Genomic DNA, 55,826 nt, shown 5'->3' with positions numbered 1-55,826 from the left:
ATGGCGAGAAGCGCTTCTTCGCTGCCGGCGGCTTTTTCACGCCCGACCGTCGCGCCCGTTTCGTGCCGACCCCGTTCCGCCCGGCGCGCGGCGCGACCGACGAGCGCTTTCCGCTGGTGCTCAACACCGGCCGCATCCGCGACCAGTGGCACACCATGACCCGCACGGCCAAGACGTCGCGCCTGATGGCCCATATCGCCGAGCCTTTCGTCGAGCTGCATCCCGACGATGCCGCCGCCTGTGGCATCGCGCCGGGTGGGCTGGCGGTGGTCGAAAGCGCTCATGGCCATGTCATCGTGCGGGCCGACATCACACCGGCGCAGCGGCCGGGCAGTGTTTTCGTGCCGATGCACTGGACCGACCAGCTCAGCGCTGCCGGCCGCATCGATGCGGTGGTCAACGCCCATACCGATCCGGTCTCGGGCCAGCCGGAACTGAAATTCACCCCGGTGCGGGTGCGGCCGTTCGCAGCCGCCTGGCATGGCTTCGCCCTTGTGGCCGCACGCCCGTCGGGCCTCGCCACGGCCTACTGGGCGGTCGCGCCGGTCAAGGGTGGCGGCTGGCGCATCGAGCTGGCGGATACGACCACGCCGGAAGACTGGGACGTCTTTGCCGGCGAGCTGCTGGGCAGCACAGGTGCGGCTGACAGTGACATGCTCGCCTATCATGATGGTGCGGCCGGGCAGCATCGCTACGCGGCATTCCGTGACGGCTGCCTCAGCGGTGCGCTGTTCGTGGCGCCGCAACCGGTGTCGGCTGCGCGCAACTGGCTGATTGGCCGGATTGGGCAAAAGGTCGCCGATCCGCGCGACCGCCTGCGGCTGCTGGCCGGCCGGGCCGGCGAGGCAGGCGCCGATCATGGTGTGGTCGTCTGCAGCTGCTTCGAGGTCGGCGTGAATCAGATCGCCACGGCGATCGCCCAGGGCTGCCACAGCGTGGAGGCAGTCGGCGCCGCGCTGCAGGCCGGCACCAATTGCGGCTCCTGCCGCAGCGAGATCCGGAAACTGATCAATGCCAGACAACAGCTCCAGAACGCCGGCTGACGCCGCGCCCGCCCGTATCCGCCCGCTAACGCGGCTGCCGGTCTTCCTCGACCTGCAGGATCGCCCGGTGCTGGTCGCCGGCGGCAGCGATGCCGCGGCCTGGAAGGCCGAGTTGCTCGCCGCGGCCGGGGCGCGGGTCACGGTCTTCGCCACGGCACCCGGCGCCGTTCTGCTGGCGCTGACGACACAGGCGCTCGATGCGGGCAGCGTCGCCGTCGTGGAGCGTGACTGGCAGCCGGCGGATTTCGCCGGCATGGCGCTGGCGATTGCCGACTGCGCCTATGACGACGCTGCGGTCCGGTTTCGTGCCGCGGCACAGGCTGCCGGGATTCCCTCCATGGTGATCGACACGCCGGCGCACAGCGATTTCCAGTTCGGCGTTATCGTCAACCGCTCGCCGGTGGTGATCGGGATTTCGACCGCCGGTGCGGCGCCGGTGCTGGGCCAGGCAATCCGTCGGCGCATCGAAACCCTGCTGCCGCATGACCTTGCCACCTGGGCCGCCGCCGCGGCGCGCATCCGCGGCCGCATCGCCCGCCTGCTGCCGACCACGGCGGCCCGGCGGGCCTTCTGGGAAAGGGCGTCCGAGCGCATCTTCGCCGGTTTGCCGGGTGCCGCCACGGATGATGCGCTGCTGGCTCTGGCCGGCAGCGATGGTGCAGCCGGCGGTCGCGTGACCATGGTCGGTGCCGGCCCGGGCGATGCCGAGCTGTTGACGCTGCAGGCCATGCGCGCGCTGCAGGCCGCTGACATCATCCTGTTCGACGATCTGGTCTCGGCCGAGGTGCTCGAACTCGCGCGCCGCGAGGCGAAACGCATGATGGTCGGCAAGCGCGGCCGTCGCGCCAGTTGCCGCCAGGATGACATCAACGCGCTGATGGTGCGGCTGGCCCGCCAGGGCAAGCATGTCGTGCGGCTGAAATCCGGCGATCCGATGATCTTCGGCCGCGCCGGCGAGGAAATCGCCAGCCTGCGCGCCGCCGGTATTCCGGTCGAGGTGGTGCCCGGCATCACCGCCGGCATCGCCGCCGCGTCGCGGCTCGGCGTCTCGCTGACCCATCGCGACCATGCCCATTCGGTACGCTTTGTCACCGGCCATGCCCGCGACGGCAGCCTGCCAGAGGACCTCGACTGGCGTGGCATCGCCGATGCGGAAACCACGACGATCTTTTACATGGGTGGCCGCACCGCGCCGGAGATCGCTGCGCGGCTGCTGGCCGAAGGCCTGCCGGCCGGCACGCCGGTGGTGGCGCTGGCCTCGGTATCACGTGCCGACGAGCAGCGCTGGCAGGGCAGCCTGCGTGACCTTCTTGAAGTACCACCGTTCCGCGACAGCGCGGCACCGGTGCTGATCGGCGTCGGCCGCAGCTTTGCTGCTGTGGTTGCTGCCGCCGGCATCGACGGCGAGAGTGATGTGCGCACCGCCTAGAGCGGCAGCCGCATGCTGTGCTTGACCTCTTCCATCACCGCATAGGTGTGGGTCTCGCGCACGCCGGGCAGGCTGGTCAGCGAGGCGCCGAGGAATTGCCGGTAGGCTTCCATGTCGCGCACCCGCACCTTGATCAGGTAATCGAAGCCGCCGGCCACCATGTGGCATTCCAGCACTTCGGGCATCTCACGCACCGCGCGGGCGAACTGGTCGAACACGTCGGGCGTGGTGCGGTCGAGCACGATCTCGACGAAGACCAGCAGGCCGCGATCAAGCTTCTGCGGATCGAGCAGCGCGGTGAAGCCACGGATCAGGCCCTGCTGGCGCAGCCGGCGGACGCGCTCGAAACAGGCCGCCGGGCTCAAACCCACCAGCTTGGCCAGCGCCGCATTGCTGATCCGGCCGTCATCCTGCAGGGCGGCGAGGATGCGCCGGTCCGATTCGTCAATATTCGGAATTTCCATGATTTTTCCGAAGAAACACTGATAGGAACGGCATTATAATCAAAAATACTAAGGAAAATAAGAAAAAATACGAAGCACATTTTGCATGGCCAATGCTACTCCGAAGCCGTCCCCCCGGAGATTCCAGCCATGACGATCAGTGCCGCCTACCGCGCCCCCGAACCCGATCTGCTGCTGCCGCTGATGCGGGCGGCCGGGGTCGATCCGGCCACCCGCCAGCGCATCGTGGCGCGTGCCGGCATGCTGGTCGCCGCCATGCAGAAGGCCGCCGCCACAGCCGGCGGGCTGGCGCAGTTCCTCAACGAATACCGCATCTCGACCACCGAGGGTGTCGTGCTGCTCTGTCTGGCAGAGGCCTTCCTGCGCATCCCCGATGCCGAGACTGCCGACCGCCTGATCCGCGACAAGCTCGGCCCCGCCGACTGGCAGGCGCATCTCGGCCAGTCCTCGGCGTTCTTCGTCAATGCCTCGACCCTGGCGCTGACCATCACCGGGCGGCTGCTGTCGCGCGGCGAGACCGACGGCATCCTTAAGGACATGGTGGCGCGGCTCGGCGAGCCGGTGATCCGCCGCGCGGTGCGCATGGCCATGCATCTGATGGGCGGCCAGTTCGTCATGGGCCGTACGATAGAGGAGGGCCTGAAGCATGCCGCTGCCTTCGAGGCGCGGGGCTTCCGGCATTCCTTCGACATGCTGGGCGAGGGGGCGAAGACCGCCCCCGATGCCGCACGCTATCTCGATCATTACCGGCAGGCCATCGCGGCGCTGGGGCGTCACGCCAAGCCCGGCGACCTGCTGGGCAGTCCCGGTCTCTCGGTGAAACTCTCGGCGCTGCATCCGCGTTATGAGCCGGCCCAGCGCGACCGCGTGCTGCGCGAGCTCGGCCCCGTGCTGGTCTCGCTCGGCGTGGCGGCCCGAGATGCCGGGATCGGGCTGACCGTCGATGCCGAGGAAAGCGAGCGGCTGGAGCTGTCGCTGGAACTGTTTGCACTGGCCGCCCGCACACCGGAACTGCGGGGCTGGGACGGGCTCGGCCTTGCCGTGCAGGCCTACCAGAAGCGTGCGCCGGCGGTGCTCGACGGGTTGGAGGCACTGGGCGCCGAAACCGGCCGGCGGATTTTCGTGCGGCTGGTCAAGGGCGCCTACTGGGACAGCGAGATCAAGCGCAGCCAGGAACGCGGCCTCGCCGGCTATCCGGTCTTCACCCGCAAGGCGGCCACCGATGTCTCTTATCTGGCCTGTGCGCGGCGCATGCTTGATGCACCACATCTCTATCCGGCCTTCGCCACCCATAACGCGCTGACGGTGGCGACGTTGCTCGAATGGGCGGACGAGCGCCGCGATTTCGAGTTCCAGCGCCTGCACGGCATGGGCGAGGGTCTCTACGAGACCCTGCTGGCCGGCGACAGCCGGCTGTCGTGTCGCACCTATGCGCCGGTCGGCAGCCACGAGGAGCTGCTGGCCTATCTGGTGCGCCGCATCCTCGAGAACGGCGCCAATTCCTCCTTCGTCCATGGCATCCAGGAGGCGCATCTGTCGCTCGATACCCTGCTCGCCGATCCGGTGGCGCAGGTGGCCGCGATGCAGGCGCAGCCGCATCCGCGCATTCCGCTGCCGGCCGCGCTCTATGGCACGGAGCGGCGTAATTCCACCGGCCTCGACCTCAGTGACGATGCCGTCGCGGCTCCTTTGCTCGCCGGCCTGGCCGCAGCCTGGGAAAAACCGTGGGCTGCTGCGGCGCTGGTGGATGGGCGTGAAACCGGCGCGGCGCCCGTGCCGCTGTTCGATCCGGCCGCGCCCGGGCGGCTGGTGGCGGAGGTGCGTGCCGCGACGGCCGGGGATGCCGCGCGGGCAGTCGATATCGCTGCCGCCGCGCAGCCGGGCTGGGATGCGGCCGGTGCCGCCCGTCGCGCCGCCTGCCTGCGTCGTGCCGCCGACCTGCTGGACCAGCGCATGACGGAGTTCATGGCGGTGGCGATCCGCGAGGCCGGCAAGACCATTCCCGATGCCGTGGCGGAGGTGCGTGAGGCGGTCGATTTCCTGCGCTACTACGCGCTACGGGCCGAGGCCGATTTCGCAGCCGTCGAGCTGCCGGGTCCGACCGGCGAGGAGAACCGGCTGTTCCTTGTCGGGCGCGGCGTCTGTGCCTGCATCAGCCCGTGGAATTTCCCGCTGGCGATCTTCATCGGGCAGGTGGCAGCGGCGCTTGCCGCCGGCAATGCGGTGGTTGCCAAGCCGGCGCCGCAGACACCGGTGATGGGCTGGCATGCCGTGCGCCTGCTGCACGAGGCCGGGGTGCCGGTCGATGTGTTGCATCTGCTGCCCGGCGGGCCGGAGGTTGGCGCCGCGATCCTGGCGCATCCGCTGGTCCGTTGCGTCGCTTTCACCGGCTCGACGGTGACGGCGAAACGCATCAACCGCCAACTGGCCGAGAGCGATGGCCCGATCATTCCGCTGATTGCCGAGACCGGCGGCCAGAATGCCATGATCGTCGATTCCTCGGCCCTGCCCGAGCAGGTGGTGAACGACCTGATCGTCTCGGCGTTCCAGTCGGCGGGCCAGCGCTGTTCGGCGGCCCGCGTGCTGTTCGTGCAGGAGGATATCGCCGACCGCGTCGAAAACATGCTGTTCGGCGCCATGGACGAACTTGTACTCGGCGATCCCGGCCGGCTGGCCACCGACATGGGCCCGGTGATCGACCAGGCGGCACAGCAGCGGCTGCTCGATCATCTGGAACGTTTCAGCGACCGGCTGGCGCACCGGCTGGCGGCGCCGCAGGAGTCCGGCTGGTTCGTGCCACCGGCGGCGATCCGGCTCGACGACCTGTCGGCTTTGCAGGGTGAGGTGTTCGGCCCGGTGCTGCATATCCTGCGCTGGCAGGCCGGCCATCTCGACCGTGTGATTGCTGCGATCAACGGCACCGGATTCGGTCTGACGCTGGGCATCCACAGCCGTATCGGCGAGACGGTGGAGCAGGTGCGCCGCCAGGCGCGGGTCGGCAACATCTACGTCAACCGTTCGATGATCGGGGCCGTGGTTGGCGTGCAGCCCTTTGGCGGCGAGGGACTGTCGGGCACCGGACCAAAGGCCGGCGGGCCGAACTATCTCAGGCGATTCGCCACCGAACGGGTGGTGTCGACCGATACCACCTCGGCCGGCGGCAATGCCTCGCTGATGGCGATGGAGGCGGTCTGACGATCGCGCGGCGATTCTGGCATCGATCTTGCCTGTCAGGATGCCAGTATCACGTTACAGGGTTGTCATGGTTCTCTACACGCCGCCGGGCCCCGCCCGGGAAGTGCCGGTCATCGACATTGCGCCGAGTCTCGGCGATGCCGATGACGAGTCGTGCCGTGCGGTTGCCTGGCAGATCCACAAGGCTTGCCGCGATACTGGCTTTTTCTATGTCGCCGGCCATGGTGTTCCGGCGGCACTGATCGCCGGACAGTTCGACTGGGCACGCCGGTTTTTTGCCCTGCCGCTGCCTGCAAAACTGGCATTGCACATGAACCGTTCGCGGAGCTTTGCCGGCTACGAGCCGATGGCCGGCCAGACACTGGATGCGGAGTCGCCACCCGACCTGAAGGAGGGCTATTACTACACGGCCGATCTGCCGGACGATGATCCCTATGTGCAGGCCGGCATTCGCGGCTATGGCGGCAACCAGTGGCCGCCGGAGACGGACGGTTTCGACGCCGCGGGCTTTGCGGCACAGATGCGGGCCTATTACGCCGCCCTGTGCAATCTTGGCGACCGGCTGCTGCGGCTGCTGGCGCGGTCGCTCGACCTGCCGGCCGGTTTCTTTGAACCGATGTACCGGCGCCCGGAAGCCGTAATGCGCCTGCTGCATTACCCGCCGCATCCAACCGGCGCCCGTCCCAACCAGCTCGGTGCCGGAGCGCATACCGACTGGGGCGGCATCACCCTGCTGGCGCAGGACGATGCCGGCGGCCTGGAAGTGATGAACACGGCGGGTGACTGGATTCTGGCGCCGCCGTTGCCCGGCACCTTCGTGGTCAATCTCGGTGACCTGGTGCAGCGCTGGACCAATGACCGCTATCGCTCGAACATGCACCGGGTGCTCAATCGCGGTGCGGGCAGCGGGCGCGACCGTTATTCGGTGCCGTTCTTCTATACGCCGGACCATCATGCACGGATCGACTGCCTGCCGGGCTGCAGCGACATGGAAAATCCGCCGCGCTATCAGCCCTGCACTGCCGGCGAGCATATGATGGAGATGTTCAATCGCTCCTACGGCCGGAAGGCCGGCTAGCACCATGGCCGAAGTTCGCCTCGCCTATGTCAACCTGTTCGCCCGCGACTTCGTCGGGCTTGCGCATTTCTATAAGGATCTGTTCGGCTTCCCGGAGATCGTGGCGCATCGCTCGCCGATCTACCGCTGTCTCGATGCCGGCGGCGTCGAGCTCGGCTTCAACGCCGACGCGGCCTACGACCTGCTGGCGCTGGCGGACCGCCGTTCGCCGGACAGTGACTGGCCGATGCCGGTGGGCTGCTATTTTACCGTCGAGGTCGGCAGCACTGCGGTGGTAGAGGCGCTGGCGTCGCAATGCGTGGCGCTGGGCGGCCGTATCTGCAAGGCACCCTACCTGACCTACTACAATACCCGCCAGGCCGTGCTGGCCGATCCCGAGGGGAACATCTTCCGCGTCAACCACCGGCTTGCAGCACCTGCAGCCTGACCCTGTGATGCGCCCCCTGTGACCTGTCGTCACGGGAATGTCACGGCAGGTCACACAGACCGCATGGTTTTGTCGCATGGCACAATATCACCGACCCCATATGGGAGGGGATCGCGTAAAGCGGTCCTGTCCGTCACAACGATGGAGTCAAAAAGATGAAACGCACACTCGCTGTCGCCTCCACGCTGGCCATCGCCCTTGCCACGTCCGGCCTTGCGGCCGCGCAGGAGAGGGCCCAGACCGCGCCTTCGGCGCCGTCGGGCATGACCACGCCGATGACCGCCGATGCGGCCGGCCAGGCCATCCCCGCCAACAAGCTGGTCGGCGCCGATGTCACCAACACCTCGAACGAGCGGGTCGGTTCGGTGAACGAACTGCTGCTGAACAAGTCCGGCCAGGTGCAGGGGCTGGTGGTCTCGGTCGGCGGCTTCCTCGGCGTCGGCGACCGTAAGGTGGTCCTGCCGTGGGACGACCTGACGATCAGCCGCAACGGCGATCAGGTGGTTGCCGTTGCCTCGGCGACCAAGGACCAGCTCAAGGCAATGCCGGAATATCAGCCGCCGAAGCGGGCGGCCACGACGCAGCCGATGGATTCGCCGGCGCGCTCGTCATCGACGATGACCAAGTAGTCATCACGGCAAAACAGGAGGGCCGCCCGGTTCCTGCCGGGCGGCCTTTTCGCGTCAGCAGCTCTCGTTGCTGAACAGCGAGACCGGCTGGCGGGCGCCGTAATTGGCGGTCAGCGCCGTCATGGCGCCGGTGCGGCCATAGCCGGTGCCGAGCTGGCTCTGCTTGGTGGCACCACGGATGATCGCATCCAGCAGCATCTTGTTGGCGTCGCGGGCAACCCGGACCGCCATCTCGTTCTTCTTGCCGATGGCTTTCATGTCCGCCAGCAGGTCTTCCAGCTTCTGGCGGTCGGCCTCGGGCGCGGTTTTCAACGCCTCCGGATTTTCTTTCAGCACCTGCTGCCGTTCGCGCAGCAGCCCGGCGATGACGCGCTTGCGGTCGGTCAGCTTCTCGAGGCCGTCATAGACATGGGTGTTGAGGATGGTGATTTCCTGCTGCATCAGGTCGCGCAGCTGGATCACCAGGGTGCTGAGTTCTTCCACGGTTGGCGGCACGGCGCCGGCGCCATGGTTATCGGTCATGCGCGGGCGCGCGGTCTGGGCCTGCTCGGGGCGATGCGGCGCCGTGTGATGGGATGGCTTGTTCATTGGGCAGCCTCCTGGATCTTCAGCATCTGGGAATAAACCATCTTGGAAATGCCGATGCCGCCATTCTTGGCCATCTCGCGGCCGTACTGGTCGTTGAGGAACGAGCGCCAGGTGGCTTCGCCCTTGCCGCCGCCAAACGGGCCGTCGGTCTTGATGCCGGCGGACATGAACTCGAACATCTGCGACATGAAGAAGGCTTCGAAGTCCTGTGCGGTCTTGCGGGCCTTGTCTTCGCTGCTGCCGGCGACCGGCTGGCCGCCGCGGGCGGATTGCGCCCGCGCCTGGGCTACGGCGTAGCTGTTGACGGCGGGAGAGGCGAGCATCGCGTCGGTCATGGCGGCCTCACATCACCTGCAGTTCGGCCTGCATCGCGCCGGCGGCCTTGATTGCCTGCAGGATGGTGATCATGTCGCGCGGGCCGACGCCGAGGGCGTTGAGGCCATCGACCAGTTCGCGCAGCGAGACACCGCGGGGCAGGATACCGAGGCGACGGTTGGACTGATCGTCGACCTGGATGTCGGTGCGCGGCACCACCACGGTCGAGGCACCGCCGGCAGCTCCGCCGGCAACAGTCGGCGTGCCGGTGCCGGGCACGGCCTGGGTGATGGTGTCGAACACGAAGTTGCCCGAGGCGTCCTTGACCGGCTGGCCGTCGGGGCCGATGCGCGGCACCTGCACGGTCCCGGTCGACGCCGAGGTGCCGGCGATGCCCGGGATGGCGGTGGCGCCCGGCGAGAAGGGCAGCGGCTGCGACACCTGCGGCGTCTCGGTGATGCGGACGGTCAGCGAGCCCTGGGCGATGGCGACGGTGTCGATGCGGACGTTCGGGCCCATCACGATGGTGCCGGAGCGTTCGTCGATGACGACACGGGCCATCTGGTCGGGCTCGACCTGCAGCTGCTCGATTTCCGTCATGAAACCGATCACGTCGTTATGCCAGCGCGGCGGGATGTCGACGTTGACGGTGGTCGGATCCAGCGCACGCGCGGTCGGCACGCCGGCCAGTGTGGAGATCGCCTGGCTGATGCGGCGGGCCGTGGTCAGGTCGGGGTTGCGCAGCGCCAGCCGCAACACCGGCAGCGAGGCGAGGTCGAAGCCGACCTCGCGTTCGACGATGGCACCGTTGGCGATGCGGCCCGAGGTGGGCACGCCGCGCGTCACCGTCGCGGCGGCGCCTTGGGCCTTGAAACCGCTGATCGCCACCGCGCCCTGGCCGACGCCGTAGACCTCGCCATCGGCACCGAGCAGGGGGGTAACCAGCAGGGTGCCACCCTGCAGGCTTTTCGCGTCGCCCATGGTGGAGACGCTGATGTCGATGCGGCTGCCCTGACGGGCAAAGGCCGGCAGGGTCGCCGTCACCATGACGGCGGCCAGGTTGTTGGTGCGGTAGGTGCCGGCGTCGCGGATATTGACGCCGAAGCGCTCCAGCATGGCCTGCAGGCTCTGCTTGGTGAACGGGGCGTTGGTCAGGCTGTCGCCGGTGCCGTCGAGGCCGACCACGAGGCCGTAGCCGACCAGCATGTTGTCGCGGATGCCCTCGAAATCGGCGATATCCTTGATGCGCGAGCCGGCCTGGGCCGGGCCGGCCAGCCCGATCAGGACGGTAGCGGCGGCCAGCAGCGCGGCGGCGGGGCCGGTGATCAACGGTCGGATGAAGCGGGTCATCATCGCATCTGCCTCTGAAAACACTCCGGCATGGCCGGCAATTCCTGTGTCCGGTGATGCGAGTTCTGTGCCAGATATCAATTCATTGATTTTAAAGGGATATTTATTGTTAATGGGCCTGCCGGGCGGCAAAAAATGCCGCCTTTACCTAGGCAGTCTTATCAGGCACCATGCGCGGCAGGACGATTAGAGAATTCCATGAGCATCAACAAGATAGATGGCCCCGGCGGCGTTAAGCCGGGAGCCCCCAAACGCGCCGGTGGTACCGGCGCGACCGGTGGCACCAGCTTTGCCAGCCTGCTCAAGGAAACCGAGAAGTCCTCCGGCCAGGTCAACCAGGCGGCGCCGATGGCGGCGCTGGATGCCATGCTGGTGGTGCAGGCAGTGGACGAGCAGGGTGGTGGCCGGCAGAACCGCCAGCGTGCCTTCCGCCGCGGCTCGACCCTGCTCGAGAAGCTCGACGAAATCCGCCACGGGCTGCTCGAGGGCAGCATCCCGGCCAGCCAGCTGCAGGCCCTGGCCAAGGCGCTCCGCAGCGAGAAAATGGCGGTCGAGGATCCCCAGCTGGCGGAACTTCTGGGCGAGATCGAGCTGCGCTGCGAGGTCGAATTGGCCAAGCTCGGCCTCTGAATTTCCCGCGACTTACACATTTTTATCATAAAATCAAAGACTTCCGGATCGCGAGTAGTTCTTGCCCGGATCGGAGTCGATTCATATACTCCGCGCGCCGCGGCCGGGGATTCCGGAGTCGTCGCGGCGCCGTTGGAGGGTCTCGCATGGGAATCCAGTTGAAGGCAAATTATCGACCAACCGAGAGTGAACCCTTCATGAACCCGCGCATGAAGGAATACTTCCGCCGCAAGCTGCTGGCTTGGAAAGACGACATTCTGCGGGAATCGAACCAGACCCTGCAGCATCTGCAGGAAGACACCACCCAGGAGCCGGATATCGCGGACCGTGCTTCGGTCGAGACCGACCGGGCCCTGGAACTGCGCACCCGCGACCGCCAGCGCAAGCTGATCTCCAAGATCGATGCCGCGATGAAGCGGCTGGAGGATGGCTCCTACGGCTATTGCGAGGAGACCGGCGAGCCGATCTCGCTGAAGCGTCTCGAGGCGCGCCCGATCGCGACCCTGTCGATCGAGGCGCAGGAGCGCCATGAGCGTCGTGAGCGGACCCACCGCGACGACATGTAGTCCGGGCTTCCCGTCGAAGCCAAAACGAAAAGGCCGGTCTTCTGACCGGCCTTTTGCGTTTCTTCGTGCCCTGGCTTCTGCCGCGGCCCACATTCTGCGGGCCTGACGCTCCTTCTGGCGTGCCCGGATCATCCGGGCAGGGCCGCACTCTGCACTTAATCAGAACGGGAAGATCGCATCGTAGACCTGCTGGCCCCAGCGGGCCTGCTGTACATCGGTCAGCTGGCCGCGGCCGCCGTAGGAGATCCGCGCTTCGGCCATCTGGGTGTGATTGATCGTGTTGGTCGAGCTGATGTCCTCCGGCCGCACGATGCCCTGCACCAGCAGCTCGCGGATCTCGTTGTTGACGCGGATTTCCTGGCGGCCCTGGATCACCAGGTTGCCGTTCGGCAGCACCTGGGTGACCAGGCCGGCGACATTCACCGTGATCTGCTCCTGGCGGTTGATCTGGCCTTTGCCCTGCACCTGCGAGGCGGCCGAGCCGTCGACCAGCGTCGATGGCGTGGCGCCGTTGAAGATCCGGCTGATGGCACCGGTTTCCAGGCCGAGGAAGTTGGTCAGGCCGGCGCTTTCGCTGTTGTCGCGCGACGTGGTCGTGTTGTTCTGCACGTTCGCCTTGTCCTGGATATTGATGTTCACCGTCAGGATGTCGCCGACCCTGGCGGCGCGCTGGTCCTTGAAGAACTGGCGGGCGCCGGGACGCCACAGCGAATTGGCCTGGCGCGGGGCGACTTCGGCGGCCGGCATCGGCATGCTGACCGGGCGATAGCCACGCTCCTCCGTCGGGTTGTCGAGCTTGGTCATCTGCGGCGGCTGGCCGAGATCGGCGAGGCGGCTGAGGTTGCAGGCGCCGAGCATCAGGGCGAGGCCGGTCAGGGTTGCCAGGCGGAGCGGGATCGAGTGGCGGGTCATGGCAGGAGTCCTTGTCTAGCAGTCTGCCGGGATCAGTTCGTGACAATCACGCGCGGCGCGGTCACCACTTCGACCTGATCGGGGCCGATGACGGTGGCCTGCACCTTTTGCTTGCTCTGGACGTTCATCACCAGGATCACGTCGCCGATGCCGCCGGCATCGAGAGCGCGGCCGGTGGTGGTGATCACCAGGCCGGGGCCCTGGGCGATCATGGTGACGAGGCCGTTCTTCGACACCACTTCCGGGCGGCCCAGGTCGCTGCTGCGGATCGGCTCGCCGGTGCGCAGCGGACGCCGCGGGCTCTGGCCGACCAGTTCATTCACCTTGTCGACATAGCCGCCACCGTAGCGGCCGGCGGGAACCTGCACCCATTCGATGTCGCTGCGGCTGATGGTATCGCCGGGCGGGACGCGATTCTTCAGCACCGGGATCGATTCAATCGGCGTGGCGCGGCCGCTGACGCGGGTCGAGTCCTTGCTGCCGGGGAAAGCGAGGTCGGCGATGAAGCGGCCACTGCGGGCATCGTAGGAAAAGGCGATGACCTGCAGGGTCGCCGGGCTGCCGGCGGGGACCTCGATGGCGTTGTCATAGCCGTGGAAGGCGACCTCGACCCGCTGGCCGCCGTTGCGCTGGGTGATCAGCTCGGCGATGCGGTGGCCGATTTCCTGCTCGCCGATGAAGCGTGGCAGGCTGGCGGGGACGGCCTGCACGGCCGCGACCCGGGTCTGGGCGATGGCGCCGGCGGGCAGGCCGATCATGGTGGCGGCCAGCCCGGCGAAAACCAGAGTGCGAAGCGATGTCATGTCCGTTCTCCCGATCCTTCAGGCGACCCGTCGTTACGACTTCAGCCGGCTGGAGACCTGCAGCATTTCGTCCGAGGTGGTGATCACCTTCGAGTTCATTTCATAGGCGCGCTGGGCGCTGATCAGATTGGTGATTTCCTGCACCGGATTGACGTTCGACGTCTCCAGGTAGCCTTGCCGCAGCGAACCGAAGCCGATGGCGTTCGGGTTGCCGACCGTCGGCTGGCCCGAGGCGGCCGTCTCGAGGAACAGGTTGTCGCCCTGCGCATCGAGGCCGGCCTCGTTGACGAAGGTCGCCAGCTGGATCTGGCCGAGCTGCTGCGGCTGCGCCTGGCCGGCGATCTGCGCCTCGACGATGCCGGTGGCATCGATGTTCACCGACAGGGCGCCCTGCGGCACTGTGATGCCCGGCTGCAGGGTATAGCCGTCGGCGGTGACGATGTTGCCGGTCGGATCAAGCTGGAACGAGCCGGCGCGGCTGTAAGCGGTCTCGCCCGACGGCAGGGTGATCTGGAAATAGCCCTTGCCGCTGATCGCGATATCGTAGGGGTTGCCGGTCGAGGTCAGGTTGCCCTGTTCGTTGATGCGGTAGACGCCGGCCGCACGCACACCCACGCCGATCTGGATACCCGAGGGCACGATGGTGTTGGCATCTGACGAGGTGACGCCGGGGCGGCGCAGGTTCTGGTAGAGCAGGTCCTGGAATTCGGCGCGCTGGCGCTTGAACCCCGTGGTGCTCATGTTGGCGATGTTATTCGAGATGACCTCAACATTGAGCTGCTGGGCCAGCATGCCGGTAGCACCGGTATTGAGCGAACGCATGTGCGGTCTCCTCGTCTGATCCGTTACGCGCTCTTGCCGAGCCGCTGGATGGCGTTACGCACCCGGCTGTCTTCGCTGTCGAGAAGATCCTGGGTGCTCTGATACTGGCGCATGAGTTCGATCATGCTGCTCATTTCGGTGATCGGTTCGACGTTCGAGTCTTCCAGCGCGCCCTGCTGCAGGGTGCTGGTGGCCGGCGCCGCCGTCGGGGTCTGGGTGGTGGCGTAGAGGCCCTGCGCGGTCTTGCGCAGTTCCTGCTGGTTGGCAAAGGACACCAGATCGATCTTGCCGAGCTGCTGCTGGCCCATCGTGACAGTGCCATCGGTGGCGATGTTGGGGGCATCCTGGCTGCCGGCCGGCAGCACGATTTCCCGGCCACGGTCGTCGAGGACGGGGTGCCCGCCCGAGGTCACCAGGCGGCGGTCGGCGTCCATGCGCAGGTGGCCGTCACGGGTGTAGCGGCGGCCCTGCGGGGTGTCGACGGCCATGTAGCCGCTGCCGTTGATGGCGATATCGAGGGTATTGCCGGTTTCCTGGATCTTGCCGACCCGGGTATCGCGCAGCACGCCGAAGTCGGTGACAAAGCTGGTCTTTTCACCGAAAGCCGGGCCCTTGAGGTATTCCTCGAACATGACCCGTTCGCCCTTGTAGCCGTTGGTGTTCATGTTCGCCATGTTGTTGGCGATCACGTCCATCTCACGACGCATGGTCGACAGGCGGGACAGTCCGATATAGGTCGTATTCTCCATGGCTCCAAACTCGCGGTTAGCCGTTTCTGGCCTTCCTGTTGCAGAGCCCGTGCCAAGTCATAATTTGGCTGTAAATCGGCAAAAAATTCGAATTAATTAGGCGGATGGCCCGGTCCCGATTACACCATTCGGACGTCACCCGGCAAAAACTGCCGGGCGGTGACAAAGTGTTAACTGAGGCCGCTTACCAATGGCAGTCTAGGACGGACCGGGGGTCCGAAGGATGCTGCAGGCATGAGTGACGAGACCGAAGGCCAGTTCGAAGGCGAAGACGGCGCCGGCGAGGGCGGGAAGAAGAAGCGCGGCAAGCGCGCGATCCTGTTCATCATTATCGGCGTCGTGCTGCTGCTGGTGCTCGGCGGCGGCGGGGCGGCGTATTTCTTCCTGTTTGCCGGCAAGCATCATGAGGAAGAGGTCAAGCCGCTGCCTCCGAAAGTGACGGTTTTCTACGATCTGCCCGATATCCTGGTGAATCTGAACTCGAGCGGCCGCCAGGCCTCCTATCTCAAGCTGAAGGTATCGCTCGAGCATAACGATCCGCTGGCAACGCCGAAACTGAACGAACTGCTGCCGCGGATTATCGACAATTTCCAGATCTATCTCCGGGAACTGCGCCCCGATGATCTGGTCGGCTCGGCCGGATTGTACCGGCTGAAAGAGGAACTGCTGATTCGTGTCAATCAGGCGGTTGCCCCGATCAAGATCAACGATGTGCTGTTCAAGGAGATGTTGATCCAGTGATGAGGCGCAGCGGTCATGGCGGATAATCCCGAAGACGGCGACGCAGCCTGGGCCGAAGGCGATGCTGGTGGCGACGGTGGCTCCACCCGCATCCTGAACCAGGATGAAATCGACAGCCTGCTTGGCTTCGACGCCAGTGTCGAAGACGATGCGGACAAGGCCGGTATACGCGCGATCATCAACAGCGCGCTGGTCTCCTACGAGCGTCTGCCGATGCTCGAGGTGGTGTTCGACCGCCTCGTGCGCCTGATGACGACGTCTTTGCGCAATTTCACCTCGGATAACGTCGAAGTCTCGCTGGACAACATCACGTCGATCCGTTTCGGCGATTACCTGAATTCGATCCCGCTGCCGGCCATCCTCAGTGTGTTCCGTGCCGTGGAATGGGACAATTACGGCCTGCTGACCGTCGACAGCTCGCTGATCTATTCGATCGTCGACGTGCTGCTGGGCGGCCGGCGCGGCACGGCGGCGATGCGCATCGAAGGTCGCCCCTACACCACGATCGAGCGCAACCTGGTCGAGCGCATGGTCAACGTGGTACTCGACGACATGCGGGCCGCCTTCGAGCCGCTGGCCCCGGTCAATTTTTCCTACGACCGCATCGAGACCAACCCGCGTTTCGCCACCATCGCCCGCCCGGCCAATGCGGCAATTCTTGCCCGCCTGCGCGTCGACATGGAGGATCGCGGCGGCCGCCTCGAACTGATGCTGCCCTATGCCACCCTGGAGCCGGTTCGCGAACTGCTGCTCCAGATGTTCATGGGCGAGAAGTTCGGCCGCGACTCGATCTGGGAAAATCACTTGGCCACCGAACTGTGGTCGACCGATGTCGAGATCGAGGCGGTGCTGGACGAGCAGATCATGACGCTGGGCCAGGTGATGAACCTCGAGGTCGGCAAGACCATCATGTTCAATGCCACCCCGGAATCGGTGGTGCTGATGCGCTGCGGCGGCGTTTCCATGGTGGAAGGCCGCATGGGCCGCATGGGCAACAACATCGCCGTGAAGATCGACCGCACCCTGAAAAACCTGGGAGGCATGTGATGACCCTGTCCATGATCGTGGAAATCGTCGTCGCCGTCCTGCTGGTGATTACCCTGTCGATTTCGCTGGTCCTCAACCGGCGGCTCGGCAACCTGCGGGCCAACCAGGAAGAGATGCGCCGCCTGATCGTCGAGTTCGACAGGGCGCTGTCGCGCGCCCGTCAGGGCCTGGGCGAGCTGAAGACCACCTCGGCGGCGGCGGATGCTGCACATGAGGAACGCATGAAGGAAGCGCGCACCCTGCGCGACGAACTCGGCTTCATGGTCGAGACGGCGGACCGGCTGGCCGACCGGCTGGCCGGCGAGGCCGCCGGCTCGCGCAGCCAGCGGCAGGAACGGACGCCGGCGGCCCGGGCGGAACAGGCCGCGCCGCGCGCTCAGGAGCGTACGCAGGAGGCGGTGACGCCGTTCCCTGCCGCGCGCAAGCCGGCCGGCGAAGCGGCCGGTGCCGGCCGTGATTTCCGGATCGAGCCGCGCTCCGATGCAGAACGTGAATTGCTGATGGCCCTGAGGCAGGCGCGATGAAGGCTGCCGCGCGGCAGACGCAGTCCACGACGCCGACGGGCGAAACGATACGGCGGTCGCTGGCCCGTCGTGTCCGGATTCTGCCCCTGACCATTCTGGCCGTGGCCTTGCTGCTGGGCCTGAAAATCGGCGCGCTGTGGGAGGGCCGGGCAGAACTGTTCGTCACGGCCGCCGGCGCCCAGCAGGCTGCGCCGCAGGCCACCGGCCAGCCGATGCAGGTGGCACCGCACCAGCCCGCCGGCGCGGCATCACCACCGGCGACGGCACGGCCCCAGCAGCTGGCCCAGGCGACGCCGGCCCATGGCGAGCCGGCCCCGGCAGCCCAGGGCGAGGCGCCCAAAGCCGAAACGTCCAACGGGGAAGGTTCGGGCGGCGCGGCCGCTGCGCCGGGCTCGTCCACGATCAAATCGCTCGCCGATCGCGACCCGACCACCTTCACGCGGTCGGAAATCGAACTGCTGGCCAATCTGGCGCAGCGCCGTGACCAGCTCGAGCAGCGCTCGCGTGAACTGGATCTGCGCGAGAGCCTGATGGCGGCGGCCGAGAAGCGCATCGACGAGCGCATTGCCGAGCTGAAGAAGCTCGAGGCCAGTATCAAGCAGATCGTCCAGCAGTATGACCAGCAGGAAGAGAAAAACCTGCAGAGCCTGGTCAAGGTCTACGAGAACATGAAGCCGAAGGATGCGGCGCGCATCTTCGAGAAGCTGGACCCGGATGTCCTGCTCAATGTCGTCGAGCGGATGAAGGAGGCCAAGGTGGCCGCCGTGCTGTCCGAGATGTCGCCGGCCACCGCCCAGGACCTGACGGTGCGTCTGGCAACCCGCAAGCAGATTCCGGCCAGCCTGCGGGCCGGTGCTGCGCAATCCACCGCAGCCCCGGCCGGACCAGCCGCAGGCACGGCTGGCGCGCGGGCCCCGGCAGCGCCTGCCGCGGCGGCGAAATAGCGCCGCCAGAGGACCGTTGAAACATTATTAACAGAGGGTTAATTGCCTGAAAACGCAGGTAATTTCCCGTATTGCCGCGCTCTTGGGGCGTGGTACACTACACAATGTTTCAGTGCGGCGTCCCAGAACCGGGATATCGCCCCACCGTCAGTGCCGCAGGAGGCGTGCAAGGATGGCAATCGATCTCAGTGCGCTTCTTGGAGGCAACGTCAGTTCGGCGACTGTGTCGCCGCTGGCCATGTTCAAGAAGCTGCAGAAACTCGCCGAAGAGAACAAGGCCGAGCATGCGTCCGACAGTGCCGCGGAGCAGGCCAAGTCCGTCGTGCGCGAGTTCAACAACGCCGCTACTCGCCTGCGCAACTCGCAATACAAGCAGAGCAACGCGCAGGTCCAGAACGACGTCATCTATTTCAAGAACCGCGTGAACTCCGCGACCACGGTGTCGGAGCTGATCAACGACGACCGGTTCCTCCGCGTGCTGGCCAACGCCAACGGTTTCGGCGATCTCTTCAGCACCGACAAGCAGAAGCTGAAGGATATCCTGACCAGCGACCTGTCGGACCCGGCCTCGGCGGCCTATCAGGGCTCGCTGAAGGAGCTCGAGTTCGCCAAGAAATATAATTTCGGCGCCAGCGGCACCCAGCTGGATGCCAACGGCAATATTGTCGGCATCGATGCCAGCGGCAAGCTGGTCAATGACGGCAGCCAGGCCACCGACCTGCCGGCCGGCCTCGCCAAGCTCAAGGGACTGGCGGTCGACCTGAACGGTACTGCCCTGGTGGTCAGCGGTGCAGCCAAGCCGAGCGACAATGGCAAGCTGATTGCCGGACCGGATGTGGCCAGCAACGATGCGGCGGCCTATTCGAAGGCGCTGACCAAGCCGCTGCTGCAGGAACAGGCTGCGCCGGATCCGTCTGCGGCGCCGTCCTATTACGAATATGACGGGACCGAATACCAGACCTATGTCAAGCGCAAGGACCTGCAGAAGGACGTCGATTACTACAGGGAAAATATCGGCAGCGTGAAGTCGCTGGACGACCTGTTTGGTAACCAGCGTCTGCTCACCTTCGTGCTCAAGTCCTATGGTCTGGAGAGCGAGGCGCAGTATCCCGGCAAGATCAGGAAGATCATCGAAAGCGATCTGAGCGATGTCAATTCGCTGGCCAACCGTTTTCAGGACCCGCGGTACCAGCAGCTGACAAAAGATCTCAGCGTTAATATCCTTGGCACCGGCAAGCTGACTCTGCAGTCGACCACCGACGACATCGTCAAGAAATACCAGCAGACCTCCTACGAGCAGTATCTCGACGACCAGGCGCCCGGCGTGCGTGCAGCGATCGAGTTCGAGCGCCGGATCAAGGACGTGACCCAGACGGTGCAGCTGCTTGGCGACTCGGTGCTGCGCGAGGTGGTCACCGTGGCCAACAATATCCCCAAGGAACTGGCCTACCAGGAAACCGATGCCCAGATCGCCGCGCTGGAAAAGCGGGTCGACCTCAAGAACCTGAAGAGCGACCAGGGCGAAATCGACAAGCTGGTCCTGCGCTATCTGACCTTCAAGGATGCCGATGGCACCGGCTCGTCGCAGAGTTACCTGCTGAATCTGTTTGGCTAGCGCTCCGGACGGGGCCCGCGCCCCTCCGGCCGGCCGGCTGCCGGCGCCGGGCAAGCGCTGATTTTGATGTGCAAACAGACTGTTAACGCTCTCGCGTTATCCTGACACGCTTCTATAATCAGGTGTTGAACAGCGCGATTCCCGTGCTGCGGAAGTCAGGGAGCATGGCGGAGAGGCGGAAGCAGCGGAAACCGGCGGATCAGGAGATGTTCCGCCTTCCCGGTGTGACCGGCATGCTGTGTGCCGGCGCGCTGCGTGCCGGCGCGTTGCGTGGTTGTGCGTTGGGCATTCTGTCGTCTGCCATCGTCTCCGCCACCGCCCTCGGCCAGACCGTCCCGCAGATCAACACGCCCCCCGCCGGCCGGCCGCAGATCCCGCAGCCGGCACCCCAGCCGGCCATCCCGCCGGCGGCACCTGCCGCCCGCCCGGCCGCCGCCCAGCCGGCCTCCGGCGCCGTGCCATCGGCTGCTGTCCCCGTCCGTGCCGGCGAGCATCCCACCTTCACCCGCATGGTGTTCGACTGGCCCGAGCGGGTCGAATACACCGCCAGTGCCGAGAACGGCGAGGCGAATATCCGCTTCGCCAACCCGCGGCCGGTCGCCCTCGGCCGCCTGCCGCAGTTTCCGCCGCGCGGGGTCAGCAACCTGAAGACACGCAGCGACGGCGGCGCCACCGAGGTCACGTTTAGCATCCCGTCCGGTGCGACCCTGAAGACCTGGCGCGATGGCACCAAGGTGGTGGCCGACGTCACCCAGCCGGCGGCCGATCCCGCGGCGAAGCCCGAGGCCGCGAAGGCCGATACCGCGAAAACAGAGGTGCCGAAGGCCGCCGCGGCACCGAAAGCCGAGGCACCGAAGGGCGAGGCCGCCCGGCCGGCAGAAGCGCCGCGCAAGGCCGAGGCCGCGCCGCCAGCACCGGCAAAGTCCGCCGAGCCACCGAAGGCCGCCGAAAAACCGGCCGAGAAGCCGGCAGAGAAGACGACTGCGGCCGCTGCGCCGAAGCCGGCTGCCGCAATGCCGCCCGCCGCCGCTGCGGCTGTCAATCCGCAGGCCGGCAAGGACGGCGTGCCGGCTGCGGCGCCGCTTGCATCGGTACAGACCGCGCCGCTGGGCACCTTCATGCCGGCGCCGCCGACCGGCCCGATCAGCGGCCCGCCGCTGGTGCCGTCGGTTGATTCCAGCCGCACCGGCCCGCTGCTGAATTTCCCCTGGTCGCGGCCGGTGGCGGCCGCGGCGTTCCAGCGCAATGGCAATCTCTGGCTGGTCTTCGACCGTCCCGCCAGTGTCGACCTGCGGCCGATCACCACGCGCGACTGGGGTGGGGCCATCAACGGCATCGAGCAGCTGCCGGTCGCGGGCATGACGGTGCTGCGGCTGGCGGTGCCGAGCGGTACGACGGCCAGCTTCGTGCGCCGCAATGCCGGCTGGCAGGTCGGCATCAACACGATCCAGCCCGAACAGCTGGTACCCAGGGAAAGCGCGTCGCCCGCGGCCGACGATGGCGGGCCGCCGGGGCAGAATGCCCAGAACGGACAGAACGGCCGGGCGCCGGAGATCGATGTGCGCCGCCAGCTTGATGCCGATGGCGGCGCCAAGCTGTTCTTTGCCGCCAACGATCCGGCCACGCCGCTGTCGGTGCCGGATCCCGACACCGGCGAGACCCTGACCGTGGTGCCGTTCGCCGGATCGAACGGCGGGGTACCGGTGCGGCGCGATTTCATCGAGCTGAGCGTGCTGCCGAGCTATCAGGGGCTGGCGCTGGAGCCGCGCAGCGACAATCTCGAGATCCGCCGCTTCCCGCGCGGCGTCGAGATCGGCACGCCCAACGGCATGGCCCTGTCGTCGCCGCGGGGTGCCAATCCGAAAAGCGGATCGACCGAAATCCTGCTGTACGACGACTGGCGCAAGGTGCCGGGCAAGACCTATCTCGAGCAGAAGGACGACCTGCTCTACAAGCTGTCGATGTCGCCGCCGGGACAGCGGCAGGCGGCGCGGCTGGCGCTGGCGGAATTCCTAGCATCCCATGACATGATGCCGGAAGCGCTCGGCGTGCTGGCCCGGGCGCGGGCCGAGCAACCAGACCTGGAACGCGACAAGCTGTATCGCGCGCTGCGCGGCGTCGCCAACCTGCGGCTCGGCCGGCTGAACGAGGCCGGCGAGGACCTCGATTCCAAGATCTTCGACGACGATCCCGACATTCTGGCTTATCGCGGCATGCTGGCGGCCGAACGCGACGACTGGCCGGCGGCGCGGCGCTCGTTCTCGCTGGCCGGTGCCGCGGTTGCCAAGTTTCCCCCCGACCTGCGCACGCCGATCCGGCTCGAGATGGCGCGGGCCTGGCTGGCCGGCGGCGATGTGGCGGCGGCCACCGCCGAACTGAAGGCACTCGGCGACGACGAGATGACCCGCGGCGAGGCGGCGGAAGGCAACTACGTCCGCGGCCTGCTCGCGGAAGCCACCAACAAGCCGGAAGACGCGATCCGCCTGTTCGACCAGGCATCCGGCAGTGGTGACCGCCGCGCCCGAGCATTGGCCGAATTCGCCAAGACCGATCTGCTGCTGTCGCGCAAGCTGATCAACAACGAACAGGCGATCGAGCAACTCGACAAGCTGCGCTTCGCCTGGCGCGGCGGCCCGTATGAATTCAACCTGCTGCGCCGGCTCGGCGAGTTGCAGTTCTCGGTCGGCGACCTGCGTGGCGGCATCACCATCTTCCGCCAGCTGGTCAAGTATTTCCCGAAATCGCCGGAAGTGCCGCTGCTGACCAAGCAGATGAGCGACGAATTCGCCAAACTGTTCCTCGATGGCGGCGCCCAGTCGCTGCCGCCGCTGACGGCGCTGGCGCTTTATTACGACTACCGCGAACTGACGCCGCCTGGTCCCGAGGGCGACGAGATCATCAGCAAGCTGGCCGACCGGCTGGTGTCGGTCGATCTGCTGAACCGTGCGGCGGAACTGATCGAGCATCAGATCACCTATCGCCTGCGTGGCGATGCCCGCGCCAAGGCCGGCGCCCGGCTGGCGGTCGTCTATCTGCTCGACCGCAACCCGGATGCCGCGCTGAAGTCGCTGCAGAACACCGAGATGCCGAATATCCCGCCGGCGGTGGCGCAGGAACGCCGGCTGCTGCAGGCGCGGGCGCTTGCCGATCTCGACCGCTACGCCGAGGCGCTCAACCTGCTGGGCCAGGACCAGAGCCCGGACGCGATGAACCTGCGCGCCGACATCAACTGGCGGGCCAAGGACTGGCTGGCCTTTGCCCGCAATGCCACGCAGATGCTCGGCAACCGCTATGCGGACCCGGCGCCGCTGACGCCCGAGGAACGCAATCGCGTGCTCAAACTGGCGGTGGCCTATTCACTGAGCAACGATACGGCGGCGCTGGTCGACCTGCGCCGCAAATACGACGACAAGTTCAAGGATACGGCGGACGCGTCGACCTTCTCCGCCATTGCCAGCACGATCACCCGCGACAGCGGCGATCCGCGCCAGCTGGCGGCCACGATTGCCCAGATCGGGCAGTACGAGGCCTTCATGAGCCATTATCGCGAGCGGGTCGCCAAGGGTGGTCTTAGCGCCATCAATTAATTGATGGCGAGGGCGGACTGCCTAGTTGCCGCCGAGGAAACTCTGCACCAGCGCGGCGCAGACCAGGTTCCAGCCATCCACCAGCACGAAGAAAATCAGCTTGAAGGGCAGGGAGATGATCACCGGCGGCAGCATCATCATGCCCATCGACATCAGCACCGAGGCGACCACCATGTCGACCACGATGAAGGGGATGAACAGCAGGAAGCCGATTTCAAAGGCCCGCTTCAGCTCGCTGATCATGAAGGCCGGAATCAGGATGCGCAGCGAAACCTGTTCCGGCGTGGCGGGCAGGGGTTCGCGGGCGAAGCCGGCGAACAGTGCCAGGTCCTTCTCGCGCACCTGACTGCGCATGAATTCATGGAACGGCGCGATGGTGCGGTCGAACGCCGTGCGCTCGTCGATCTGTTCCTCGATCAGGGGCTGGATGCCGTCGTTATAGGCCTTTTCCAGCACCGGCTGCATGATGAAGAAGGTGAGGAACAATGCCAGGCTGACCAGCACGGTATTCGGCGGCGTCGTCTGCGTGCCCATGGCGCTGCGCAGGATCGACAGCACGATGGAAATCCGGATGAAACTGGTCATCACCACCAGGATCGATGGCGCCAGTGTCAGCACCGTCATCAGCGCGATCAGCTGGATGACGCGGCCGGTCAGGGTGCCACCCTGGCCGAGATCGAGAGTAACCGACTGGGCGAGCGTCGCCTGCGGCAGCAGCAGTACCGCCAGGGTGATGGTGGCGACCGCGATCAGGGTGAGGCGACGCATACCGGATTTACTTTCGGTCGGGGCCGCGGCCCGGGACCCGCAGGGTCGGCCAGCCGCCGGAATCGGCAGGACCGGCACTGCGGGTTTCACCGGCCTCTTCGACCGGAATGCCGGCTTCGATGACGAGATCGCCTCCGCCGCTCAGCAACAGCAGGTGCTCGAGATTGTCGCGCCGGACCAGCACGAGGCGGCGGCTGCCGTCGATCGGCGCGGTCTCCACCACGCCGATGCGCTGGCCGCTGCGCCATTTGCCGAGCCGCGTCTGGCCCGACAGGAAGCGCATGACGTAATAGAACAGGCCCAGCATGACGAGCAGGCCGCCGAAGGCCAAGGCGATGTGGGAATAACTGAGGCTGTCCATGTCACTCATATCCGGCGATGGGTCACTCTGGTGGGCGGTGGCGAGTCGGGTCAAGCCGGAACACTGTCGCAGGCAGATTGCCTGCCGGGTGCTATCCCGGCGGGCGGCCGCCCTGGGTGCGATAGATGTAGCTGAGAATCTCGGCAACCGCCGTGAAGGCTTCGAGCGGGATCAGGGCGTCGATGTCCAGCTTGGACAGGATCTCCACCAGATCGGCATCCTCGCGGACCGTGACGCCATGTTCGAGGGCGATCCGGACGATCTGGTCCGCCATATGCCCTTTGCCGGAGGCGACCACCCGCGGGGCGTCTTCACGCTTGGGGTCGTAACGCAGGGCGACCGCCTTGCTTTTGACCGCCGGGCGCGGGAGCGCATCATTCGGGTTTTTTGGCGGATTTGCCAAGAATCTGTCTCCTGTCCGCCGATGGCGGCGGCAATCGTCGGGTGCGGCATCCTAACACGGGGCCCGGTTAACCGAATCTTTACGGCCGGGGACCACCCTGCGAGCCAGGAGTAAAGGACAGCCGGGCAGGCGATCTGCCGGGCCGACCGTTGCGAGGCGTGCATGGATCTTGATCGTGTCGATCTGCTGAAGGCGATCACCCGGCGCATGGAGTGGCTGGGCGAGCGGCAGCGCGTGCTGTCGGAAAATATCGCCAACGCCGACACGCCGGGCTACCAGGCCAAGGATCTCAAGCAGGTTTCGTTCAGCGATCTGGTCAAGGGGTCGCAGCCGGGCCTGACCGCGCGGGTGACCCAGCCGGATCATATCCGCGGGCTGCCGGGCAGCGAAAGCGACCGCTGGGCGACCAAGCGGCTCAACGATCCCTACGAGACCGCGCCGAACGGCAACAAGGTCGATCTCGAACAGCAGATGCTGAGCGTTGCCGAAACGCAGGGCGATCACAACCTGATGGCCAGCCTGTACCGCAAGCAGATGGGCATGCTGCGCCGCGCGCTCGGCAACGGCGGCGGCAGCGGTGGCTGACGGCGCGGCGGACAGATAGACGGAGGCAGTCATGGATCTCAAGAATGCAATGAAGATCGCCGCCTCGGGCCTGCGTGCCGAGGGCCAGCGGCTCAAGGTCATTTCCGAGAACCTGGCCAATGCCGACTCGCTCGGCCGCACGCCCGGCGCCGATCCCTATCGCCGCAAGGTGGTGAGTTTCAGGTCCGAGCTCGACCGCGCCTCCGGCGCCGAAATCGTTCAGGCACAGCCGCCGGGCACCGACAAGACGGACTTCGAGCTGAAATACGATCCGGGCCATCCGGCGGCCAATGCCGACGGTTACGTCAAGATGCCCAATGTCAACGCGGTCATCGAAATGGCCGATATGCGAGAAGCGCAGCGCACCTACGAAGCCAATCTCAACGTTATCGATTCCGCCAGGCAGATGATCAGCCGTACGATCGACCTGCTGCGGAACTGATGGCCGGGGAAGGAGTTCTGAATCATGGCTGATCTGCGTATAGGCAATCCCCTCCAGGGCCTTACCGTCACCCAGGCACCGGGTACCGGGCAGACGGCTGCGGCCGGCGGTTTCGGCGACATGCTGCGCACCGCCCTGCAGGACAGCGTCGATGCGGCCAAGAAGTCCGAGCAGATGTCCGCCCAGGCGGTGGCCGGCAAGGCCGATGTGACCGACGTGGTCACGGCGGTGAACAATGCCGAGATGGCCCTCGATACCGTGGTCGCGGTTCGCGACCGGGTGATTTCCGCCTATCAGGAAATCATGCGCATGCCGATCTGATCTGGCCGATCTGATCCGTTGGGCCCATTCCATTGGGCCGGAGCGTGGAATCGGTTATGATTGGCGGCACGGAGCGAATCGATGACGGCCGTCGAAGTCACTGACATCATGCGCGAAGCGATCTGGACCCTGCTGAAGGTGGCGGGGCCGCCGATGATTGTCAGCCTGGTAATCGGCCTGCTGATCTCGCTGTTCCAGGCCCTGACCCAGTTGCAGGAACCGACCCTGACGTTTGTCCCGAAGATCGTCGCCATTTTCGGCACCCTGGTGGCGACGATGCCGTTCATGATCACGACGATGATCGGCCTGATGCAGCATCTGATGCAGCGCATCGCCGGCCTGCAGTAGCGGGGCGGGCGGTGCTGCAGGATCTCGTTGCCGGCAATGCTTACGCCTTCATCGTGATTTTCTGCCGGCTGGGCGCGGCCATGATCTCGCTGCCCGGCGTTGGCGAGGCCTCGGTATCGCCGCGCATCCGGCTGACCATCGCATTGCTGATGTCCGGCGTCTCGGTGCCGGTGCTGGCGTCCTCGCTGCCGCCGCTGCCGGCCCAGCCGATGCAGCTGGCCTTTCTGGTCGTCTCCGAGATCGGCTTCGGCCTGGCGCTCGGACTGCTGTCCCGCCTGATCTTTTCCGCCCTGCATGTCGGCGGCACGATTATCGCGTTGCAGGCCGGCCTGGCCTCCGCGGTGTTTTTCGACCCCAATCAGGGTTCGCAGTCGGCCATAGTCAGCAGCGCGATGATTCTGTTCGGTGTGACCCTGGTGTTCGCCACCAACCTGCATCTTCTGGCTCTGCAGGCCGCCTATGACAGCTATACCCTGTTTCCGCCCATGCAGGCGCCGGCCTTCGGCGATTTTGCCGAGGTGGCGACCCATATGGTCAGCGGCAGCATCGCGCTGGGGGTGAAACTGGCGGCGCCGTTCATCGTTTACGGAATTGTCTTCAACGTTGCGCTCGGCCTGCTCAACCGGCTGATGCCGCAGCTGCAGATTTTCTTCATCATGCAGGCGCCGCAGATCGCCCTGTCGCTGATCCTGTTCGGCCTGTCGCTGGGCGCCATGGGCCTATTGTTCACAACGCGGTTCGAGGCGCTGATGGCCCAGTTCCTCGTGCCACGCTAAAGGAGACGGGAGATGGCTGAAGACGCCGATCCAGACTCCAAAACCGAAGACCCTTCCGGTAAACGCCTCGAAGAGGCGGCGAACAAGGGCAATATCGCCAAGTCCCAGGAAATCACCCATTGGTTCGTTTTCCTGGCCGCATCGATCTGCCTGTGGGCGTTCAGCGGGTTGATGCCGCGACAGCTGGTCAGCTCGACGCGGGTGTTTTTCGAGCAGCCGGAGCGGATTCCGATCGATCCCAGTCATCTGACGCGAATCGCCCTCGATCTCTTCATGAGCATGGGGCTGGTGCTGTCGCCGGTGATCGGGCTGTTCATGGTGTTCTCGGTGGCCGGCAGCATCGTGCAGAATCCGCCGCGCTTCACGCCGGAAAAGATCGTACCGGATATCACCAAGCTCAATCCGCTGACCGGTCTCAAGAAGATGTTTTCGCTGCCGACCGTGGTCGAGTTCGTCAAGAACGTGCTCAAAATTACCGTGATCGGCATCATCCTGTTCTCGCTGATCTGGCCTGAGCTGGATTCGCTGGAAGAACTGATCGATCTCGACATCACCCTGCTGATCCCGATCACCATGCGGATCATCGCCAAGCTGCTGGGCGCGCTGCTCGGGATCATGGCCGTGGTGGCGCTCGCCGACTACCTGTACCAGAAATATAACTTCACCAAGCAGCTGCGCATGACCAAGCAGGAGGTCAAGGACGAGCACAAGGAGACCGAGGGCGATCCGATGATCAAGGCGCGCCTGCGGCAGATACGCATGCAGCGCTCGCGCAAGCGCATGATGCGGGCGGTGCCGGAGGCCAGCGTGGTGGTCACCAATCCGACCCACTTTGCCGTGGCGCTGAAATACGAAGCCGACAAGATGGATGCGCCGCGCGTGGTGGCCAAGGGCGCCGACCTGATGGCCAAGCGCATCCGCGAGATCGCCGCCGAACACAAGGTCCCGATCGTCGAGAACCCACCGCTGGCCCGTGCCCTGTTCAAGGTCGAGATCGACGACCCGATCCCCTTCGAGCTCTATCGCACGGTGGCGGAGGTGATTTCCTATATCATGCGGCTCAAGCAGGGTATCCAGGCCCAGTACGAGCCCAGCAAGGAGCCGATTCCGGAGCCGGGCTCCGCTGAAGCGCTGGCCCAGGCGGGGCGCTGACGCATGCTGACACATCTATCCGGGTTGCTGGCGGGCGGCATCGGCCGGCAGGCGCAGCTGGTTGCCGAGACCGGGCCGTTTGCCCGGGCGCTGACGCGCGACGGCCGGGTGGTTGCCGCCAATGCCGCCTATCGCGCGCTGGTGTCGCGCCTCGATGCCGAGCCGGTGGAGGCGGTCGAGCTGCCGCCGCCCGGGCAACTGCTGGCCGGAAATGCCGAAGCGGCGACGATCCTGCAGCGGCTGGCGATGCAGACTGCCGCCGGCGCGGTGCGGGAGAATATCGGCATCACGGTTGCCGGCGCCGACCTGCTGTTTCAGGTGATCGCCAGCCCGATGGCGCAGATGCCGGGGCTGACGATCTGGGATATCGAGGATATCTCGACGCGGCAGGACGACCTGCAGACCGCCCTGCGCCAGCGCGACGAGCTGGCGGCCTTTATCGACAATGCCCCGGTCGGCCTCTATTCGGTGCGGCCCGACGGGCAGCTCGTCTTCGTCAACCGCACGCTGGCCGCCTGGCTGGGCAGCAGCCCGGAAGGCATCGTCGCCACGGGCACCGGTCTGGCGGATATCCTGCAGCACGCCGAGGCCCGCGAAGGCGAGACGATGACGCCGGAATGGGAAGGCGGCGAGGCCAAGCTGCGCCCCGCCGGCAGCGGCGAGGCGGCCGGCTTCCGCCTGGTCGGCGTCAGCCAGACGGCGATCCGCGATGCCGAAGGCCATGCCACCCGCTTCAGCGCCGTCGTGCATGACCTGGGCCTCGAACTGCGCCAGCGCGGCACCCTGCGCCCGGTCGAGGCCGAGTTCCGCCGCTTCTTCGACCAGGCGCCGATCGGCATCCTGGTCCTCGACGGCGGCGGCGCGATCCGCGAGGCCAATGCTGCCTTCGCCGCCCTGTGGGGCCGCGACGACTGGCTCGGCCAGCGGCTGGTCGACCTGGTGCGCGAGGAGGATGCGCTGGCCCTGACCCGGCATCTGGTCGCCGTGCGCCGTGGCGAGACCTTCGGCCGGCCGCTCGAAGTCGGGCTGGCCGGCCCGCGCGAACGCATGGTGGAGATGATCGCCGCTACCTCGGCCGAACGCGAGGACGGCCAGTCGGCCCAGCTCGTCTATCTGGTCGACACCACCGACCAGCGCAGCCTGCAGAGCCAGTTTCACCAGAGCCAGAAGATGCAGGCGGTCGGCCAGCTTGCCGGCGGCATCGCGCATGACTTCAACAACCTGCTGACGGCAATGATCGGCTTCTGCGACCTGCTGCTGCAGCGCCATCAGCCGGGCGACCAGTCTTTCGCCGATGTCATGCAGATCAAGCAGAATGCCAGCCGTGCCGCCAACCTGGTGCGCCAGCTGCTCGCCTTCTCGCGCCAGCAGACCTTGGTGCCGAAACTGCTCGATATCACCGACGTGCTGGCCGACCTGCGCAACCTGATCGGCCGGCTGATCGGCGAGACCATCGCCCTGAAGATGGTGCACGGGCGCGATCTCGGCCTCGTCAAGGTCGACCAGGGCCAACTCGAACAGGTCATCATCAATCTTGCCGTCAATGCCCGCGATGCCATGACCGATGGCGGCGAGCTGGCGATCCGCACCGCCAACCGGCATATCGAGCAGGCGATGCCGCTGGGTGCCGAGACGGTGCCGCCGGGCAATTATATCTGCGTCGAGGTCAGCGATACCGGCCACGGCATCGCGCCGGAGAATATCGGCAAGATCTTCGATCCGTTCTTCACCACCAAGGCGGTCGGGGCGGGCACCGGGCTCGGCCTGTCGACGGTCTACGGCATCATCAAGCAGACCGGCGGCTTCATCCATGTCGACAGCGAGAAGGACAGTGGCGCCTGCTTCCGCATCTTCCTGCCGCGCCACCATCCGACGGTCGAGGAACTGGCGGTCGCGCGCGACGACGGCCGCAGCGATCCGCGCGACCTGACCGGCCAGGGTCTGGTGCTGCTGGTCGAGGACGAGGATGCGGTGCGCAGCTTTGCGGCGCGGGCGTTGCGCAACAAGGGCTATACCGTCATCGAGGCGGCGTCCGGCGAACAGGCGCTGGCCCTGCCGGCGGAACAGCTCGAGCGGGTCGAGTTGCTGATCTCCGACGTGGTGATGCCCAATCTCGACGGCCCGGCACTGGCGGCCGAACTGCGCCGGCGCCGGCCGCTGCTCAAGATCCTGTTCATCTCCGGCTATGCCGAGGACAGCCTGCGCAACAACATGGCGAAGTCCGCCCATGTGAACTTCCTGCCCAAGCCGTTCTCGCTCAGCCAGCTGGCCGGCAAGGTCAAGGAAGTGATGGGAGAGGTGGTCCGGCCGGGCGTCTGAGCCCGGGCATCTGAGCCCGTGGAATCATATATTTAAAAGTGATTATCCAGTCGTATTGACGACTGAAGGTGGATTTTTTGCTATAAAATTAAGCGGAAATCCCGCTCCCGCGCCGCCGGATTCGCGCTCCTGTGCCGCCGGCCCGGCAGACCGGAAACTCCGGCAAACACTCGTGTACTCAGCGGGAACAGAACAAAAATATCCAGCGAATACGGGGTCTTGCCGATTTCTCTGGACAATGGCAACAAGATGGGAACATATAGGGTCAGAACAGCGTATCGTTGCAATTCCACCAGCCCCATGAAAGGATGCAGCCGCAATGTCGACCGCAAGTCTTCGCCTCGTGGATAAAGAGAACATGGATAAGAGTAAGGCGCTGGAAGCCGCGCTGTCGCAGATCGACCGCACCTTCGGCAAGGGTTCGGTGATGAAACTCGGCTCGCGCCCGATCGTCGAGATCGAGTCGGTCTCGACCGGCTCGCTCGGGCTCGACATCGCGCTGGGCATCGGCGGCCTGCCGCGCGGCCGCATCGTCGAGGTCTACGGGCCGGAAAGTTCGGGCAAGACCACCATCGCCCTGCATGTGGTGGCCGAGGCCCAGAAGAAGGGCGGCACCTGCGCCTTCATCGACGCCGAGCACGCGCTCGACCCGGGGTACGCCCGCAAGCTGGGCGTGAATGTCGGGGAATTGCTAATTTCCCAGCCGGATACCGGCGAACAGGCGCTCGAGATCGCCGATACCCTGGTGCGTTCCGGCGCCATCGACGTGCTGGTCATCGACTCGGTCGCCGCCCTGGTGCCGAAGGCGGAACTGGAAGGCGAGATGGGCGACAGCCTGCCCGGCCTGCAGGCCCGTCTGATGAGCCAGGCGCTCCGCAAGCTGACCGCCTCGATCTCCAAGTCGAACACCATGGTGATCTTCATCAACCAGATCCGCATGAAGATCGGTGTGATGTTCGGCAACCCGGAGACCACCACCGGCGGCCATGCGCTGAAATTCTATGCCTCGGTCCGCCTCGATATCCGCCGCATCGGTGCCATCAAGGTGCGCGACGAGGTGGTCGGCAACCAGACCCGGGTCAAGGTGGTCAAGAACAAGGTGGCGCCCCCGTTCAAGGTGGTCGATTTCGACATCATGTACGGCGAGGGCATCTCCAAGACCGGCGAGCTGATCGACCTTGGCGTCAAGGCCAATGTGGTCGAGAAATCCGGCTCGTGGTTCTCCCACGACAGCACGCGGATCGGCCAGGGCCGCGAGGCTGCCAAGCAATTCCTCAAGGAAAATCCGGAAGTTGCCGAAAAGATCGAAGCCGCGATCAAGGCCAACGCCGGAATCGTCGCCGCCGCCATCGATGCTGGCGCGGAAGCCGACGAAACGGAGGATGCCGATTGATCTTTCCCCTCGGGCCGCTATTTGGCGGCCTATGAGTTCTCTCCTCCATGGGAACCCCGGCACCGGACCTCGGTGCCGGGGTTTTTTTTGCCCTCCGGCCCTGTCCGGCGGGGCATTTTCGCCTTTTGCTGAGGCAGTTAGCCCCTTGCCGGCTGGCTGGACAGGGGGGAGGCGGGACGCTAATTAAGTCGCTTCGCCGGAGGTGATATCCGGCCCATGATACGGAACTGTACCAAAGCTGCCCGGGGCCCCGATCGGGGTGCGGCCGCCGGGTGCGACGAACCAAGGGTATGAAGCCAATGTCCTCCGCCAGCGATATCCGGCAGGCCTTTCTCGACTATTTCGCCAAAGCCGGGCACCAGGTGGTCGACTCCTCGCCGCTGGTGCCGCGCAACGACCCGACCCTGATGTTCACCAATGCCGGCATGGTGCAGTTCAAGAATGTCTTCACCGGCCAGGAGAAGCGCCCCTACACCCGCGCCGCGACCTCGCAGAAATGCGTCCGCGCCGGCGGCAAGCACAACGATCTCGACAATGTCGGCTATACCGCCCGGCACCACACCTTCTTCGAGATGCTCGGCAATTTCTCGTTCGGCGATTATTTCAAGGACGAGGCGATTCCGTTCGCCTGGAACCTGATCACCAGGGAATACGGCCTGCCCAAGGACAAGCTCTGGGTCACCGTCTATCACGACGACGATCAGGCCTTTGATATCTGGAAAAAGATCGGCGTAGCCGAGGATCGCATCGTACGCATCGCCACTTCGGACAATTTCTGGGCGATGGGCGATACCGGCCCCTGCGGTCCCTGCTCGGAAATTTTCTACGACCATGGCGACAAGGTCTGGGGCGGCCCGCCGGGCAGCCCGGATGCCGATGGCGACCGCTATATCGAGATCTGGAACCTGGTGTTCATGCAGTTCGAGCAGGTCAGCAAGGAGCAGCGCATCGCCCTGCCCAAGCCTTCGATCGATACCGGCATGGGCCTCGAGCGCATCACCGCGGTGATGCAGGGCAAGCACGACAATTACGACATCGACATCATGCGCACGCTGATCGAGGCGTCGGCGGATTTCTCAGCCACTGATGCCGATGGCGAGCACAAGATGAGCCACCGGGTGATCGCCGACCACCTGCGGTCGTCCTGCTTCCTGATCGCCGATGGCGTGCTGCCGTCCAACGAGGGTCGCGGTTACGTACTGCGTCGGATCATGCGCCGCGCCATGCGCCATGCCCAGCTGATGGGCTGCAAGGAACCGCTGATGCATCGTCTGGTGCCGTCGCTGGTTTCCGTGATGGGCCGCGCCTTCCCGGAACTTGGCCGTGGCGAGAGCCTGATCGCCGAGACGCTGAAGCTGGAAGAGACGCGCTTCAAGCAGACGCTCGACCGCGGCCTCAAGCTGCTCGACGAGGCCACCGGCAACCTGTCGAAGGGCGACATGCTGCCCGGCGAGACCGCCTTCAAGCTGTATGACACCTTTGGCTTTCCGCTCGACCTGACCCAGGATGCGCTGCGCGCCCGCGGCATCGGCGTCAATCTCGACGGTTTCCAGTCGGCGATGGCCGCGCAGCGCGCCGAGGCGCGCAAGGCCTGGGCCGGGTCCGGTGATGCCGCGACCGAGAAGGTCTGGTTCGACGTCCGCGAAGAACACGGCGCCAGCGAATTCCTCGGTTATGACACCGAGGCCGCCGAGGGCCGCATCGATGCCGTCGTGGTCGGCGGCCAGCCGGTCACCGAGGCGAAGGTCGGCACGGAAGTTGCGGTGGTGCTGAACCAGACGCCGTTCTATGCGGAATCCGGCGGCCAGGTCGGCGATACCGGCCTGATCGTCACCGCCGGCGGCGCGAAGGTTGCCGTCAGCGACACCCAGAAGAAGCTCGGCCTGCTGCATGTCCATGTCGGCAAGGTCACCGAGGGCGTGCTGAAGGCGGGCGACATGGCGACGCTGACCGTCGACCACAAGCGCCGCTCGGCGATCCGCGCCAACCATTCGGCGACCCACCTGCTGCATGCGGCGCTGCGCCGCAAGCTGGGCGAGCATGTCAGCCAGAAGGGCTCGCTGGTCTCGCCCGACCGGTTCCGCTTCGACATCAGCCACCCGAAGCCGCTGAGCGCCGAAGAGGCGTCGGCGGTCGAGGCCGAGGTCAACGAGATGGTGTGCCAGAACACCGACGTCACCACCCGCCTGATGACGCCCGACGAGGCGGTCGCCGCTGGTGCCATGGCGCTGTTCGGCGAGAAATACGGCGACGAGGTCCGCGTGCTCGCCATGGGCAAGCTCGGCGACCGGGATTATTCGGTCGAGCTCTGCGGCGGCACCCATGTGCGTCGCACCGGCGATATCGGCCTGTTCAAGATCGTCAACGAGGGCGCGGTGGCCGCCGGCGTGCGCCGCATCGAGGCGCTGACCGGCGAGGCGGCGCGTAACTACTTCGCCGAACAGGAAGAGATTCTGCGTTCGGCGGCCGATGCGCTGAAGGCGCAGCCGCGGGAAGTGCCGCAGCGCCTGGCCGCCCTGCTGGACGACAAGCGCAGGCTGGAGCGCGAACTCTCCGACCTGCGTAAGCAGCTTGCCCTGGGTGGCGTTTCAGGGGGGGGCGGCGGCGCGGCCGGCCCGCAGGTCAGGGACGTCAACGGCATCAAGTATGCGGCCCGCCGGCTCGACGGCGTGCCGGCCAAGGACCTGCGCGGCATGGTCGATGCCATGAAGAAGGAAATCGGTTCCGGTGTCGTCGCGCTCACCTCGGTGGCCGACGGCAAGGTCGCCGTCGTCGTCGGCGTCAGCACCGACCTGACCGACCGGGTCAATGCCGCCAGTCTGGTCAAGCTCGCCACCCCGCTGATCGGCGGGCAGGGCGGCGGCGGCCGGCCTGATTTCGCCCAGGGTGGCGGCGCCGATCCGGCCGGTGCCGAGAAGGCGCTCGACGCCATCGCCACGGCCCTAGCTTCTTGATGGGGCTGGCTTCTTGAGGCACGCAGCCGCGCCAACGCCGTTCACGGCCTGGCGACGCCGGGTCTTCCAGCTGCTGGCCGACGGCCAGCCGGAACCGGAGACCGGCCATACCGTCATCTCCGCGGTTATCCTGAGCGCCATCATCGCCTGTGCGGCGGCGGTGATGCTGGTGACCATGCCCGGTATCCCCGATGACGTGATCTGGTGGTGCGACCGCGTCCGCGAAGGCACGGACCTGTTCTTCACCGCCGAATATGTGCTGCGCATCTGGATGGCACCGGAATATCTTTACGGCAGTCGGGTGCGCAGCGGCATGGCGCGGCGGCGCTATCTGAAATCCTTCCTCGGCGTGGTCGACCTGCTGGTGATCCTGCCGTTCTGGGTCAACCAGCTCGAGATGCTGCCGCGCGAATGGTATCTCGTGCTCGAGATGCTGACGCTGTTCAAGCTGGCCCGCTATGCGCCGGGCCTGGCGCTGGTTGCCGCCGTGCTGCGCAGTCAGAGCCGCGCCCTGGTGGCATCCTTCCTCACCCTCAGCGTCCTGGTCGTTCTGGCGTCCAGCGTGATGTACGTGCTGGAGCATCAGGCCCAGCCCGCGCAGTTCTCTTCGATCCCGCACAGCCTGTGGTGGGGCATCATCACCATGACCACGGTCGGCTATGGCGACATCGTGCCGATTACGCCACTGGGTAAGATGTTCGGCGGTTTCGTCATGCTGCTCGGCATCGCCATGTTCGCCATCCCGGCCGGTCTGATGGCCACCGGCTTTGCCGAGGAAATCCGCCGCCGCGAGTTCATGGTGACCTGGCGGGCGGTGGCCGCGCTGCCGCTGTTCGCGCATCTGGATGCCAGCCGCATCGCCGAGATCGCCAGCCTGCTGAAAGCGCAGGCCGTGCCGGCCGGCACGGTGATCGTGCGCAAGGGCGACCGCGCGGATTCGATGTTCTTCATCATGGCCGGCCAGGTCGAGGTCGAGATCCTGCCCAACCCGGTGATCCTCGAGACCGGCCAGCATTTCGGCGAGATCGCCCTGATCCGCCGCACCCAGCGCACCGCCACCGTGCTGGCGGTCACCGAATGCCGCCTGCTGGCGCTCGGCGTGGCGGATTTCCAGCGGTTGCTGGACGTGCATCCCGATATTCGCGAACGCATTGCCGCCACCGCCAAGGAACGCCATGCGCAAAGAAAAACGGCGGAGGACGAAACGCCCCCCGCCGCTGTCTAGCTCCGGAACAGTATAGTCCGGAAAGCTCCGGCGTGTTTACGCCAGCGCCTTCTTCAGGTTCTCGTCGATCTTGTCGAGGAACTTCTGGGTGGTCAGCCAGGACTGGTCCTTCGACACCAGCATGGCCAGGTCCTTGGTCATGAAGCCGGCCTCGACGGTGGAGACGCAGACCTTCTCCAGCGTATGGGCGAACTTGTCGAGTGCCGGATTGTCGTCCAGCTTGGCGCGGTGCATCAGGCCGCGGGTCCAGGCGAAGATCGAGGCGATCGGGTTGGTCGAGGTCTCGCGGCCGGCCTGGTGCTCGCGGTAGTGGCGGGTCACCGTGCCGTGCGCCGCCTCGGCTTCGACCACCTTGCCGTCCGGGGTCATCAGCACCGAGGTCATCAGGCCGAGCGAACCGAAGCCCTGCGCCACGATGTCCGACTGCACGTCGCCGTCGTAGTTCTTGCAGGCCCAGACGAATTTGCCCGACCACTTGAGCGCGGCGGCAACCATGTCGTCGATCAGGCGATGCTCGTAGGTGATCTTTTTCGCCTTGAACTGGTCGGCGAATTCCTTGTCGAACGTCTCCTGGAAGATGTCCTTGAAGCGGCCGTCATAGACCTTGAGGATGGTGTTCTTGGTCGACAGATACAGCGGCCAGCCGCGGTTCAGCGCGTAATTCATGCTGGCGCGGGCGAAGTCGCGGATCGAATCGTCGAGGTTGTACATCGCCATGGCGACGCCGGCGCTCGGCGACTTGAAGACTTCTTTCTCGATCACCGCGCCGTCTTCGCCGACGAACTTGATGGTCAGCGTGCCCTTGCCCGGGAACTTGAAGTCGGTGGCGCGATACTGGTCGCCGAAGGCATGGCGGCCGACGACGATCGGATCGTTCCAATGCGGCACCAGGCGCGGCACGTTCTTGCAGATGATCGGCTCGCGGAAGATGGTGCCGCCGAGAATGTTGCGGATGGTGCCGTTCGGCGACTTCCACATGTCCTTGAGGCCGAATTCCTTCACGCGGCCCTCGTCCGGCGTGATGGTGGCGCATTTGACGCCGACGCCGTACTTGAGGATCGCGTTGGCGCTGTCGATGGTGATCTGGTCGTTGGTCTTGTCGCGGGCTTCGATGCCGAGATCGTAATAGATCAGGTCGACGTCCAGGTACGGCAGGATCAGCTTTTCCTTGATGAACTTCCAGATGATGCGGGTCATCTCGTCGCCGTCGAGCTCGACAACCGGATTCTTGACCTTGATCTTGTCCATTCGGACCCCCTTCATGAGCGCGTGCGGAATTGCAAAAAAGGTGGCCGGACCCTAGCAAAGCCTGACCGGCCGGAGAAGGCCTTGCGGCCCGTTTCGCGGGTGGATTTAAACTCTAGGGCAGGCGAGAAAAGATCAAACCGGGACGGTCTGGCAGCGCCAGCCGGCTTACATCCGCCCCGTGGCGGCCGGCTGGTCCGAGGCCGGCGCGGCCTTCAGCAGCGCCAGGGCGGCCTCGGCATCGGCGACCACGGTATACAGCGTGGTCGAGGCGCGGCGGGCGAAGCCGCGTTCCACCACCGTCTCGATCAGGGCCAGCAGGGGCCGCCAGTAGTCTTCGGTATTCAGCACGATGATCGGCTTGTCGTGCAGCTTGAGCTGCCGCCAGGTCACGATCTCGAAGAATTCGTCCAGCGTGCCGAGGCCGCCGGGCAGGGCGATGAAGGCATCCGACATCTCGACCATCATGCGCTTGCGTGTATGCATGCTGTCGACCACATGCAACTCGGTCAGGCCGGTATGTCCGACCTCCCAGTCATGCAGGTGATGGGGGATGATGCCGACCACTTCGCCGCCGGCCGCCAGCGTGGCTTCGGCGACCACGCCCATCAGGCCGATGCGGCCGCCGCCATAGACCAGCCGGATGCCGTTCTCCGCCAGCATGCGCCCGAGGATCTGCGCCTGGGCGGTATAGACCTGGCTCTCGCCGAGGCTGGAGCCGCAATAGACACAAACGGAACGGATCGACGTCATGGGACTCTGGGGCCGGGCTGGGGCTGGCTGGGGTTTCGGAAAGGGGGGATGGGTAGCCGATTCCCCGGCACGATACCAGCGGAAAAGCCCCGAATGTTACCCACGGGTAACTTTTGGTCTAACTTTTTCGTGAACGCGAAAGGACTTATCGTCTGTGCCGGGCGGACCGGCTATACAGGATTATCCGGCCCGGTGCCGGCGACCTAGCAGGGGATATACATGACGAAGTGGCATATGGCGGTTCTGGCACTGGCTGTCGGCCTGACGGCGGTTTCGGTCGGCGGCTATGCGGTGGCGCAGGCCGACGTGATCAAGGAGCGCAAGGAAGGCTTCAAGGGCAACAAGGATGCCGCGGCGGCGATCAAGAAGGTCGTCGAGGCCGGCGGCCCGGCCGCCGACGTGGTGGCCCCGGCGCAGAAGATCGCCGACTGGGCGACCAAGATCCCGGCACATTTCCCCAAGGGCTCGGATACCGGTGACACCAAGGCCAAGCCGGACATCTGGGCGAAGTGGGACGACTTCACCAAGGCGGCGAACAACAACCATGAGGCCGCGCTGAAGCTGGCGGCGGCCGGCCAGTCGGGCGACATGGGCGCCGTCAAGGCAGCCTTCGGTGCGCTCGGCGCCACCTGTGGCGCCTGCCACAAGCAGTTCAAGGAAGAATAAGCCGGCGCGGCAAGCGCTGGTCAGGATGGGCGCGGCCGCGAGGTCGCGCCCGTTTTCGTTGACCCGACTGATCCGGTGGTTATTTCAGCAGCGCGACGCCGCCGTAGACGAGGGCCAGACAGGCCAGCAGCAGGATCGCTGCCAGCAGAGGGCTGCCGCCGGCGCCGGCATCGGCCCCCGCCGGCGCCGGCTTGCGGCCGGTGACCATCGGCAGCACGAGGTTGTCCTTCTTGACCAGCAGGTAGAACAGGCTGGCGAGGATATGGATGGCGATCACCGCGACCAGCGCCCAGATGCCGAGCCGGTGGATGGTCGACAGCTGGCTGCCGACGCGGCCCGGCACCAGATGGTACAGCGGCGCGTCGACCACGATGTCGTCGCTGGTGAACAGGCCGCTGCCGGCCTGCAGCAGGATCAGCGCCAGCATGACGAGGACGGCATAGCCGCCGAGCGGATTATGTCCGACATGGCGCTGGCTGCCGGCCGGCGAGAACAGCGACGCGGCATAGCGCAGCACGTTGCCCGGGCCGGTGACGAAACTGCCGAACCGGGCGTAGCGGTTGCCGGTGAAACCCCAGACCAGACGGAACAGCACCAGCGCCAGCACCGCCTGGCCCAGCAGCATGTGCAAGTCGAGGCTGCCGGTCCAGCCGGTCACCGCCATCACGGTGATCAGGGTGACCAGGGTCCAGTGGAACAGCCGCGTGGGCAGATCCCAGACACGGACGGCGGCAATGTCTCGGGTCGGCGGCAATGTCGTCATGCTCTGGCCTGCTGATCTGGCGTAATACTGCTGTTTGCGGGGTTAATTCCGGGTCCTGGGAGGTTAGGGGAGTTGCGGGGTCTCTGGCGAGGTCTTAATCTCCGGTCCTGTTCACTTTTTGGCTAGCCGGGGCGGGACGCGTGCGGGGCAGTCGTTTCTTCTTCATCCTTCTCGGCGTGGCCGTCGCCGGGATTCTGGCGGTGATTTTCTTCGGGGCCGACAGCAACAAGCGCGGCATGCCCCCGCAGGCCAACATGGAGGCGCCGCCGCCGGTGCCGCCGCCGACGCCGGCCCCTGCCGCCGGTACCGTTCCCACGGCGCCGCCCAGCTTCGATGTGGTCCGCATCAGCCGCAATTGCACCGCCGTCTTCGCCGGCCGTGCCATGCCGGGATCGGTGGTGGTGATCAAGACCGGCACGCGCGAGATCGGTCGCGTCACCGCCGACGTGCGCGGCGAATGGGTGCTGGTGCCCGACCTGCCGCTGGAGAAGGGCAACCAGGAATTCACCCTGGAATCGCAGATGCAGAACCAGGAGCCGATCAAGGCCGATGCCTCGGTGGTCACCGTGGTGCCGGAATGCCAGCCCGGCGAGGGCGGCGAGCAGGCGATTGCCGTGCTGACGCCGCTGGAGGGCGCCAGCCGCCTGCTGCAGCGGCCCAACGAGGGCAAGCTCGATCCGGCCCGCAAGGGCCTCGCGCTCGATGCCATCGAATATGACGAGAAGGGCAACCTGATCCTGTCCGGCCGCGCCCAGCCGGGCGCCACGGTGCAGGTCTACCTCAACAACGAGCCGATCGGCGTCGCTACCGCCGATGCCAATGGCCGCTGGACGCTGAAGCCCGAGAAGTCGGTCGATCCGGGCATCTATTCGCTGCGTGTCGACCAGGTCGAGCAGGCCGGCGGCAAGGTCGCCTCCCGCGTCGAGATGCCGTTCAGCCGGGCGCGGCCGGAGGACATCCAGTTCGACGCCCAGGGCAAGAGCGTGGTGGTCCAGCCCGGCAACAGCCTGTGGCGCCTGGCCCGCCATATCTACGGCGAGGGCCTGCGCTATACCGATATCTACAAGGCCAACCAGACCCAGATCCGCGATCCGGACCTGATCTATCCGGGGCAGATTTTCTCGGTTCCCGGCCAGCCGCAGCCTCAGGGCCAGGCCCCGGGGCAGCCGGCGGCCCCGGCTGCAGCTCCGGCCCCGGCCCCGGCCAAGCCGCAGAACTGACCCGGATACGGCGCAAAAACGACGGCCGGCGGCGCCCTTAACCGGGCGGGCCGGCCGCGCTAGTATGCAGCCATGATTTTCGCCCCTGAAATACCGCCGCACCCGGGAACCGGGCTGTGACGACCGGAGCATCGATTGCCGACGGGCCTGCTGCCGCAGCGCAGGCCCGGGCGGCGCCGCCGGTTTTTGCCGCCCTCGATCTCGGCACCAACAACTGTCGCCTGCTGATCGCCCGGCCGGCCCGCGACGGGTTCCGGGTGATCGAGGCGTTTTCGCGTATCGTCCGCCTCGGCGAGGGCCTGAGCAGCTCCGGCCGGCTGTCGGAAGCCGCGATGGCGCGCACCATCGATGCGCTGAAGATCTGTTCCGAGAAAATGGCCCGCCGCGGCGTCACCGTCGCCCGCGCGGTTGCCACCGAGGCCTGCCGGCGCGCCGGCAACGGCGCCGAGTTCCTGCACGAGGTGAAGGGTGCCACCGGCATCGCGCTCGACATCATCACCAGCGCCGAGGAAGCACGCCTGGCGCTGGCCGGCTGCACGCCGCTGCTGGAACCGCCCCATGACCACGCCATCGTCTTCGACATCGGCGGCGGCTCGACCGAGATCCTGTGGACCAGCCTGCCGGGCGGCGGGCGCACCGAGGTGATCGACTGGATTTCGCTGCCCTACGGCGTCGTCAACCTGACCGAACGCTACGGCGCCGGCGATCATGCCAGCGGCAGCTATGCCCGCATGATCGCGGAGGTGGCCGAGGCGCTGGCGCCCTTCGAGGCCAGGCACGGCCTGGCCGGCCATCTGCGCGAGGGCCGGGTGCAGGTGCTGGGCACCTCGGGCACGGTCACCACACTGGCCGGCGTGCTGCTCGGCCTGCCGCGCTACGAACGGCGGCTGGTCGATGGCTGCTGGCTGGATTTCAATAGGGTGATCGAACAGTCGCGCCAGCTCGCGGGCCAGAGCATCGCCGACCGGGCGCTGCATCCCTGCATCGGCGAGGAACGCGCCGACCTCGTGGTCGCCGGCTGCGCCATTCTCGAGGCGCTGCATCGCTTCTGGCCGGCGGACCGCCTGCGGGTTGCCGACCGTGGCGTGCGCGAGGGCGTGCTGGTCGAACTGATGCGCCGCGACCGCACGCGCGGCGACCACCACCGGGGGGCACGGCGATGACCGGCAGCGGCGAGAACAGCGGCAGCCCGCCGGGCAGTCCCAGCCATCGCGCCCGGGTGCGGGTCAAGACCGCGCGTGGCCGCCCGCTGGGGTCCAAGCTGTGGCTGGAACGCCAGCTCAACGACCCTTACGTCTCGGCGGCGAAGACCGCCGGGTATCGCAGCCGCGCGGCCTGGAAGCTGACCGAACTCGACGACAAGTACCATCTGCTGCGCCCGGGGGGCCGGGTGGTCGATCTCGGCGCCGCGCCCGGCGGCTGGACCCAGGTGGCCGTGCAGCGGGTGAAGGCCGGCGACAAGGGCGGCGGTTTCGTGCTGGGCGTCGACATCAATCCGGTCGACCCGATCCCGAACGCCACCCTGATGCTGCAGGATTTCCTTAGCCCGGGCGCCGACCAGAGGGTGATTGAGGCACTGGGCGGTAAGGCCGACGTGGTGCTGTCCGATATGGCCGCACCGGCCACCGGCCATCGCCAGACCGACCATATCCGCATCATGGCGCTCTGCGAGGCGGCGCTCGACCTGGCGGTCCGCGTGCTGACCCCCGGCGGTGCCTTTGTTGCCAAGGTTTTGCGCGGTGGTACCGAAAACGACCTGCTGAATGCCATGAAGCGGAATTTTCGTACCGTCCGCCATGTGAAACCCCCGGCCAGCCGGTCCGATTCGGCGGAAAGTTATGTGATCGCCACCGGATTCCGCGGCGCAGAAGGGGAAAACAAGCCCTAGACCCCGGCGGAAAGAGGGGCTATATCCTCCGCGGCAAGGAAGACCTTTTCACCCCTTGGGAGTCGCCTTGCCAATGACCGCGTCGGCCCCGTCCGATCCTGCGGTGGACCCGGCTTACCTCGCCGCCACCTCCTTTATCGACAGCGACCATGCCGACGTGCGCGCGCTGGCCCGCGCGGCAGCGGGCGAGGGGGATGCCAGGACCCGGGCGGTCCGGCTCTACTATGCGGTGCGCGACCGCTTTCTCTACGATCCCTATTCGGTGGATGTCAGCACCGACGGCATGCGCGCCTCGGGCGTGATCGAGCGCGGCTACGGCTTCTGCGTCAACAAGGCGATCCTGCTGGCGGCGCTGGCGCGCGCCGAGGGTATTCCGGCCCGGCTCGGCCTCGCCGATGTGAAGAACCATCTCGCCACCGCGCGGCTGCGGGCCAGCATGGGCACCGATGTGTTCTTCTATCATGGCTTCACCGAACTCTGGCTCGACGGCAAATGGGTGAAGGCGACGCCGGCCTTCAACATCGAGCTGTGCGAGAAATTCCGCGTCCTGCCGCTCGATTTCGACGGCGAAACGGACTCGGTTTTCCATCCCTTCGATGCCGACAATCGCCGCCACATGGAATATATCGCTGACCGCGGCAGCTTCGCCGATCTGCCCTATGCGGAATGGCGCGAAGCCATGCTGACCCATTATCCCGACCTGATGCGGGAAGAGCGCCGGGAAAACACCAAGCCGGGTGGCGATTTCGCTGCCGAAGCCGCCGCCGAAAACCAGAACCACGACACGCCCTCGCCCCGACTCGCCTGAAGGAGCCACCGATGCAGTTCCGTGAAGCCTATACATTCGACGATGTCCTGCTGGAGCCCGCCGCCTCCAGCGTGCTGCCGACCGAAGTCGACACCCGGACCCGGCTGACCAGGACCGTCGAGCTGGGCATTCCGCTGATTTCCTCCGCGATGGACACGGTGACCGAGGCACGCATGGCCATCGCCATGGCGCAGGCTGGCGGCATCGGCGTGATCCACAAGAATCTCAGTATCGAGGAACAGGCGCGCGAGGTTTCCTCGGTCAAGAAGTTCGAATCCGGCATGGTGATCAACCCGTTGACCATCCGCCCCGATGCCACGCTGGCCGACGCGCTGGCGCTGATGGAACGCCACGGCATCCACGGCATTCCGGTCACCGAAGAAGCCGGCAAGCTGGTCGGCATCCTGACCAACCGCGATGTGCGCTTCGCCACCGACAACAACCAGCGGGTCTACGAACTGATGACCCGCGATCCGCTGATCACCGTGCGCGAGGGCGTGGGGATGGAGGAGGCCAAGCGCCTGCTGCACCAGCACCGCATCGAGAAGCTGGTAGTGGTCGACGAGAAATTCGCCTGCGTCGGCCTGATCACCGTGAAGGATATCGAGAAGGCGCGGCAGTATCCGACCGCCTGCAAGGACGAGCAGGGTCGCCTGCGCGTTGCCGCCGCCGTCTCGACCGGTGCCGATGGCATCGAGCGCGCCCAGGAGCTGATGAATGCCGGCGTCGACGTGCTGATCGTCGATACCGCGCATGGCCATTCCAGCCGCGTGCTGGAGACCATCGCCGCGATCAAGAAGATTTCCAACCGCACCCAGGTGATCGGCGGCAATGTCGCGACGTCCGAGGGCACGAAGGCGCTGATCGATGCCGGCGTCGATGCCGTCAAGGTCGGCATCGGCCCGGGCTCGATCTGCACCACGCGCATCGTCGCCGGTGTCGGCGTGCCGCAGCTCACCGCTGTCTCCGATGCCGTCGCCGTCGCCGACAAGGCCGGCATCCCGGTGATCGCCGATGGCGGCATCAAGTTCTCCGGCGATCTCGCCAAGGCGATCGCCGCCGGCGCCAACGCCTGCATGATCGGCTCGCTGCTGGCCGGCACCGACGAGGCGCCGGGCGAGGTGTTCCTCTACCAGGGCCGCTCCTACAAGTCCTATCGCGGCATGGGCTCGCTCGGCGCCATGGGCCGCGGCTCGGCCGACCGCTATTTCCAGCAGGAAGTCGGCGACAAGCTGAAGCTGGTGCCCGAGGGCATCGAGGGCCGTGTCGCCTACAAGGGTCCGGTCGGCACCATCCTGCACCAGCTGGTCGGCGGCCTGCGCGCCGCCATGGGCTATACCGGCAATGCCACGCTCGACGACATGCGCAAGAACTGCCGCTTCCTGCGGATCACGTCTGCCGGCCTGCGCGAGAGCCATGTGCATGACGTGGCGATCACCCGCGAGGCCCCCAACTACCGGCAGGAGTCGTAACGCCCGTGACCCCGGCTGCGCGGCTCGCCGCGAGCATCGACATCATCGGCAGCATTCTTGAGCGTGCGGCGGCGGCCGACCGCGTGCTGGCCGACTGGCAGAAACACAACCGCTATGCCGGCTCCAAGGACCGCCGCGCCATCGCCGACCAGGTCTATGCCGTGCTGCGCGACCAGGGCATGCGGCGCTGGCGGCTGGAGGCGGCCGGCGCCGCGGTCACGCCGCGCCTGCTGGTGATGGCCGATGCCGCGACGCCGCTGATGGAATGGCAGCGGCTCTGCGACGGCGGCAAATATGCCCCGCCGGTGCTGGACGACGCCGAGGCCGCCACCCTGGCCCGGCTGCCGTCCGACGAGGACGCGCCGCTCTGGGCGCGCGGCAACCTGCCGGCGGCGGTGCTGCCGCTGGCGGAAGCCGCCTTCGGGTCCGACACCGACATGGAGCTGGCGGCACTGAACGGCCGGGCGCCGCTCGACCTGCGGGTCAACCTGCTGAAGGCGACCCGCGAGCATTTGCTGGAGCAGCTGCGCGGCGAGGAGATCGCGGCGGCGCCGACGCCGTTTTCGCCGCTCGGCATCCGGGTGCCGGAAAAGGTGCGGCTGGAAATGAACATGCTGTACCGCGACGGCCTGATCGAACCGCAGGACGAGGCGGCCCAGCTCGCCGGCCTGCTGGTCGATGCGCGGCCGGGCATGACGGTGGTCGACCTCTGCGCCGGCGCCGGCGGCAAGACCCTGCTGCTGGCCGCGGCCATGCGCAACCAGGGTGAGCTGCACGCCATCGACAACGATCCGCGCCGGCTGGCCCGGCTGCCGGTCCGGCTGGCCCGCGCCGGGGTGCGCAACACGACGGTGCACCAGGCCGACGACCTGCCGCGCTTCCTGCAGGAGATGGAGGGACGGGCTGACCGCGTGCTGCTGGATGTGCCCTGCACCGGCAGCGGCACCTGGCGGCGCAACCCGGAGGCGCGCTGGCGCTATGACCCGGCCAGCCTGGACGAGGTGCTGCGGCGCCAGGCCGGGCTGCTGGACGACGGCGCCCGGCTGGTGAAACCGGGCGGTGTATTGGTTTATGCCACCTGCTCGGTGCTGCCGGTTGAAAACGGCGACCAGATCGACCGCTTCCTCGGGCATCACGGGGAGTTTACGGAGCTGCCGCTGTCCGAGGTCTGGGGGAACACTATAACCGTGCAACGTATACAGTCCGGCACCAGGCTGTCCCTGACCCCCTACCGGCATGGCACCGACGGCTTTTTCGCCGTGGCGCTGCGGCGGGCGGGCTGAGGGTGGTGGCCCCATGGTCCGGGCGGGTATACTTCGCAACGTATCAAGGATCCCCACCATGACCGCTTTCCGCCCCGGTTTTCTCCTGCTTTCCGCCGCATTCCTCGGCCTCGCAGTCCTGTCCGCCCCGCTCGCCCAGGCGGCCGGCGGCAGCAGCGATTCCCCCCAGGTGATGGCGCCGGCGGACCCGGATTTCACCGCTGGCAAGGCCGCCATCGACCGCAAGGACTGGGCGACGGCCGTCCCGCTGTTCCAGAAGGTCGTGGCCAGGGACGACAAGAATGCCGATGCCTATAACTGGCTCGGCTATGCCTTGCGCAACCAGGGCGACTACCCGAATGCCCTGATCGCCTATGGCCGGGCGCTGGCCGTGAACCCCAAGCACCGCGGCGCCCATGAATACCTGGGCGAGGCCTATCTGAAGATGAACAACCTGCCGATGGCAGAACAGCAGCTCGGCAAGCTCGACAGTCTTTGCACCTTCGGCTGCCCCGAGTATACCGAGCTGAAAGACAAGATCGCCGCCTTCAAGGCCGGCAAGCCGAGCTGACGCAACCCGGAAGATCGTCGAGGAGCTGTCCATGTCCGCTTTCCGCATCGCCCATTCCGCCGCTGTCCTGGCCGCCGTCGTGCTCGCCGTCCTGCTGATCGCAGGGCTGCCGGCACGGCCGGTCTTCGCCATGGGCAGCAACAGCGACAGCTCCTCGGCCATCACCGGCCCGGCCGATCCCGACTTCACCGCCGGCAAGGCCGCCATCGACCGCAAGGACTGGGCAGCGGCCGTGCCTTTGTTCCAGAAGGTGGTCGCCCGCGACGAGAAGAACGCCGATGCCTTCAACTGGCTCGGCTATGCTTTGCGCAACCAGGGCGACTATGAAAAGGCTTTCGTGGCCTATAACCAGGCTCTGCAGATCAACCCCAAGCATCGCGGCGCCCATGAATATCTGGGCGAGGCCTATCTGAAGACCGACAACCTGGCCAAGGCGGAAGAGCAGCTCAAGGCGCTCGACGGCCTGTGCACCTTCGGCTGCCCCGAATACACCGAACTGAAAAACAAGATCGCCGCCTTCAAGGCGGCCAAGCCGAGCTGACGCCAGCCGTCGAGCCTGCGCAGCCCGTTCAACTCACGCAGAGGAGTTTCAAGACGCCGATGGCGGAGCGCATTCTTATTATCGATTTCGGATCGCAGGTCACCCAGCTGATCGCCCGCCGCGTGCGCGAGGCCGGCGTCTACTGCGAGATCGTGCCGTTCCAGAAGGCGGATAAATGCCTGGACATGGTCAATGACCACGGCACGCTGAAGGGCATCATCTTCTCCGGCGGTCCGGCATCGACCACGGAAGAATTCGCGCCGCGCGCGCCGGAACAGGCGTTCAAGCTCGGGCTGCCGATCTTCGGCATCTGTTACGGCGAACAGACCATCTGCATGCAGCTCGGCGGCGACGTCGAGACCGGGCATCACCGCGAGTTCGGCCGCGCCTTCCTCGAGATCAGGGACGATTGCGGCCTGTTCGACGGCGTCTGGAAGAAGGGCGAGAAGCACCAGGTCTGGATGAGCCACGGCGACAAGATCACCGAGATCCCGACCGGCTTCCGCGCCGTCGGCGTCAGCGACGGCTCGCCGTTCGCCGCCATCGCCGACGATGTGCGCAGGATCTACGCCGTGCAGTTCCACCCCGAGGTGATGCACACGCTGGATGGCGCCAGGCTGCTGCACAACTTCGTGCGCAAGGTGGCCGGCTGCAACGGCGAATGGACCATGAAGGGCTTCCGCAACGAGGCCATCGCCAAGATCCGCGAGCAGGTCGGCAAGGGCCGCGTGATCTGCGGCCTCTCCGGCGGCGTCGATTCCTCCGTGGCTGCCGTTCTGATCCACGAGGCGATCGGCGAGCAGCTCACCTGCGTCTTCGTCGACCACGGCCTGCTGCGCAAGGGCGAGGGCGAGGAAGTCGTCCGCCTGTTCCGCGACCATTACAACATCCCGCTGGTGCATCACGACGCCTCCGCGCTGTTCCTCGGCAGGCTCGCCGGGGTCAGCGACCCGGAGACCAAGCGCAAGACCATCGGCGGCCTGTTCATCGACGTGTTCGAGGCGGAAGCCAAGAAGATCGGCGGCGCCGACTTCCTCGCGCAAGGGACTCTCTATCCGGATGTGATCGAGAGCATCAGCTTCCACGGCGGGCCGAGTGTGACCATCAAGTCGCACCACAATGTCGGCGGCCTGCCGGCCCGCATGAACATGCAGCTGGTCGAGCCGCTGCGCGAACTGTTCAAGGACGAGGTGCGCATGCTCGGCCGCGAACTCGGCCTGCCGGAATCCCTCGTCGGCCGGCATCCCTTCCCGGGGCCGGGGCTCGCCATCCGCATCCCCGGCGACATCACGAAGGAAAAGCTCGACCTGCTGCGCGAGGTGGATGCCGTCTATCTCGACGAGATCCGCCGCTCCGGCCTCTACGACCAGATCTGGCAGGCCTTCGCCGTGCTGCTGCCGGTGCGTACCGTCGGCGTGATGGGCGATGGCCGCACCTATGACCAGGCCTGCGCGCTGCGCGCGGTGACCTCGACCGACGGCATGACGGCGGATTACTTCCCGTTCCCGCACGACTTTCTCGGCCGCGTCGCCACCCGCATCATCAACGAGGTGCGCGGCATCAACCGGGTCACCTACGACATCACCTCGAAGCCGCCCGGCACGATTGAGTGGGAATGATTTTTCCCTATCCGTGCGTATCCGAAAATGCGCTGGGCTGCGACACAAGCCATTGAAAATAAAAATAAATATGTCTGTGAGCAATCGGCAACTATCGGCACGCGGAGTTTGGCTCTGGCGGCCCGCCTGACGGGCCTCCGGCATATTGCTTCACCGAATTTTTCAAAGTACCGTCACGGTCAATGAGGCTCGTGACGGTACTTTTTTCGTTTTAAGCTGTTGAAATCAAAAGAAAATATCTGCCACGAGCCTCCGAAATTGTGCTGACGGTACTTTTCAGGAGGCAGTAGAGATGCTGACGGACGCCGCCCTCAAGGCATTGAAACCAAAAGAGAAGATTTACAAAGTTGCGGACCGCGACGGCATGTATGCGCGCGTCATGCCCAGCGGCGCGATCTCGTTTCGCCTGGACTACAGACTCAACGGCCGTCGGGAGACCGTCTATCTGGGGAGGTACGGACGCGATGGAATCTCCCTTGCCCGGGCACGCGAGAAGTGCATCGACGCGAGGCGCGCCATCGGCGAAGGAAGATCGCCCGCGATCGAAAAGCAGCGCGACAAGCGGCGGCTGAAGGAAGCGAAGAGCTTTGGCGAGTTCGGGGAGACGTGGTTGACTGGCGCGCCGATGGCCGACAGCACGCGTGCCATGCGACGTTCGATCTTCGAGCGCGAGCTTCTGCCGGTCTGGCGCAATCGTCTCCTGACGGAGATCACGCCAGACGATCTAAGAGCCCACTGCGGCAAAATCGTTGACCGCGGTGCTCCGGCGACGGCTATCCACGTACGAGACATTCTGAAGCAGATCTACGGCTTCGCGATCCTGCATGGTGAAAAGGTCGCCAACCCGGCCGACGAAGTCGGGCCGGCATCGATCGCCACCTTCGTGCCGAAGGACCGCTCGCTTTCGCCCTCTGAAATTCGAGTGATGTTGAAGCAGCTCGAGCACATCGCCACGCTTCCCACGATCCGTTTGGGAATGCGGCTCTACCTGCTCACTATGGTGCGCAAGAGCGAGTTGCAGGACGCAGTATGGGAAGAAGTCGACTTCGAGAATGCCGTCTGGACGATCCCGAAGGAGCGGATGAAGCGCTCGAAGGCGCATAACGTCTACCTGTCGCGCCAAGTGCTTGACATCATGATCGCCCTGAAAACCTGTGCAGGCAATTCGAGATACCTTCTGCCGTCGCGGTACGACGCAGATGCTCCGATGTCGCGCGCTACCTTCAACCGGGTGACCTACGCAGTCGTAGAACGCGCGAAGGCTGAAGGTTTGCCCCTGGAGCCGTTTACGGTTCACGACCTGCGACGGACAGGCTCGACTCTGCTGAACGAACTTGGCTTCAACAGCGACTGGATCGAAAAGTGCCTGGCGCATGAGGACGGGCGCTCGTCGCGTGGGGTCTACAACAAGGCCGAATATGAGGTGCAGCGTCGACACATGATGCAGGAATGGTCGGACATCTTGGATGCGTGGGTCGATGGCAAGAAGTACGTGCCGACGCTCATCCCACCGTCAATGCCGATCTTGGAGCCCGATCCGGCCCTTTAACCGGACGGGCCCGGCGTTGCTTCACGTCGGGGCCGGGCGCGCGGAGAATTGGTTTTGAGCGACGGGCCACGAGCCATGCCTGAACCTCGCTGAGATCCCAAACCACGCATCGTGGGGTCAAAGCGAAGCGTCTCGGAAATTCGCCTCGCTGTTCCATTTCGTAGATCGTGCTGTCAGCCAAGGGCACCATCTCACGCAACTGCTGCCGTCTAATTGTTCTTCTGATGGGTGTGTTCGCCGTAGCGTTCATGTTGCATCTCCTCTTGATAGGCGGGTGAGGAGATAGAAAACAATAGATGCGGAAAGTTGGAAGCCTTCACGTCGACCAATCGGGAATTGGCGGGCTGTGGCGTGCATATCGGATGGTGACACTCTGTGCCGACTCGGTGGCCCACAGGCGCGCGGATCGCACCAGGTACGATTTGCTGAAGATTCCGACTCAAAGAGCTGAGCGGCGTTGGTAGATGCGACTCCCTTCAAAATCCAGTTCCGAAATGAGCGTCGGTTCGATTCCGACCACCCGCACCATCCTCTCCTTAGATGCGTTCGATGCGGCGCTGCGAGTTCAGAGCGTCCTCTCTCAGCGCTGTGCGCTATGATGGTTGCGGGGGCTGGATCACGCATTTGATATCCGGTGGATTCCCGGTCGACGTGGTCGAAGCCGCCGACCTCGCTCCCCTCAAGGCCAAGCTCGGCGTGCCCGAGGCCCTGATTTCCTGCCACACGGCTGAAGTCGGCGGTTACGTCATCGAGGGGCATGTCCCGGCCTACGCGATGACGCGACTGCTCACCGAGCGTCCACAGGCGACAGGTCTGGCGGTTGCAGACATGCCGGTCGGCTGTCCAAGCATGGAGGTTCTCGGTAAGCGTCGTCTGAACCCCACCTTTCGCCGCCGCCGCTGAAGAGCGACGCTGAGGATCTCTGATTTGGGATCTTTTTGTGTCTAGATTTGACCTTACGCTTGACCCTGAGCGGGTACCGCGCCGTATCGAGGTGATCAACGGTGCGGGCGGCCGGCGTCGCTGGTCGGCCGATGAGAAGGCGCGGATTCTGGAAGAAACTCTGGCGCCTGGTGCGATCGTGTCCGAGGTGGCACGTCAGTATGGCTTGCGGCCTCAGCAAGTTTTTGGCTGGCGCCGGGATGCGCGGATTGACGAGGGTTCCGCAGGCGCAACGCTGCCGCCATTCGTCCCCGCGGTGATCGAGGCGGCTCCCCCGGCGCCACCTCCGGTCAAGCAACCCGCCAGGCGTCGTCGAAGGTCTGCTGCTCGATTGAGCGACGGGATCGAGCTGGAGATCGACGGCGTCGTGGTGCGGGTTGGTTCGGGGGCGAGCCCGAAGGCGATCGCGGCGGTGATCGGCGCGCTGAAGGGCGGCTCGTGATTGGCCCGACCGGGGCGGTCCGCGTCATGATCGCGACGAAGCCGGTCGACTTCCGCAAGGGCGCGGAGGGCCTGGCCGCGCTGGTACGCGAGAGCATGGGCGCCGATCCGTTCTCGGGCGCCGTCTACGTGTTCCGGGCGCGCCGGGCCGACCGGATCAAGCTGGTTTACTTCGACGGGACGGGCGTGTGCCTGTTCTCGAAGCGGCTGGAGGATGGCAAGTTCCAGTGGCCGGCCATCGCCGATGGCGTCGTGCGGCTGACCGCGGCGCAGTTGCAGGCGCTGCTTGAAGGTCTCGACTGGCGCCGCGTGCATGAGCGGCGCGAGACGCGGGTCCCCGTCGCGGCAAGTTGATCGCTCAGCGCTGGCAAGCCACTGTAATCCATGATTGAATCGGCTTCGTGAGCAACGTGGCCAACCCACTGACCAGTGATCCAATCGCGCTTCGGGCGATGCTCGCGGCCGAGCGTGCCGAGAACGAGCGGTTGCGGCAGATCATCAAGGAGCTGCAGCGCCATCGCTTCGGCCGTCGGGCCGAGAGCCTGCCGATCGACCAGTTGCTGCTGGGGCTGGAGGAGGCCGAGCAGATCGAAGCCGAGGGCCTCGCCGGCGAGGAAGCTGCCGATCTTGCCAAGCGAGCTGAGCGGGCCAGGAAGCGTCGCGTTAACCGCGGCTCGCTGCCTGCACACCTGCCGCGGGTCGAGCAGGTTGTCGATGTCCACGACAAGGCCTGCCCCTGCTGCCGCGGACAGCTCCACGTCATGGGCGAGGATGTCTCGGAGCGGCTCGACATCGTGCCGGCTCAGTTCCGGGTGGTCGTGACGCGTCGGCCAAAATACGCCTGCCGGGCCTGCGAGGAGGTCGTGGTGCAGGCCCCAGTGCCCGCCAGGCTCGTCGAGGGCGGCATCCCCACCGAGGCGACCGTCGCCCACGTGCTGGTCAGCAAGTACGCCGACCATCTTCCGCTCTATCGCCAGGCCCAGATCTATGCCCGGCAGGGCGTGAACCTGGACCGCTCGACGCTGGCAGACTGGGTCGGAAAGGCAGCCTTCCTGTTGCGACCCGTCCATGCGCGGCTGTTCGAGCGGCTGAAGGCGTCGACAAAACTCTTCGCCGACGAGACGACGGCGCCGGTGCTCGATCCGGGCCGCGGCCGGACGAAGACCGGCCAGCTCTTCGCCTACGCCCGCGACGAGAGACCCTGGGGCGGCGGCGATCCACCGGGCGTCGCCTATCTCTACGCGCCCGACCGCAAGGCCGAGCAGGCGGTCCGGCACCTTCAAGGCTTCGTCGGCACGCTGCAGGTCGATGGCTTCGCGGGCTACAAGGTCCTGGCCGACCGCAATGCCGTCAGCCTGGCGTTCTGCTGGAGCCATGTCCGACGCAAGTTCTACGATCTCGCGCAGGCCGGTCCCGCGCCGATCGCGACGGAAGCGCTCGCGCGCATCGCCGAACTCTATCGCATCGAAGGCGACATCCGCGGCCGATCCGCCGAGGAGCGTCGTGATATCCGACAAGCGAGAAGCCGCGCGATCGTCGATGCGCTCGAGCCGTGGATGAAGGCGAAGCTCGCTCTCGTCAGCCAGAAGAGCAAGCTCGCCGAGGCCATCCGCTATGCCCTTCCGCGGTGGGCGGGGCTCAGCCGCTTCCTCGAAGACGGCCGCGTCGAGATCGACTCCAACGTCGTCGAACGCGCTATCCGGCCGATCGCGCTCAATCGAAAGAACGCGCTCTTCGCCGGTTCCGACGGCGGCGCCGAGCACTGGGCCGTCATCGCCTCACTGGTGGAGACCTGCAAGCTCAACGCCGTCGACCCGCAAGCCTATCTCGCCGACGTCATCACCCGCATCGTCGCAGGCCACCCGCAGAGCCAGCTCGATGAGCTCCTGCCTTGGGCCTACGCGCCGGCGCCGCTCAAGGCCGTGGCCTGAGCATGGCAGGCGATAGCGATCTGGGCTGGTGGCCGAGGCTGCGTGACTGGGCACGGCGCATGAAGCGCGACGTGTTGGCGCTCTGGCTTGCCGCCCAAGATGCGCGCACGCCCACCCTCGCCAAGATCGTCGCGGCGGCGGTCGCCGCCTACGCGCTCTCGCCCATCGATCTGATCCCGGACTTCGTGCCGGTGCTGGGCTACCTCGACGACGTCGTCATCGTGCCGCTCGGCATCCTGCTGGCTGTCCGCCTCGTGCCACCGATGCTGATGACCGAGTTCCGAGAGGCGGCAACGCTGCAGCTCGATCGACCCACCAGCCGCTTGGGGCTCGCTCTCGTCCTCGCAGCGTGGATGACGACCGCCGCTTTGCTTCTCTGGTGGCTATGGCCGCCAAGTGCAATGTGACGCTCAAGCCGTGCCTTCCAGACGACGCTTACGGTTCTCGGAACGCTGGCCGAGACCTACGAAGTCGTTCTCTTTGCGCCTGGTGCGCAGCGAGGTGTTTGCACGCTATCGTGGGCCGCAGGTGGTCTGATTTCAGTCCGTCCGAAGGGCCGAGCAGCATGATGTCGGCACGGGGTGGGAGCGTGACGCTGGCTTCGGTGCGATGTTCAACTTGCGGCGGACCATCTGCTCGCCGGTGTCATTGATCGTGTCTCGCGCGCTATTGCCGATTGCTTGGACTAGGCGGTCGTCATCATGGGTGGCGGACTCGGCCCTAGTGCTGAGCGCTTCATCGCTAGGGATCGGGGGCATTGCAACCGGTCAAAAAACTATTCCGGCGGATGGCCCGACCACTCGGAGAAAAGTCTAGGCTTTTCGGGCCAAAGAGCGAGACTTGAAATTCTCCGACATCATCCTCGCAAGGCTCAGCAGGCGCCGAAGGGCTGGATTGTCGTTCCTGGGTGACCAGATTGCGCAGAAGGGCAAGGTTTCAGTTGCGAGCGGCCGGTAGACGACACCGGGAAAATGGGCGGCCGTCGTTGCCTCGCTGGTCAGAGTTAATTGTCGACCGAGAGCGACCAACTGAATCAGGTTATCCCGGCCGACACCGTGTCGGTCAACGCTCGGGTGATGGCCAAACGTGGCGAGGTGTCGGACCAGGTAGTCATGGATCTCCGGCCCTGGATCGGCTTCGCTGACGATGAAGTGCCGACCACGAAGGTCGTCCCATGAAATTTCGTCCTGGTCCGCCAATTCATCATCTTGCGGAAGGGCCACAAAGACCCGCTCGTTCCAAAGATGCGCTACGTCACATCCTGCCACGTCAGGCGGCCCCGTCAAGAATGCGATATCAATCCGGTGACCCTGCACGGAGGCGATGTGCTCGCCGGGACCGCCCTCGATAAAATCGAGGCGCACCCCCGAATGTTCGGCGCCGTAGGCAAAGAGTAACTCCGCGAGAAAGCCGGACGCGAGCGAGGAAAAGATGCCGATCCGCACCACGCCCTCTTCGCCGCGACCGATCGCCCCCACATCCTTGGCGGCATAGCCAATCTGAGTGATCGCCTTGCGCGCGCGACTGAGAAACCTTTCGCCCGCATATGTAAGCCGACATTCCCCAAGTGGCCCGCCGCTTGACTTCAAGATCGCCTGATTTTGCTCGCTGGGCAAGCGTTTTTCGCCCCGAGCGGTGTCTGTCGTCGCG

The 55,826-nt window shown here is 65.9% G+C and carries 56 protein-coding genes (1 of these 56 running past the window's edge); 40 read left to right on the top strand and 16 right to left on the bottom strand.

Annotated features, from left to right (window positions below; translation table 11 throughout):
* Positions 1-1,043: the 3' end of a nitrate reductase gene (locus ACFOOQ_RS00280; RefSeq protein WP_379720021.1), read on the top strand. 1,654 nt of this gene lie to the left of the window's left edge; only the last 1,043 of its 2,697 coding nucleotides appear in the window; the start codon falls outside the window, past its left edge; the stop codon is at positions 1,041-1,043.
* Positions 1,012-2,472, top strand: a complete 1,461-nt coding sequence (cysG, locus tag ACFOOQ_RS00275; RefSeq protein ID WP_379720018.1) for a siroheme synthase CysG — start codon at positions 1,012-1,014, stop codon at positions 2,470-2,472. The genes ACFOOQ_RS00280 and cysG overlap by 32 nt, the downstream gene beginning before the upstream one ends.
* Here the strand turns inward: cysG and ACFOOQ_RS00270 are convergent.
* Entirely contained in the window at positions 2,469-2,936 is a 468-nt protein-coding gene (locus ACFOOQ_RS00270) for an Lrp/AsnC ligand binding domain-containing protein (RefSeq protein ID WP_379720015.1), read from the bottom strand. The two genes, cysG and ACFOOQ_RS00270, sit on opposite strands and share 4 nt — an antisense overlap.
* 129 nt (positions 2,937-3,065) lie before the next feature.
* On the opposite strand from ACFOOQ_RS00270, the gene putA reads away from it, so the two are divergent.
* The 4 genes from putA (at position 3,066) to ACFOOQ_RS00250 (ending at position 8,265) form a co-directional block, all read left to right on the top strand.
* A complete protein-coding gene (gene putA / locus ACFOOQ_RS00265) occupies positions 3,066-6,131 on the top strand; it encodes a bifunctional proline dehydrogenase/L-glutamate gamma-semialdehyde dehydrogenase PutA (RefSeq protein ID WP_379720012.1) in 3,066 nt (1,021 codons plus the stop codon).
* Positions 6,132-6,198: 67 nt separating this feature from the next.
* Positions 6,199-7,209, top strand: coding sequence for an isopenicillin N synthase family dioxygenase (locus ACFOOQ_RS00260; protein ID WP_379720009.1), 1,011 nt, complete (start codon positions 6,199-6,201; stop codon positions 7,207-7,209).
* A 4-nt stretch (positions 7,210-7,213) separates the two neighbouring features.
* Positions 7,214-7,636: a VOC family protein gene (locus ACFOOQ_RS00255; protein ID WP_379720005.1), complete on the top strand. Its 423-nt coding sequence runs from the start codon at positions 7,214-7,216 to the stop codon at positions 7,634-7,636.
* Positions 7,637-7,791: 155 nt separating this feature from the next.
* Positions 7,792-8,265 (top strand): PRC-barrel domain-containing protein, encoded by a 474-nt coding sequence (locus ACFOOQ_RS00250; protein ID WP_379720002.1) that lies wholly within the window; start codon positions 7,792-7,794, stop codon positions 8,263-8,265.
* Positions 8,266-8,319: 54 nt separating this feature from the next.
* Here ACFOOQ_RS00250 and ACFOOQ_RS00245 read toward each other — a convergent pair whose 3' ends face one another.
* The 3 genes from ACFOOQ_RS00245 to ACFOOQ_RS00235 are packed head-to-tail and all read right to left on the bottom strand — an operon-like array spanning position 8,320 to position 10,518.
* Entirely contained in the window at positions 8,320-8,853 is a 534-nt protein-coding gene (locus tag ACFOOQ_RS00245) for a hypothetical protein (RefSeq protein ID WP_379719999.1), read from the bottom strand.
* The gene (locus tag ACFOOQ_RS00240; protein WP_379719996.1) at positions 8,850-9,188 is read right to left on the bottom strand and encodes a rod-binding protein; all 339 of its coding nucleotides are present in this window, start codon (positions 9,186-9,188) and stop codon (positions 8,850-8,852) included. Before ACFOOQ_RS00240 ends, ACFOOQ_RS00245 begins: the two co-directional genes overlap by 4 nt.
* Positions 9,189-9,195: 7 nt before the next feature.
* Positions 9,196-10,518 (bottom strand): flagellar basal body P-ring protein FlgI, encoded by a 1,323-nt coding sequence (locus ACFOOQ_RS00235; RefSeq protein ID WP_379725274.1) that lies wholly within the window; start codon positions 10,516-10,518, stop codon positions 9,196-9,198.
* 198 nt (positions 10,519-10,716) lie between these two features.
* Here ACFOOQ_RS00235 and ACFOOQ_RS00230 point away from each other — a divergent pair, with 198 nt between their 5' ends.
* Both ACFOOQ_RS00230 and dksA read left to right on the top strand, forming a co-directional pair.
* Positions 10,717-11,148, top strand: coding sequence for a flagellar assembly protein FliX (locus ACFOOQ_RS00230; RefSeq protein WP_379719993.1), 432 nt, complete (start codon positions 10,717-10,719; stop codon positions 11,146-11,148).
* Between the two features lie 146 nt (positions 11,149-11,294).
* Positions 11,295-11,714, top strand: coding sequence for an RNA polymerase-binding protein DksA (gene dksA / locus ACFOOQ_RS00225; RefSeq protein WP_379719990.1), 420 nt, complete (start codon positions 11,295-11,297; stop codon positions 11,712-11,714).
* A 159-nt stretch (positions 11,715-11,873) separates the two neighbouring features.
* On the opposite strand, the gene flgH is transcribed toward dksA, so the two are convergent.
* From flgH to flgF, 4 genes are read right to left on the bottom strand one after another with little or no spacing between them, the layout of a single operon-like run.
* Positions 11,874-12,626: a flagellar basal body L-ring protein FlgH gene (gene flgH / locus ACFOOQ_RS00220; RefSeq protein ID WP_379719987.1), complete on the bottom strand. Its 753-nt coding sequence runs from the start codon at positions 12,624-12,626 to the stop codon at positions 11,874-11,876.
* A gap of 32 nt (positions 12,627-12,658) precedes the next feature.
* A complete protein-coding gene (gene flgA, locus ACFOOQ_RS00215) occupies positions 12,659-13,429 on the bottom strand; it encodes a flagellar basal body P-ring formation chaperone FlgA (protein WP_379719984.1) in 771 nt (256 codons plus the stop codon).
* Positions 13,430-13,462: 33 nt separating this feature from the next.
* Positions 13,463-14,251, bottom strand: a complete 789-nt coding sequence (gene flgG / locus ACFOOQ_RS00210) for a flagellar basal-body rod protein FlgG (protein WP_379719981.1) — start codon at positions 14,249-14,251, stop codon at positions 13,463-13,465.
* A gap of 23 nt (positions 14,252-14,274) precedes the next feature.
* Positions 14,275-15,000 (bottom strand): flagellar basal-body rod protein FlgF, encoded by a 726-nt coding sequence (gene flgF, locus ACFOOQ_RS00205; RefSeq protein WP_379719978.1) that lies wholly within the window; start codon positions 14,998-15,000, stop codon positions 14,275-14,277.
* A gap of 234 nt (positions 15,001-15,234) precedes the next feature.
* Between flgF and ACFOOQ_RS00200 the strand changes: the two genes are divergently transcribed.
* The 6 genes from ACFOOQ_RS00200 to ACFOOQ_RS00175 all read left to right on the top strand — a co-directional run bounded on the left by ACFOOQ_RS00200 (position 15,235) and on the right by ACFOOQ_RS00175 (position 23,458).
* Positions 15,235-15,741: a flagellar basal body-associated FliL family protein gene (locus ACFOOQ_RS00200; protein ID WP_379719975.1), complete on the top strand. Its 507-nt coding sequence runs from the start codon at positions 15,235-15,237 to the stop codon at positions 15,739-15,741.
* A 15-nt stretch (positions 15,742-15,756) separates the two neighbouring features.
* On the top strand, positions 15,757-16,788 hold the full coding sequence (fliM, locus tag ACFOOQ_RS00195; RefSeq protein ID WP_379719972.1) for a flagellar motor switch protein FliM: 1,032 nt from the start codon (positions 15,757-15,759) through the stop codon (positions 16,786-16,788).
* Complete coding sequence (locus ACFOOQ_RS00190) at positions 16,788-17,312, top strand: DUF6468 domain-containing protein (protein ID WP_379719969.1); 525 nt, start codon at positions 16,788-16,790, stop codon at positions 17,310-17,312. The genes fliM and ACFOOQ_RS00190 overlap by 1 nt, the downstream gene beginning before the upstream one ends.
* Positions 17,309-18,256 carry a MotE family protein gene (locus ACFOOQ_RS00185; RefSeq protein ID WP_379719966.1) on the top strand — a complete coding sequence of 316 codons (948 nt, stop codon included), beginning with the start codon at positions 17,309-17,311 and terminating at the stop codon, positions 18,254-18,256. The genes ACFOOQ_RS00190 and ACFOOQ_RS00185 overlap by 4 nt, the downstream gene beginning before the upstream one ends.
* A 172-nt stretch (positions 18,257-18,428) precedes the next feature.
* On the top strand, positions 18,429-19,871 hold the full coding sequence (locus ACFOOQ_RS00180) for a DUF1217 domain-containing protein (protein WP_379719963.1): 1,443 nt from the start codon (positions 18,429-18,431) through the stop codon (positions 19,869-19,871).
* A 206-nt stretch (positions 19,872-20,077) separates the two neighbouring features.
* Positions 20,078-23,458: a tetratricopeptide repeat protein gene (locus tag ACFOOQ_RS00175; RefSeq protein ID WP_379719960.1), complete on the top strand. Its 3,381-nt coding sequence runs from the start codon at positions 20,078-20,080 to the stop codon at positions 23,456-23,458.
* Between the two features lie 21 nt (positions 23,459-23,479).
* Here ACFOOQ_RS00175 and fliP read toward each other — a convergent pair whose 3' ends face one another.
* The 3 genes from fliP to ACFOOQ_RS00160 form a co-directional block, all read right to left on the bottom strand.
* Entirely contained in the window at positions 23,480-24,226 is a 747-nt protein-coding gene (gene fliP / locus ACFOOQ_RS00170; protein ID WP_379719957.1) for a flagellar type III secretion system pore protein FliP, read from the bottom strand.
* A gap of 7 nt (positions 24,227-24,233) precedes the next feature.
* Entirely contained in the window at positions 24,234-24,587 is a 354-nt protein-coding gene (locus tag ACFOOQ_RS00165) for a hypothetical protein (RefSeq protein ID WP_379719954.1), read from the bottom strand.
* A 91-nt stretch (positions 24,588-24,678) separates the two neighbouring features.
* Positions 24,679-24,990 carry an EscU/YscU/HrcU family type III secretion system export apparatus switch protein gene (locus tag ACFOOQ_RS00160; protein ID WP_379719952.1) on the bottom strand — a complete coding sequence of 104 codons (312 nt, stop codon included), beginning with the start codon at positions 24,988-24,990 and terminating at the stop codon, positions 24,679-24,681.
* 162 nt (positions 24,991-25,152) lie between these two features.
* Here ACFOOQ_RS00160 and ACFOOQ_RS00155 point away from each other — a divergent pair, with 162 nt between their 5' ends.
* From ACFOOQ_RS00155 to ACFOOQ_RS00110, 10 genes are all read left to right on the top strand, one after another.
* Positions 25,153-25,575, top strand: coding sequence for a flagellar basal body rod protein FlgB (locus ACFOOQ_RS00155; RefSeq protein ID WP_379719950.1), 423 nt, complete (start codon positions 25,153-25,155; stop codon positions 25,573-25,575).
* Positions 25,576-25,606: 31 nt separating this feature from the next.
* The gene (gene flgC, locus ACFOOQ_RS00150; protein ID WP_379719947.1) at positions 25,607-26,017 is read left to right on the top strand and encodes a flagellar basal body rod protein FlgC; all 411 of its coding nucleotides are present in this window, start codon (positions 25,607-25,609) and stop codon (positions 26,015-26,017) included.
* A 24-nt stretch (positions 26,018-26,041) separates the two neighbouring features.
* Positions 26,042-26,338: a flagellar hook-basal body complex protein FliE gene (gene fliE / locus ACFOOQ_RS00145; protein WP_379719945.1), complete on the top strand. Its 297-nt coding sequence runs from the start codon at positions 26,042-26,044 to the stop codon at positions 26,336-26,338.
* 81 nt (positions 26,339-26,419) lie between these two features.
* Positions 26,420-26,686 carry a flagellar biosynthesis protein FliQ gene (gene fliQ, locus ACFOOQ_RS00140; RefSeq protein WP_379719942.1) on the top strand — a complete coding sequence of 89 codons (267 nt, stop codon included), beginning with the start codon at positions 26,420-26,422 and terminating at the stop codon, positions 26,684-26,686.
* 11 nt (positions 26,687-26,697) lie between these two features.
* On the top strand, positions 26,698-27,462 hold the full coding sequence (locus ACFOOQ_RS00135) for a flagellar biosynthetic protein FliR (RefSeq protein ID WP_379719939.1): 765 nt from the start codon (positions 26,698-26,700) through the stop codon (positions 27,460-27,462).
* A 12-nt stretch (positions 27,463-27,474) separates the two neighbouring features.
* Positions 27,475-28,614 carry a flagellar biosynthesis protein FlhB gene (gene flhB / locus ACFOOQ_RS00130; protein WP_379719936.1) on the top strand — a complete coding sequence of 380 codons (1,140 nt, stop codon included), beginning with the start codon at positions 27,475-27,477 and terminating at the stop codon, positions 28,612-28,614.
* Positions 28,615-28,617: 3 nt separating this feature from the next.
* Positions 28,618-30,933, top strand: a complete 2,316-nt coding sequence (locus tag ACFOOQ_RS00125; protein WP_379719933.1) for a PAS domain-containing hybrid sensor histidine kinase/response regulator — start codon at positions 28,618-28,620, stop codon at positions 30,931-30,933.
* A 319-nt stretch (positions 30,934-31,252) separates the two neighbouring features.
* On the top strand, positions 31,253-32,326 hold the full coding sequence (gene recA / locus ACFOOQ_RS00120; protein ID WP_379719930.1) for a recombinase RecA: 1,074 nt from the start codon (positions 31,253-31,255) through the stop codon (positions 32,324-32,326).
* Positions 32,327-32,625: 299 nt separating this feature from the next.
* The gene (alaS, locus tag ACFOOQ_RS00115) at positions 32,626-35,280 is read left to right on the top strand and encodes an alanine--tRNA ligase (protein ID WP_379719927.1); all 2,655 of its coding nucleotides are present in this window, start codon (positions 32,626-32,628) and stop codon (positions 35,278-35,280) included.
* Positions 35,281-35,293: 13 nt separating this feature from the next.
* Entirely contained in the window at positions 35,294-36,505 is a 1,212-nt protein-coding gene (locus ACFOOQ_RS00110; protein WP_379719924.1) for a cyclic nucleotide-gated ion channel, read from the top strand.
* Between the two features lie 36 nt (positions 36,506-36,541).
* Here the strand turns inward: ACFOOQ_RS00110 and ACFOOQ_RS00105 are convergent, their stop codons facing one another.
* Positions 36,542-37,753, bottom strand: coding sequence for an NADP-dependent isocitrate dehydrogenase (locus ACFOOQ_RS00105; protein WP_379719921.1), 1,212 nt, complete (start codon positions 37,751-37,753; stop codon positions 36,542-36,544).
* 165 nt (positions 37,754-37,918) lie between these two features.
* The gene (locus tag ACFOOQ_RS00100) at positions 37,919-38,503 is read right to left on the bottom strand and encodes an LOG family protein (RefSeq protein WP_379719918.1); all 585 of its coding nucleotides are present in this window, start codon (positions 38,501-38,503) and stop codon (positions 37,919-37,921) included.
* Positions 38,504-38,722: 219 nt separating this feature from the next.
* Between ACFOOQ_RS00100 and ACFOOQ_RS00095 the strand changes: the two genes are divergently transcribed.
* Positions 38,723-39,169, top strand: a complete 447-nt coding sequence (locus ACFOOQ_RS00095) for a c-type cytochrome (RefSeq protein ID WP_379719915.1) — start codon at positions 38,723-38,725, stop codon at positions 39,167-39,169.
* A gap of 79 nt (positions 39,170-39,248) precedes the next feature.
* Here ACFOOQ_RS00095 and ACFOOQ_RS00090 read toward each other — a convergent pair whose 3' ends face one another.
* Positions 39,249-39,932 carry a cytochrome b/b6 domain-containing protein gene (locus tag ACFOOQ_RS00090; protein WP_379719912.1) on the bottom strand — a complete coding sequence of 228 codons (684 nt, stop codon included), beginning with the start codon at positions 39,930-39,932 and terminating at the stop codon, positions 39,249-39,251.
* 140 nt (positions 39,933-40,072) lie between these two features.
* Between ACFOOQ_RS00090 and ACFOOQ_RS00085 the strand changes: the two genes are divergently transcribed.
* The 10 genes from ACFOOQ_RS00085 (at position 40,073) to ACFOOQ_RS00040 (ending at position 50,862) form a co-directional block, all read left to right on the top strand.
* Positions 40,073-41,152, top strand: a complete 1,080-nt coding sequence (locus ACFOOQ_RS00085) for an Ig-like domain-containing protein (RefSeq protein WP_379719909.1) — start codon at positions 40,073-40,075, stop codon at positions 41,150-41,152.
* Positions 41,153-41,268: 116 nt separating this feature from the next.
* Positions 41,269-42,315, top strand: a complete 1,047-nt coding sequence (locus ACFOOQ_RS00080; protein ID WP_379719906.1) for a Ppx/GppA phosphatase family protein — start codon at positions 41,269-41,271, stop codon at positions 42,313-42,315.
* Entirely contained in the window at positions 42,312-43,040 is a 729-nt protein-coding gene (locus tag ACFOOQ_RS00075) for an RlmE family RNA methyltransferase (protein ID WP_379719903.1), read from the top strand. Before ACFOOQ_RS00080 ends, ACFOOQ_RS00075 begins: the two co-directional genes overlap by 4 nt.
* Before the next feature lie 73 nt (positions 43,041-43,113).
* On the top strand, positions 43,114-43,848 hold the full coding sequence (locus tag ACFOOQ_RS00070) for a transglutaminase-like domain-containing protein (RefSeq protein ID WP_379719900.1): 735 nt from the start codon (positions 43,114-43,116) through the stop codon (positions 43,846-43,848).
* An 11-nt stretch (positions 43,849-43,859) separates the two neighbouring features.
* Positions 43,860-45,320: an IMP dehydrogenase gene (guaB, locus tag ACFOOQ_RS00065; protein ID WP_379719897.1), complete on the top strand. Its 1,461-nt coding sequence runs from the start codon at positions 43,860-43,862 to the stop codon at positions 45,318-45,320.
* A gap of 5 nt (positions 45,321-45,325) precedes the next feature.
* Positions 45,326-46,603 (top strand): RsmB/NOP family class I SAM-dependent RNA methyltransferase, encoded by a 1,278-nt coding sequence (locus ACFOOQ_RS00060; RefSeq protein ID WP_379719894.1) that lies wholly within the window; start codon positions 45,326-45,328, stop codon positions 46,601-46,603.
* Positions 46,604-46,661: 58 nt separating this feature from the next.
* Positions 46,662-47,153 (top strand): tetratricopeptide repeat protein, encoded by a 492-nt coding sequence (locus ACFOOQ_RS00055; protein WP_379719891.1) that lies wholly within the window; start codon positions 46,662-46,664, stop codon positions 47,151-47,153.
* Positions 47,154-47,184: 31 nt separating this feature from the next.
* Positions 47,185-47,694: a tetratricopeptide repeat protein gene (locus ACFOOQ_RS00050; protein WP_379719888.1), complete on the top strand. Its 510-nt coding sequence runs from the start codon at positions 47,185-47,187 to the stop codon at positions 47,692-47,694.
* Positions 47,695-47,753: 59 nt separating this feature from the next.
* Complete coding sequence (guaA, locus tag ACFOOQ_RS00045; RefSeq protein WP_379719885.1) at positions 47,754-49,313, top strand: glutamine-hydrolyzing GMP synthase; 1,560 nt, start codon at positions 47,754-47,756, stop codon at positions 49,311-49,313.
* 292 nt (positions 49,314-49,605) lie between these two features.
* Positions 49,606-50,862 carry a tyrosine-type recombinase/integrase gene (locus ACFOOQ_RS00040; protein ID WP_379719882.1) on the top strand — a complete coding sequence of 419 codons (1,257 nt, stop codon included), beginning with the start codon at positions 49,606-49,608 and terminating at the stop codon, positions 50,860-50,862.
* Here the strand turns inward: ACFOOQ_RS00040 and ACFOOQ_RS00035 are convergent.
* The gene (locus tag ACFOOQ_RS00035; protein WP_379719879.1) at positions 50,816-51,112 is read right to left on the bottom strand and encodes a helix-turn-helix transcriptional regulator; all 297 of its coding nucleotides are present in this window, start codon (positions 51,110-51,112) and stop codon (positions 50,816-50,818) included. The genes ACFOOQ_RS00040 and ACFOOQ_RS00035 overlap by 47 nt on opposite strands.
* 401 nt (positions 51,113-51,513) lie before the next feature.
* Between ACFOOQ_RS00035 and ACFOOQ_RS00030 the strand changes: the two genes are divergently transcribed.
* The 5 genes from ACFOOQ_RS00030 to ACFOOQ_RS00010 are packed head-to-tail and all read left to right on the top strand — an operon-like array spanning position 51,514 to position 54,583.
* On the top strand, positions 51,514-51,765 hold the full coding sequence (locus ACFOOQ_RS00030) for a DUF411 domain-containing protein (protein ID WP_379719876.1): 252 nt from the start codon (positions 51,514-51,516) through the stop codon (positions 51,763-51,765).
* A 37-nt stretch (positions 51,766-51,802) separates the two neighbouring features.
* Positions 51,803-52,246: an IS66-like element accessory protein TnpA gene (tnpA, locus tag ACFOOQ_RS00025; protein ID WP_379719873.1), complete on the top strand. Its 444-nt coding sequence runs from the start codon at positions 51,803-51,805 to the stop codon at positions 52,244-52,246.
* A gap of 26 nt (positions 52,247-52,272) precedes the next feature.
* Positions 52,273-52,599 carry an IS66 family insertion sequence element accessory protein TnpB gene (gene tnpB / locus ACFOOQ_RS00020; protein ID WP_068176754.1) on the top strand — a complete coding sequence of 109 codons (327 nt, stop codon included), beginning with the start codon at positions 52,273-52,275 and terminating at the stop codon, positions 52,597-52,599.
* 47 nt (positions 52,600-52,646) lie between these two features.
* Positions 52,647-54,176 (top strand): IS66 family transposase, encoded by a 1,530-nt coding sequence (gene tnpC / locus ACFOOQ_RS00015; RefSeq protein WP_379719869.1) that lies wholly within the window; start codon positions 52,647-52,649, stop codon positions 54,174-54,176.
* Between the two features lie 59 nt (positions 54,177-54,235).
* Positions 54,236-54,583 (top strand): YkvA family protein, encoded by a 348-nt coding sequence (locus ACFOOQ_RS00010; RefSeq protein ID WP_379719866.1) that lies wholly within the window; start codon positions 54,236-54,238, stop codon positions 54,581-54,583.
* A gap of 405 nt (positions 54,584-54,988) precedes the next feature.
* Here ACFOOQ_RS00010 and ACFOOQ_RS00005 read toward each other — a convergent pair.
* Positions 54,989-55,826 (bottom strand): LysR family substrate-binding domain-containing protein (locus tag ACFOOQ_RS00005; RefSeq protein ID WP_379719863.1); only part of this gene is annotated, 838 nt, incomplete at its 5' end.

It is taken from the genome of Ferrovibrio xuzhouensis (assembly GCF_042648965.1).
Classification (GTDB): domain Bacteria; phylum Pseudomonadota; class Alphaproteobacteria; order Ferrovibrionales; family Ferrovibrionaceae; genus Ferrovibrio; species Ferrovibrio xuzhouensis.
This window is presented reverse-complemented; position numbering and strand designations above follow the sequence as displayed.

Bases quoted from the DNA above. Each gene is read 5' to 3' on its own strand.
- ACFOOQ_RS00050 (WP_379719888.1), top strand. From the start codon at position 47,185: ATGTCCGCTTTCCGCATCGCCCATTCCGCCGCTGTCCTGGCCGCCGTC.
- ACFOOQ_RS00125 (WP_379719933.1), top strand. From the start codon at position 28,618: ATGCTGACACATCTATCCGGGTTGCTGGCGGGCGGCATCGGCCGGCAG.
- ACFOOQ_RS00185 (WP_379719966.1), top strand. From the start codon at position 17,309: ATGAAGGCTGCCGCGCGGCAGACGCAGTCCACGACGCCGACGGGCGAA.
- fliE (WP_379719945.1), top strand. From the start codon at position 26,042: ATGGCTGATCTGCGTATAGGCAATCCCCTCCAGGGCCTTACCGTCACC.
- ACFOOQ_RS00270 (WP_379720015.1), bottom strand. From the start codon at position 2,936: ATGGAAATTCCGAATATTGACGAATCGGACCGGCGCATCCTCGCCGCC.
- guaA (WP_379719885.1), top strand. From the start codon at position 47,754: ATGGCGGAGCGCATTCTTATTATCGATTTCGGATCGCAGGTCACCCAG.
- ACFOOQ_RS00055 (WP_379719891.1), top strand. From the start codon at position 46,662: ATGACCGCTTTCCGCCCCGGTTTTCTCCTGCTTTCCGCCGCATTCCTC.
- ACFOOQ_RS00070 (WP_379719900.1), top strand. From the start codon at position 43,114: ATGACCGCGTCGGCCCCGTCCGATCCTGCGGTGGACCCGGCTTACCTC.
- dksA (WP_379719990.1), top strand. From the start codon at position 11,295: ATGGGAATCCAGTTGAAGGCAAATTATCGACCAACCGAGAGTGAACCC.
- flgG (WP_379719981.1), bottom strand. From the start codon at position 14,251: ATGCGTTCGCTCAATACCGGTGCTACCGGCATGCTGGCCCAGCAGCTC.
- guaB (WP_379719897.1), top strand. From the start codon at position 43,860: ATGCAGTTCCGTGAAGCCTATACATTCGACGATGTCCTGCTGGAGCCC.
- flgC (WP_379719947.1), top strand. From the start codon at position 25,607: ATGGATCTCAAGAATGCAATGAAGATCGCCGCCTCGGGCCTGCGTGCC.
- ACFOOQ_RS00250 (WP_379720002.1), top strand. From the start codon at position 7,792: ATGAAACGCACACTCGCTGTCGCCTCCACGCTGGCCATCGCCCTTGCC.
- ACFOOQ_RS00155 (WP_379719950.1), top strand. From the start codon at position 25,153: ATGGATCTTGATCGTGTCGATCTGCTGAAGGCGATCACCCGGCGCATG.
- ACFOOQ_RS00200 (WP_379719975.1), top strand. From the start codon at position 15,235: ATGAGTGACGAGACCGAAGGCCAGTTCGAAGGCGAAGACGGCGCCGGC.
- flgF (WP_379719978.1), bottom strand. From the start codon at position 15,000: ATGGAGAATACGACCTATATCGGACTGTCCCGCCTGTCGACCATGCGT.
- ACFOOQ_RS00095 (WP_379719915.1), top strand. From the start codon at position 38,723: ATGACGAAGTGGCATATGGCGGTTCTGGCACTGGCTGTCGGCCTGACG.
- ACFOOQ_RS00100 (WP_379719918.1), bottom strand. From the start codon at position 38,503: ATGACGTCGATCCGTTCCGTTTGTGTCTATTGCGGCTCCAGCCTCGGC.
- ACFOOQ_RS00035 (WP_379719879.1), bottom strand. From the start codon at position 51,112: ATGAACGCTACGGCGAACACACCCATCAGAAGAACAATTAGACGGCAG.
- ACFOOQ_RS00040 (WP_379719882.1), top strand. From the start codon at position 49,606: ATGCTGACGGACGCCGCCCTCAAGGCATTGAAACCAAAAGAGAAGATT.
- tnpB (WP_068176754.1), top strand. From the start codon at position 52,273: ATGATCGCGACGAAGCCGGTCGACTTCCGCAAGGGCGCGGAGGGCCTG.
- flgA (WP_379719984.1), bottom strand. From the start codon at position 13,429: ATGACATCGCTTCGCACTCTGGTTTTCGCCGGGCTGGCCGCCACCATG.
- alaS (WP_379719927.1), top strand. From the start codon at position 32,626: ATGTCCTCCGCCAGCGATATCCGGCAGGCCTTTCTCGACTATTTCGCC.
- fliQ (WP_379719942.1), top strand. From the start codon at position 26,420: ATGACGGCCGTCGAAGTCACTGACATCATGCGCGAAGCGATCTGGACC.
- fliP (WP_379719957.1), bottom strand. From the start codon at position 24,226: ATGCGTCGCCTCACCCTGATCGCGGTCGCCACCATCACCCTGGCGGTA.
- ACFOOQ_RS00090 (WP_379719912.1), bottom strand. From the start codon at position 39,932: ATGACGACATTGCCGCCGACCCGAGACATTGCCGCCGTCCGTGTCTGG.
- ACFOOQ_RS00180 (WP_379719963.1), top strand. From the start codon at position 18,429: ATGGCAATCGATCTCAGTGCGCTTCTTGGAGGCAACGTCAGTTCGGCG.
- flhB (WP_379719936.1), top strand. From the start codon at position 27,475: ATGGCTGAAGACGCCGATCCAGACTCCAAAACCGAAGACCCTTCCGGT.
- ACFOOQ_RS00075 (WP_379719903.1), top strand. From the start codon at position 42,312: ATGACCGGCAGCGGCGAGAACAGCGGCAGCCCGCCGGGCAGTCCCAGC.
- ACFOOQ_RS00175 (WP_379719960.1), top strand. From the start codon at position 20,078: ATGTTCCGCCTTCCCGGTGTGACCGGCATGCTGTGTGCCGGCGCGCTG.
- ACFOOQ_RS00255 (WP_379720005.1), top strand. From the start codon at position 7,214: ATGGCCGAAGTTCGCCTCGCCTATGTCAACCTGTTCGCCCGCGACTTC.
- ACFOOQ_RS00245 (WP_379719999.1), bottom strand. From the start codon at position 8,853: ATGAACAAGCCATCCCATCACACGGCGCCGCATCGCCCCGAGCAGGCC.
- ACFOOQ_RS00190 (WP_379719969.1), top strand. From the start codon at position 16,788: ATGACCCTGTCCATGATCGTGGAAATCGTCGTCGCCGTCCTGCTGGTG.
- flgH (WP_379719987.1), bottom strand. From the start codon at position 12,626: ATGACCCGCCACTCGATCCCGCTCCGCCTGGCAACCCTGACCGGCCTC.
- ACFOOQ_RS00010 (WP_379719866.1), top strand. From the start codon at position 54,236: ATGAAGCGCGACGTGTTGGCGCTCTGGCTTGCCGCCCAAGATGCGCGC.
- ACFOOQ_RS00230 (WP_379719993.1), top strand. From the start codon at position 10,717: ATGAGCATCAACAAGATAGATGGCCCCGGCGGCGTTAAGCCGGGAGCC.
- cysG (WP_379720018.1), top strand. From the start codon at position 1,012: ATGCCAGACAACAGCTCCAGAACGCCGGCTGACGCCGCGCCCGCCCGT.
- ACFOOQ_RS00260 (WP_379720009.1), top strand. From the start codon at position 6,199: ATGGTTCTCTACACGCCGCCGGGCCCCGCCCGGGAAGTGCCGGTCATC.
- recA (WP_379719930.1), top strand. From the start codon at position 31,253: ATGTCGACCGCAAGTCTTCGCCTCGTGGATAAAGAGAACATGGATAAG.
- putA (WP_379720012.1), top strand. From the start codon at position 3,066: ATGACGATCAGTGCCGCCTACCGCGCCCCCGAACCCGATCTGCTGCTG.
- ACFOOQ_RS00105 (WP_379719921.1), bottom strand. From the start codon at position 37,753: ATGGACAAGATCAAGGTCAAGAATCCGGTTGTCGAGCTCGACGGCGAC.
- fliM (WP_379719972.1), top strand. From the start codon at position 15,757: ATGGCGGATAATCCCGAAGACGGCGACGCAGCCTGGGCCGAAGGCGAT.
- ACFOOQ_RS00235 (WP_379725274.1), bottom strand. From the start codon at position 10,518: ATGACCCGCTTCATCCGACCGTTGATCACCGGCCCCGCCGCCGCGCTG.
- ACFOOQ_RS00165 (WP_379719954.1), bottom strand. From the start codon at position 24,587: ATGGACAGCCTCAGTTATTCCCACATCGCCTTGGCCTTCGGCGGCCTG.
- ACFOOQ_RS00240 (WP_379719996.1), bottom strand. From the start codon at position 9,188: ATGACCGACGCGATGCTCGCCTCTCCCGCCGTCAACAGCTACGCCGTA.